A 44075-nucleotide genomic window follows, 5' to 3' on the forward strand; every position below is an offset into this window, starting at 1 on the left:
CGGCGGGGCGCGGATCGCCGATCCGCCGCTCAACTGGTGTGCGCAGAACCACTGTGCTGCGGCCCGGCCCTCCGGAGGGACTGTGGTGTCGCGGTCCATCGGACACCGCTTCGCGGCGGCTGTCCGATTGCCGCCTCCGGCGGGGCGCGGATCGCCGATCCGCCGCTCAACTGGTGTGCGCAGAACCACTGTGCTGCGGCCCGGCCCTCCGGAGGGACTGTGGTGTCGCGGTCTCCGGGCTGCGTGATCGTGCCAGTCGGCGCGGCGTGCCTCAAGGGCGCCTTCGGCGTCGCTGCGCGATCTTCGACCCTTGACCCACACCACCCCGACCAGGAAAGACCGCAGCTATCCCGGAGCCGCTCACCCGAGTGGTCGCACATCGGACGTGACCACGGCGGTGAACGCCGTCAGGCTGACGGGCCGATCCAGGTGGGCGCCGCCGTGTTCAGGGTGGTGGACTGTGGTGAGGCTGACGAGCCGGGTCTGGTGGGGCGCCGGCGTTCACACAGGTGGGCTGCGGTGACGGGCCGGTGTGGATGAGGTACCGGAGTGTTCACGGTGATGGATCGTGGTGGGATGGCGGTCCGGGATGCCGCCGGCCAAACCTCGGCTCGGTCGGCCGATGACGTGGTGGGGTTGCCCCAGCCGGGCGGTGTCCATCTCGTGGGTTCTCCCGCGAGTTTGTCCGTTCCCCCACCGGGATTTCACCGGCGAACCGGCCATTTCATGGGAGAACCCTCGAGATGGTGGCCCAGGGGAGGGGTGGATGTCGGGATGTGGCCGGGTTTGTCCGGGTGGCGGGATTGTCCGTGCGGGGTGGAGGTTGGGTTAGATTTTGTGCCCGATACGGGAAGAGATCCTCCCCGCCCCGGCTGTTGCGGGCCGGTGGGTCTGGATCTGCCAGTGCACCGGCCGCTGCACCAGATCGCACCGAACCAGACCAGCCCGGATCCACGCCGACCAACCGGATCCACATCACCTGGCTCACAACTCCCCGCGGGATCCGCGTAGCTGCGTCCTTCCCTGGTCGCGGCGGTGTGGGTCAAGGGTCGAAGATCGCGCAGCGACGCCGAAGGCGCCCTTGACGCACACCACCGCGACCAGCACCATCACGCAGCGGAGACCGCGAACCACAGTCTCTCTGCAGGGCCAGACCTAACCACAGTCCAGCTCTTGCAGCCCCACCACATCTCCCGCGCCAACCGCAGCAGCGCGATGACATCGACCCGCGGACCCGCCGAAGGCGGCAACAAGTCAGCCGCCGCGAAGCGGTGACCGTTGCCGACAGCATCCCCGACATCACAGCCGGTCGCGCACCAGCCGAACGCCTACCCGCAATCTGCGCACCCGCCGAAGGCGGCAACACACAGCCGCCGCGCAGCGGTGACCGTTGCATCCCCGACATCACAGCCCGTCGCGCACACCAGCCGAACGCCTACCCGCAATCCGCGCACCCGCCGAAGGCGGCAACACACAACCGCCGCGCAGCGGTGACCGCAGCACGCCCGACATCACATCCCGTCGCGCACACCAGATGAACGCAATCCGCGTAGCCGCCGGAGGCGGCGACAGGCAGCTGCCGCGGAGCGGGGTCCGATTGTGCTCATCAGAACCTGTGCGTCAACCAGGTCGGGCGGGGGACGAGCAGCCTGCTCGCCCGCCGAAGGCGGCGAGAGTCAGTCGCCGCGGAGCGTGTCCGTGGTGGTTAGTGCAGGGTGAACGCCGCTACTACTGGGAGGTGGTCGGAGGCTGGGGTTACTGGGACTGTGGCTGAGGTTGGGTGGAGTTGGGGGCTGTGGAGTTGGAAGTCAATGCGCTTGGTGGGGTTGTCGGCCTCGATGGTGTTGCCGAGGCCCACGCCTACCTCGGGCCAGGTGTCGGCTAGGACCGCGGTCAGGGTCTTGATCTCGGGCGCGGTCGCCACCGCGTTCAGGTCGCCGACCAGGAGGGTCGGGGTCTTCGATGTGCCGAGCAGCTCGACTACCTTCTGGGCCTGTTCCAGGCGTTCGGCGTTGTTGTTGCTGGTCAGGTGGGTGTTCGCGAAACGTAGATCGGCGCCTCGCACCTTCAGCGAAGCCACCGCCAGGCCGCGCTGCTCGCCGGTCGGGTACAGCGGAAGCAGCGTGTTGGTGAAGTGTTTGATGGGGTACTTCGACAGGATCGCCGTCCCGTACTGGCGACGCGGCTCGCCCGGGTTCAGGGGTGGGAGGTCGAGGTTGGCGGCGTACGCGTAGTGCATCTTGAGTCGCTGGGCGAACCAGGCCGACTGGTCCTCCCAGTTGCTCCGCACGTCCCAGTGCCGGTCGACCTCCTGCAGCCCGACCACGTCTGCGCCGGACTTCTCGATCAGTACGGCGATCCGCTCGAGATCGAGGACTCCATCGATCCCGGCACCGTGGTGGATGTTGTACGTCATCACCGTCAGCGCCCGTCCCGGCTTCTCGCCGTCAGGCTGTGCCGCGGCCACACCTGGTACGACCATCAGTAACCCCACCACCACGATCAGCAGTCTCCGCATGCCCACATCCTCTCGGAAATCCGGCGACACTCGGACAACGACCGAGTGTCGCCGGACTGAATGTCAGTGCACGAGACGTGCGACGGCGCCCTTCGCCCCGGAAGCCCAGCATCCCGCCTGCGACCCGTGGCCGGCGCATTCGACACTGTCGAAACTGCCGTCGTAGAACTGCTTCCAGCTCCGGCCCCCGTCGAAGCTCACGTCACTCCCCGACGGACCGACCGCGATGACGGTCGACAGCGACCACGGGACGAAGTGCGATCCGCTGCGGTACCCCTTCGGCGCGTGAGCCGCCGGGACCAGCTTCCAGCTGCGGCCGCCGTCGTACGTGACCGAGGCTGCCTTGACCGCCTCGGTCGGCTTCTCGAAGTCACCGCCGACCGCGACTCCGAACAGCCCACCGCGGAACGCGAGGCTGAAGATCCCCGCAGCCGCACCGCTGGCCATCGGGGAGTCCGTGACCTTCCAGTGCCGGCCGCCGTCGACGGTCCGGAACACCCGCGGCCGATCGCCGCCACCGGAGGCGAACCATGCCGTCCGGCCCGGACCGGCGACCAAGCAGGTCCCGCTCGCCGCGAAGGCGAACTCGTCGGTCAACGCGGCCGGCATCCCCGCAGTCGGCTGCACCTTCCACGTCCTGCCACCGTCCGACGTCGCCGCGATCCGGAACTTTCCGTTGACCGGATCGCTCAAGGCCAGCCCATGCCTGGCGTCGTTGAAGGCGAAGCAGTCGTAGAACGCCTTGGCCTCGGTGTTCCGGAACGTCTCCGTCCACGACTTACCGCCGTCGACGGTCCGGTAGATCCGCGAGTCCTCGCCCGTCCCAATCGACAGCACCACCGCTCGCTTCGCGTCGAACGCCTCGACATCGCGGAACTCCAGAGCGTCCGCGCCCGGCGGGCTGACGTTCTGCCAGTGCTTCCCGCCGTCGAGGGTCCGCAGCACCTGCCCTGCGGACCCTCCGATCCAAGCAACGTCCTTACTGACCGCGGCCAAGCCGCGGAACTGCGACGTACTCCCGGTCGGCGTTACCTTCCAGCGGTACGACGGTCCTCCGCTCGCCTGGGCGGGGACGAGCTGAGACATCAACAGCAGACCTCCTGCCGCCATAGCGGCCACACGCAGGATTCTCATGCGCGTGAACCTAACCCATGGTCAGCCGCCACCCATGCTCAGGCAGCAGTCAGGCGGCGGTCAGCTTGAAGGACTGGGCCGTGCCGCCGTTGCAGGTGAGTTGGACGATTTGGGTGCTGTCGGCGGTGGATCCGCCGGGCACGGTCAGGCACTTGGAGCTGAAACGGCTGACGAAGTGGAAGTAGCCGCTGCCTTCGGAGACCGCCTGCCACTGCTGGTTGTTGCCGTTGCTGTACGTCCACAGCTGCAAGCCGGCGTTGTCGGCGGCGGACACTCCGGTCACGTCGATCACCTTGGTTGCGTCGTTGCGGTTGTTCGCGCGAGTGAATCCACCGGACGTCGGCTGGAACTGGAACTGCTGTGCCTGCGAGGCATTGCAGGTGTACTGCTGGATCACGGTCCCGTTCGCGGTGCCGGCGGCCCGGGCGTCGACACATTTGCCGTTGGCCTTGTTCGCGACCGAGTACCAGGCCGTGGGCGACGGCTGGTCCACCGGCGGCGTCGTACCGGCGCCACCGAGCCACTTGAGCGCGTCCATCATGAACTGGTTCTGCGCGGGGCTGTCGAACGTCGACGACAGGCGGGTGTTGGTGTCGTAGTTCATCGCGTTGTGGCCGAAGTTCGCGTAGATCATCTTGTAGTTCTTGTTGGTCCAGATGATCGGGTAGTAGCCGGACGTCCAGATGTTGCCCTGCTGGTTGCCGACCGGGAAGCTCGACGGATCGATCGAGGCCAGGACCTGGATGTTGGGGTTCTGCCGCAGGTCGTTCTGCCAGCTGTACCACTCACTCACCGACGACTGGAACGTCGCGCCCGTGTTCACCAGCGCCGGGTGCGTACGGTTCTCGGTCCGCAGCGTGACCGCGGACGGACCCCAGGTGTTCGACACGAACCGGCCGGTGCCGAGCAGCGTGTTGTTGAACCACGGCCAGCCGCCACTCGCGTCGTTGTAGGCTGACACGTGGAAGCCGAAGAAGGCACCACCGTTGTTCATGTAGTTCTGGAACCCGTTCCGCTGCGCGTCGCTGTGCGGCGAGTCGTCGAGGAACATCACCACCTGGTACTGCGAAGCACTCAGATTGTTGAGTTGGTCCCAGTTGTTGGTCGCGGTGTAGTTGAAGCCGTTCTGCGCACCGAACTGCGGGAACCGCTGGTTCGCTTCCTTCTCGAAGTCGATGTGGGCGGCGTCCCACGTGCCGCTGTAGAACGCGAGCACATTGAAGTTCGCTTGAACTTGAGCGGTCGCGGGCGTCGTACTGGTGGTCAAGCCGGCGACCAGCAGCAGGAGGGCCAACAGGAACGCGGGCAGGCGAAAGCGATCGGAAAGCATGGGGGCGGCCCTTTCCGGAAAACGGATGATGAGAGTCGGAAACGGATGTCGACGCGGCGAATTATGAAATTTCAGGACTTAAATTAACTCTGGATCAAAGTCCTGTCCAGAGTTCAGCGCCTGACTCCCCACAACCTCCAGCAACCGCAGTTTGTCCGCACTTTCGCTACCGGGCTCCGCGGTGAAGACCACGAGCGTCTGCTGCTGGTCGCGGTTGTCGATCACCTCGCAGTACAGATCGAGCTCGCCGACCACTGGATGGTCGAAGTGCTTGGTCCGGCTGTGGGTCACCCCGATCTCGTGCGCGTCCCACAGCTCCACGAACTCCGGGCTCACCTTCTCCACTGCCCGCTTCAGTCCGGCGGCGTACGACTTCGGCCCGTCGGCCGTCACGACTGCCCGCAGCATCGAGACCAGCATCCGGCTGTGCGTGGATCGGTCGGGCTCGCGGTAGAGACCCCGCTGCTCGGGGTGGGCGAACCAGCGGTAGACCTCGCTCCGCTCCAACCCCTCGTAGTTCGTCAACTCCCCCATCAACGCGATGTTCGCAGGCGTCTGGGCGAGCGTCTCGCCGCACCGGTTCAGCAGCATCGCGGGGGTGTCCTGCAGCCGGTCCAGGATCCGCAGCATCCCGGGGTCGACGTGACACGCGCGCGTCGTGCGCGGCGGCGTACCGTGTCCGGCCAGCACGAACAGGTGGTCGCGCTCCTCCATCGTCAGCCGAAGCGCGCGGGCGATCGCGCCCAGCATGTCGACCGACGGTTGCGGCCCTCGGCCACCTTCGAGGCGGCTGTAGTAGTCCGTCGACATCGACGCCAGTGCCGCGACCTCCTCACGCCGGAGTCCGGGCGTACGACGACGCCGGCCGCGCGGCATCCCGACGTCCTCGGGTTGCAGGGCTTCGCGTCGTTTGCGCAGGAAATCGGACAGGTCGGAGTACTCCATCCATCCAGTGTCGCGAACTCTCGCCAGTTATCCACTGCTTGCCGAGCAGAGGCTGAACCGAGCCTGGTTGCCGTCGGCATCCGATCACAGGCTGGAGCCATGAGAACAACGGGAAACACCATCTTCTTCACCGGCGGTACGTCGGGTATCGGCCTCGGACTCGCCCGCAAGTTCCGCGACCTCGGCAACACCGTGATCATCAGCGGCCGCCGCAAGGACCTGCTCGACCAGATCGCCGCCGAGGACGGTATCGAGGGCATCGTGCTCGACGTCGCCGACCCGGCCTCGATCGCTGCCGCCTTCGAGACGGTCACCACTCAGCACCCGGAGCTCAACGTGGTCGTCACGATGGCCGGGATCATGCGGCTCGAGGATCTCCACGACCCCGCGCATCTGGCCACGAGCGAAGAGACGATCACCATCAACCTGCTCGGCACGATCCGGACCATCAACACCTTCACGCCGTACCTGCTGACCAAGGCCGACCCGGTGGTGGTCACGGTCTCGTCAGGGCTCGCGTTCGTACCGCTCGCGGTCACTCCGACCTACAACGCCACCAAGGCCGCGATCCACAGCTACACGCAGAGCCTGCGGATCCAGCTCGCCGACACCGATCTCCAGGTGATCGAGCTGGTCCCGCCTGCCGTCCAGACCGAGCTGATGGGTACGCCGGACCCGGAGTGGATGCCGCTGGACGAGTACCTGGACGAGTCGGTCGGCCTGTTCCAGCAGCAGCCGGAGGCCGAGGAGATCCTGGTCAACCGGGTCCGCTTCCTGCGCGATGCCGAACGCGAGAATCGCTACGAGGCCGTCGTACAGGCGTTGAACGCGTCACACTAGAAATGTGCGGGGGACCGAGAGCGAACCGGATGCGCGCAAGCTGCTGCGACGAGCCAAGCTCGCCCGCCGCTGGTTCCTCCCGTGGTTCCTCAAGCGCCGGAGCACGAAGGCGTCGGAGTTCGTTCAGCAGGCAGCGCGGCGTGGCGACCTTGCTGCCCTCCGGGTGCTGGCCGGCCCCACGACGCATCCGGACGACCTCGCCCGGGATCTGGCCGAGCTCGTCCGGTATCCGGCAGCCGACGTGTTGACGCCGACCATGCGCCGAATCGTCGCGGTGGCCGCCTCGTTGCACGATCACCCCATCGCCGACATCGCCCGGCGCAAGATCCTGGCGGCCGACGATCCAGGTGTCATCGACGAGGTGTGCGAGCTGGCCGAGTTCGTCCCGGCTCTCGCGAGCTTCTGCCGGGAGCAACAGCTGACGCCGTCGGATTCCGCGCGACGGCCCGCGTTCTGGCTGCTCACCGGCCAGTACGGGCGTTATCGCTCGGCCGATCCCTATGGGTCCGCGGCGATGGCGGCGTACGCGGCCGGTGACAGCGACGCGCGGGCTCGGCTCCGGACGGCGGCGATCGACGGCGGGTTCTTCGAGGTGTTGCGCCGACTCGCGGAGCACGACGGCGAGTTCGCGGATCTGTTGCGAGGAGAGCAGTTCATCGAGCTGAGTCAGGGCCTGGCCGCGCGTGAGCGCTGGAGCCTGCTGTGGGAGCTGCTCACGCAAGTGCCGGTCGCAGTAGCGGTCGAACGCTCGCACCTGTTGCCGGAGGACTGGCGACCTGGCACGACCGTCGATCAAACTCTGCTGGCCGCTTTACGAGCAGCGCCTGCGGAGGTGATGAGCGCCGCCGCAGACGACCCTCACCTGCTCAACCTCGCGCGGTTCCCGCACAACAGCGTGCTGGTCGGCTTCGGCCGTTCAGGTGCGGCCGTCTTCGGTCGGAACGCCACCCAACAGCCCGGTCTCGCGCACCTCAGCCGGCCGATTCCCGAGCTTCGGGATGTGGATCTGCCGGCCGAGGGGGACGCGTGTGTAGAGGTCCTCCGCGCGTGCCGCGACTGGGCTATTCGGACAGGGCCTGCTCGATCCGGTCCACCTTGGCAGTGAGCTGACCGGTGAAGCCGGGCCGGATGTCGGCCTTGAGCACCAGGCTGACCCGAGGCGAGACGGCGGCGACCGCGTCGACGGCCTGTTTGACCACCGCCATCACCTCGTCCCACTCGCCCTCGACGTTGGTGAACATGGCGTTGGTCTCATTGGGAAGACCAGAGGCGCGAACGACGCGGACGGCCTCGGCCACCGCTTCGCTCACGCCTCCGGTCTCGTCGCCGCCGGACGGGCTGATGCTGAATGCAACGATCATGCACCCAGCTTGCCAGCCCTGCCCTCAGGCCTCGTCCTGGACCGCTTCCTCACTCGCGCGGCGCTCGGCCCCGGAGGTCGTCAGCAGCGCCTTCTCCTTGATGAAGAGCACCGCGACCAACGCCAGCACCGCGAACGGCACCGACATCATGAACAGGTCCGCGGTCGCCGCGCCGTACGCGTTCTCGACCACCGCCCGCGCCTGCTCCGGCAGCTCCGCGATGTTCGGCACTGCGCTGCTGCCGCCGGACGACGCACCGCCCGGGTTCAGCGTCTCGGTGACCTTGTTCGCCAGGATCGCGCCCAGCACGCTGACGCCGATCGTGCCGCCCATGCTCCGGAAGAAGCTCACCGCGGAGGTGGCCGCCCCCAGTTCCTTGGCCGGTACGTCGTTCTGCGCGGCGAGCACCAGGTTCTGCATCACCAGGCCGATACCGACGCCGAGGACGAGCATGAAGCCCCACAGCATGTACTTCGAGGTGTGCGCGTCGATCGTGCCGAACAGCGCCAACCCGATCGGCAGCAACACGCTCCCGATGACCAGGTAGATCTTCCACTTGCCGTACTTCGTGATCAGCCCACCCGCGACCGTGGACGCGATCATCATGCCCAGGATCAGCGGCAGGCTCATCAGCCCGGCCTTGGTCGGCGAGTACCCCTGAGCGATCTGGAAGTACTGCGCGAGGAACACCGAGCCGCCGAACATCGCGACACCGACCAACGCGCTCGCGACGATCGCGAGGGTGACCGTACGGTTGCGGAACAGGTCCATCGGGATGATCGGCTCCGGGTGCTTGCGCTCGACCAGCACGGCCGCCACCAGCAACGCCAGCGCCACCGCGACCAGCACGAAGCTCCACGCCGACGCCCACTCGAACTTGTTGCCGGCGAACGACGACCAGACCAGCAACGTGCTGACACCAGCGGTTATGAAGAAGGCGCCCCACCAGTCGATCTTCACCTCTCGTCGTACGGTCGGCAGCTTCAAGGTCCGCTGCAGCAGCACGATCGCGGCCAGCACGAACGGCACGCCGACCAGGAAGCACGCCCGCCACCCCAGCGGCGAGTCGACCAGGAATCCGCCGAGTAGCGGTCCACCGACGGTCGCCGAGGCGAAGACCGCGCCGAAGATCCCCGAGTACCGGCCGAGCTCGCGCGGCGGGATGATCGCCGCCATCACGATCTGGACCAGCGCGGTCAGGCCACCACCGCCCAGACCCTGCAGGACCCGGCTGCCCAGCAGGACCTCGATGTTCGGGGCGAACCCTGCCACCAGCGAGCCGACCACGAAGAAGCTGAGCGAGAGCTGCACGAGCAGCTTGTTGTTGTAGAGGTCGGCGAGCTTGCCCCACAACGGCACCGTGGCCGTCATCGTCAGCAGCTCGAGCGTGACGACCCACGTGTACGACGACTGACTCGCGCCGAGGTCGTGGATGATCCGGGGCAGCGCGGTCGAGACCACCGTGCCCGCGAGGATCGCGACGAACAGACCCATCATCAGGCCGGAGATGGCCTGGATCGTCTGCCGGGGTGTGAGCGTGGTGGAAATGACCTCACCCGCGGCCGATTCCGGCGTGGGTGAAGAGGTCGTCGTCATGAGTCACCTTTCTGATCAGCGGGCTCGAAGGCGGGATCGATGCCTTGAGCAAGTATTTGGAAGCTTTCGTCGACGAGGTCGCGGACCGGCCGCTCGGAGGTCTTGCGGGCTTCCATCGCCACCCGGCAGGCGGCGCCGGCCGTGCTCACGATCAGCGCCAGGCGGACGGAAGACGCAGGCTCACCCATCCGTGCGGCCAGTGCGGCGGTGAGCTGCCGCTCGTCGTCGAAGCTCGACATCATCAGGTGGTACAGCAGGCTGGGCGAGGACATGATCAGCTCGCCACGCCGCGACAGCTCGCCCTCGTCCTCGAGATCACGCAGAACGTCGCTGACGATCTGCCACATGATGGTCAGCGGCGACACCTCGGGCGGCGCCGTTCGCATCCGCTCCAGCGCGCGCTCGAGGTGCTCGGGGTTGCGCCCGAGGATCGCGTGCTCCTTGTGCGGGAAGTAGTTGAAGAAGGTCCGCACCGAGACGTCCGCCGCTTCGGCGATCTCCTCGATCGTGACCTGGTCCGGCCCTTTCGCCAGCGCCAGGCGCAACGCGGCATCGGCCAACGCCGTCCGCGTCTCGCGCTTCTTCCGCTCCCGCAGCCCACCCTCCCCCTGTCTCACCCGACCAGGCTAGGCAGGTTCTTGCACGCACTGCAAACTATTAACGACGAAATCTTGCATGACTGCAGAATTTCAACCTTCCGCTACCCCCCGGTCGCTCTCCGTCAACGCCGCCGCTTGAACTGCGGTAGGGCCAGGATGTTGTGCGGATACGGCAGCGGACCGTCGCCCGCCTCGGTCAACCGGCGCATCTGGTCATCGTCCAGGGTCCAGCCGGTGGCACCGAGGTTGTCGGCGAGCTGCGACGGCGTCCGTACGCCGATGATCGGTGCGGTCACCCCTGGTCGCTGCATGACCCAGCGCAGCGCGACCTGAGCGGGCGTCTTACCGACCTCGTCCGCGATCCACCGGACGGCATTCAGAACTCGCCAGGTGCGGTCGTTGTCGTGGGCGTCCCAGTCGGCCTGATTGGAACGAGAGCCGGCCGGCGGACCGCCCTGGTCCTTGCTGTACTTACCGGTCAGCCAGCCACCGGCCAGGGGACTCCACGCGATCACACCGACGCCCTCGTTCTGGCTGACCGGAATCAGGTCGAGCTCGGCGTCACGGTCGAGCAGGTTGTAGAGCGGCTGCAGACACACGTACGGCTCGAGTTCACGATGCCGGGACAGGTCGATCGCCTTCTGCAGCTGCCATCCAGTCAGGTTGCTGGCCCCGATGAACCGGACCTTCCCGCTGCTGACGAGAGCGTCGAGCGTGGTCAGCGTCTCCTCCAGCGGAGTCGCGTCGTCGAACACATGGATCTGGTACAGGTCGATGAAGTCGGTCTGCAACCGGCGCAGGCTCGCCTCGACCCCGGCCAGGATGTGCTTGCGCCCAGCACCACGGACCGGGAGTCCAGGTCCTGCTTCGCCGTACACCTTGGTCGCGATCACCAGCTCGTCGCGATTCTGGTTCTTCAGCCAGCTGCCGAGAATCTCCTCGGAGCGGCCGGCGTGGTAGGTGTCGGCGGTATCGATCATCGTGCCGCCCGCGGCGACGAACTCGTCCAGGAGCTGGTGAGCGGTCGGCTCGTCGGTCTCGCTCCCGAACGTCATCGCGCCGAGGCACAGCTCGCTGACTTCCAGACCGGTCCGACCAAGAAAGCGCTTGTCCATGCCGGTCAAAGTATCCGGCGAAGGGACGACATGCCGGAGCAATTACTCTCAGCCGACGAATGAACTACGGTGCGTCAGGTGACTTCCGAGACCGCCCCGTCCGCAATGACTCGTCGCCGGTTCGCCGGCCTGACCGCCCTCACGGCCGCTGCCGCCACCGGCCTCACCCGGATCGGCCCGGCGTACGCTGCTCCCTACGTCCCCGCCCTCGTCGTCGGCACCGGCTACGGATCCGCCGTCACCGCTCTGCGGCTCGGCGCGGCCGGCATCAAAACCACGATGATCGAGCAAGGCCAGCTGTGGAACACACCTGGCCCGGACGGCAAGGTGTTCTGCTCGACCTTGAACCCGGATCGCCGGTCGATGTGGTTCCACCGCCGGACCGAGGCCCCGCTCGACACGTTCCTCTGGCTGGACGTGGTCAACCGCGACATAGGTACGCCGTACGCCGGAGTGCTCGACCGGATCGACTACCCGAACATGGGCGTGTACGTCGGTCGCGGAGTCGGCGGCGGATCCCTCGTGAACGGCGGAATGGCGCCGACCCCGCAGCGCGCGTACTTCGAGAAGGTGCTGCCGCAGGTCGACGCGGACGCGATGTACCGCCGGTACTTCCCGCTGGCGCGGCGGATGCTCGGCGTGAACTCGATCGACCCGCGGTATCTGGAGCAGACCCCGGTCTACCGCTATGCCCGGGTGTCGCGACGGCATGCGCAGCAGGCCGGCTTGCGGACGGCCGTCGTACCGAATGTGTATTCGTTCGACTATCTGGAGCAGGAGGAACGCAAGCAGGTACCGCGATCCGCGTTGGCCGGTGAGGTGATCTACGGGAACAACCACGGGAAGCAGTCGCTCGACAAGACCTACCTCGCCGACGCGCTCGGCACCGGCAACGTCACCATCCGCACCCTCACCCGGGTGACGACGATCCACCGACAGGGCAACGGTTATCTGGTCGGGCTCGAGCAGATCGATGCCTTTGGCAAGGTCATCCGCCGTAGCGAGCTCGCCTGTCGGCACCTGTTCCTCGGCGCCGGCAGCGTCGGCACCACCGAATTGTTGCTGCGGGCAAGGGAAACCGGGACGCTGCCCGACCTGCCTGCCGCGATCGGCACCGGCTGGGGCACCAACGGCAACGTGATGACCGCCCGCGCCAATCACCTCTGGGATCCGACCGGTCCGCTGCAGTCCACCATCCCGACGCTCGCGATCGACAACTGGAACGACCCGGTCCACCCGGCCTTCGCGGAGATCGCTCCACTCCCGGTCGGCATCGAGACCTGGGCAAGTCTCTACCTCGCGATCACTGTCAACCCCGAGCGCGGACACTTCACCTACAACCACTCAACCGACCGCGCCGACCTGCAATGGGGCGCGGATCAGAGCACACCATCGATCCGCTCGGCGCAGGTTCTCTTCGACCGCATCAACACAGCGGTCGGGACGACGTACCGCCGCGACCTCTTCACCGGCAACCGCGCCTTCGCCGCCGACTTCTGCTACCACCCACTCGGCGGCTGCCTCCTCGGCCAAGCCACCGACCCCTACGGCCGAGTCCGCAACCACCCCGGCCTCTACATCACCGACGGCTCCCTCATCCCCGGTTCCCTCGGCGTGAACCCCTTCGTCACCATCACCGCCCTCGCCGAACGCAACATCAGCCGAATCCTCGCCACCGATCTCACGTAGAACTTCCTGTACAAAACCGCTCTGACAGTCAGTTCAAGGGGAAATTCATTGCTTCGGCTGCCCGGGTCGGGATGGGGTCGTTCCAGTTCGCTACGAAGGTGTCGACGGTGGACAGGGAGCGGCTCTCGAGTTTGTCGACGTAGACCTCGCCGCGGAGGTGGTCGGTCTCGTGCTGCACGATCCGCGCCTGCCAGCCGGTGAACGTCGTACGGTGCACGGCCCCGGTGAGATCCGTGTACGTCGCCTCGACAGCGGCGTACCGGTTCACCACACCCGTGTATCCGGGCATGCTGAGGCATCCCTCGTAGAACCCGCGGCGCGCGTCACCGGTCGGGCTGTAGTCGGGATTGATCGCCGCGAAGAACTCCAGCGGATACCGCTCGCGCGCCTCGGCGATCTCCTCGGGCAGCGACGCGGGATCCTCCAGTACGGCGATCTGCAGCGGCACGCCGATCTGCGGCGCGGCCAATCCCACACCGGGCGCCGCCAGCATCGTTCGCCGCATCAACTCGACGAACGAGCCCAGTACGTCGTCGTCCACCTGCCCGTCGAACGGCACCGCGACCTGGCGCAACACCGGATCACCCAACGACACGATCGGCGCCGCGACGTCGCCGTACTTCTCGACCAACTCGATGACCTGCTGTTTGATACTCACCACCACATCCTGTCGGACGCCCGGTCGTAACCTGCGCGTTTCCTTCGGTCACGCGACTGAAACATGCGCTTCTTACGTTGAGAGTCCACGTCAGCCGCGCGGGGGGTGAGCCGATGTACGAGCACGTCGACCCGTTCATCGGGACCGGCGCCACCGACCTGCCCACACCTCAGGGCCTGGCCGCGACCTGGTGGTGGCCCAAGCCGCAGGTCGGCAACACGCACCCGGGCGCCATGCACCCCTTCGGGATGGTGTCGGCCTGCCCGTACTCGGGCGCCTACCCGACCGGTTACGGGCTGTACGACTTCAACACCGAGGGCGTGCCCAACCTGCTGTACGACCGACCGGTCGCCTCCGGCTTCACCCACTTCCAGCAGTCCGGTACGGGCGCGATCCGGAAGTACTACAACTACTTCCGAGTCACGCCGATGCTCGGCCCGCTCGACGACCTGGGCACCACCTGGGATCTGTTGGACGAGGTCGCCGAGCCCGGCTACTACGCCGCGACACTGAGCTCGGGGATCCGCTGCGAGATCACGGTCGGCCCCAAATCGGCCGTCCACCGGTACACCTTCCCGGCGAACGACGCCGCCCGGATCGTCATCGATGCCTCGACCGGCGGCCTGGCCATCCCGCACAGTCGGACCGTGCCGCTGAAGGCGCACCTGGCGATGCTGGAGCCTGGAGTGGCTCAAGGCGAGATCCACGTCGAAGGCGTGCCGCTCGCCGTACATCTGGAGGTCGACGCCCCCGGCTGGCGGCAACTGCTGTGGTACGACCGGCGCCTGATGCCCGGCGGCACCCGCCTCGACTTCGACTACATCCGGCCGACCACGCTGCGGCCGTTCGGCCTGATGTTCATGGGTCCCTCGCGCGCCGAGCAGACCGTCGAGGTGCGGCTGGGTTTCTCTCTCCGCGGCTGTGAGAAGGCGCGCGAGAACCTGCACACGGACGTCGGCCGCGCCCAGGTCACGTTCACCGGACGGCGCGACGACACGGCGGCCACCTGGCGGGACCACCTCGGCAAGGTGGCGATCAAGACCGAGTCCGACGACCAGGCGACGGTCTTCGGCACCGCGCTCTACCACTCGATGGTGAAGCCGTGCTTCGCCACGGACGAGAGCCCGTCGTGGACGACCGAAGGCCCGTACGCGTTCGACATCTGCACGATGTGGGACATCTACCGCACCCAGTTGCCGCTGATGAACACGCTGTTCCCGCAGCGTTCGGTCGCGCTGGCCAGCGCGCTGCTGTCGATCGCCGAGCAGGAGGGCAACCTGCCGATCGGCTACCGGATGGCGAAGGGCGCCGATCGGTTCTCCCGGCAGGGCAGCGCCCTCGCGCACACCTTCTTCGCCGACCTGTGTCAACTGGATCTGCCCGGTGTCGACTGGGACTGGGCCATGGTGCACCTGGAGATGGACCTGCGCCGGACGTACGGCGAGGATTACCTGGTGCATGGTGTGGCGCACCCGATCAGCCACACCCTCGATCTGGCATACGCCTACCACTGCACCGCGGCCATCGCCAACAAGGTGCGCGACCGGCCGCTGGCCCAGCAGATGCGCGACCTGGCCCGAGGCTGGCAAGCGGCGTACGACCCGGGCACCGGCCTGCTGCGCGACTCGACGTTCTACGAGGGCGGCCGGTGGAACTACTCGTTCCGGCTGCTGCACGACATGCGCGCCCGGATCGCGCTCGCCGGCGGCGACGAGGCGTTCGTGAGCCTGCTCGACCGATTCTTCGGGTACGACGCGGCGCCGGTCACTCAGCCGGGTGTGGCGCCGAGCGTGGCGGAGATGGACGCCGGATACAGCCTGTGCCGGTTCGAGGGGTTGAACAACGAACCGGACTACGAGGCGCCGTGGTCCTACCACTACGCGGGACGGCCGCACCGGACCGCAGAGGTGGTGCATGCCACCGTCGCCAACCAGTTCGGCACCGGCCGGGGTGGGTTGCCGGGCAACGACGACTCCGGCGGGCTGTCGGCCTGGTACGTGTGGGCGACACTGGGCCTGTTCCCGGTGGCCGGCCAGAACCTGTTCCTGCTGAGCGCGCCGGCCGTGGCGGAGTCCACGACCCAGCTGCCGGAGAACGACTTGTCGATCACTACCACCGGATTCGAGCCGGTCGAGCCAGGCGGACCGGTCTCCTACGTCCAGTCCGTCACGATGAACGGCAAGACACTCGAACGCCCTTGGATCTCCGGCCGGGAGCTGCGGCACATCCGCAACCTGCACATCGAGCTCGGCCCTCAGCCCTCCGGTTGGGGCACCAAGATCCGGCCGCCATCCACATCCGACCTGAAGCACACCACTGGAGGTGGGCATGAACCTCGCTGACAACACATTCGTTCCGTCCACACCCAACCGGCGGCTGGTCATCGTGGTCCGCGCCGACCCGGTGATCTGCGGGCACTCCGGTGAGGCACGCTGCCTCGCGGAGGTGGCGCTCACCCGCGGGTTCGACGACGTGCGGATCGTGACGTGGCCGATGGATGCGCTGGAGGCGGCCGGGCTGCCGCTGAAGCCACTCGACGGCGTGCTGCCGTACAGCCCTGGCATCACCGTGGAGCGGCCCGATCCCGTTGGCGACTACCGGGTTCCGGACGGGCGCTACCTGTCCGGTCTCATCGGGCGGCTGGTCGAGCTGTTCAGCGACGGGGTGCCGACGGTGGCAATGTCGCTGTACCTCAGCCCGCATGCGATCGCCGTACAGGAGGCCGTCCAGGTGGCGCGCCGGATCGGGCCCGCACGGGTCGTCACGATTGCCGAGGCAGTGGGCTCCGACATCACCAACGTGGTGCGGGACTGCGTGGCCACCGGCCGGTTCGGGGCGGCCGCGCACATCCTGTCGGTCTACCTGGCGGCCGACCATTGCGTGGCGGTGTCCGAGTACACGAGGGACTTGATCGTGGCCTCGGCGGAGACCCTCGACAGCATGCGCGGTACGACGTTCGCCCAGCAGTGCCGCGAGCGGATCGCCATCTCCTACCCGGCCGTCGACTCCTGGTCCTACCTCTCGCTCACCGAGGACAGCATTGCCGAAACCCTCACCCGGCGGGGCCTTTCGCGGGACGGGTACGTGCTGTTCCTGTCCCGGATCGCCTCGGCGAAGGGCATCGACGACCTCATGGACGCGTACGCCGGGTCCCGGTCGGCCGAGCGGGTGCAACTGGTCCTGGCCGGGCGCGGGCCGCAGGAAGCCGAGGTGGTCGCGCGGGTGGCGGCAGCCGGCCTGGGTGACCGGGTCCGGGTGCTGACCGACGTGGACGACGCAGAGAAGCCTGCGCTGATGGCCGGGAGCGCCGCGTTCGTGCTGCCGACCCGCGAGCAGCCGGAATTCGTTGAGACCTTCGGGATCGCCCTGGTCGAGAAGGCTCTCGCCGGCGGCGGGCCGGTCATCACCTGCGCGACCGGCGGCGTGCCCGAGGCGGTTGGTGACACCGCCCTATTGGTGCCGCAGCACGACCCGGCGACGCTGCGGACCGTGCTCGACGAGGTCGTCTGCGACTGGACCGATGAGCAGCGGTCGGCAGCCGAGCAACGCGCACGAGAGTACGCTTTGCAGTTCGACCGGGCCGTGGTTTTCGACCGCCTCTTCGCCCTCGCCGAGCCCGCCGCCATCAGCGTCGCCTGAGCTCGATCCGCCGGTCACAGGGATGCCCAGGGCTGACCGACCCTGGACATCCCCGGGCCGATCAGAGCGAGTCGCCGACCTTTCGTGCCTCGAGTGCGAACATCGACAGGTTGGGGTGAATACCGGCGGCAGAGGTATCGCCGGTGGGCTGGGCGATCCAGCGTTTGTTCAGTGGCTGGCAGACCCCATGGTCGACCGACGCGGTCCGCAGGTCCACTGCATTGAGCTGGTCGGTGGTGAGACCCAACGCGGTACGGATCTGGTCGAGCACGATGCTCTGGGTATCGGCCAGGGTGTTCAGCAATCCTTGCAGGTACTGCGTTTCGTCGGTCGTGTATTCCCACGCCGCGGACCCGGTCCCGCCGGAGCAGGCGACGCCCGATCCGGTGCCGAACACCGACGGGTAGGTCAGGAACCGGATCTTGGCGTTCGGCGCGGCCAGCCGGATCTGGTCGACGATCGGCCGGAGGTTCTTCGACATCGCTGCCACGGTGATGTCACTCACGCGCAGCCCGCGGGTGCCGTCGCTGTTGGTTGCCGCGGGCGTGCCGTCGGGGTCCACACAAACCTGCTGGTAGCAGGCGTACATCTGTCCGGTCACCGATCCGTTGTACGCGTTGTCGGACGACGCATAGACATCGTTCCCACCGATGGAGACCGTCACCACCGTGGTGCCGGTACCTAGCGCACCCGAACCCGGCGTCGTCGACCGGTACCCGGCTGAAGCCTCCGCGATCTCGTCCCCGATCGAACTGGTGGTGCCGTCGGCGTTCGTGGGGTTGGCGATACTTCCGCTCTTGTCACCGGGACACGATGCGTCGTAGTACGCGTCGCGTTGCCCGAAAGTGTCGGCGAGGTAGCCGAGCTGGTTCCAGCGGGATCGCTGGCACTGGATCATCACCTCGGTGCCGGACTTGACGTAACCACGCGAGTTCGGGCTGGTGTTCGGGGAGACTCCCGGACCGGCGGCATACGAACTACCGAATCCCACCGTCTTGGCCCATCCCTGCCCCGCTGGTGTCACTGTCAGGCGGTCGAAGTTGAAACCTCCTTGCTGGACAAGGACATACAACGCGTGCGGTCCGGTCGGGATCGTGACGCGCTGCGTCTCGGAGATCCAGGTCTGCCAGCCACCCGTATTCGGGACGGTCAGCGTGGCCGGGCTGATGATGTTGGTGGTCGAGTCGAGGGCGTACCGGATCTTCCCGGAGGTGAATCCGCTCGCGACCCGCGCGCTGATGTCGAAGGAACCACCGGCGGCCGCATAGACGTCGTACCGCAGCCATTCACCGTCGTCGGTGCTGCCGACGTCGTAGTTCACCGGCGGCGAGGTCTCCGGTGAGGAGTGTTCGAGATCGACGTCGCCACCGCGGTAGTAGCCGGTCAGCTGAGCACCGTCGTACGTCGTATTGCCGTTGCCTGCTGTGGTGTCGTGGTATCCGACGCCTTCACCACCGGCACCGAAGTCCTCTGCCTCGATCACGGCGCCGGCCGCAAGTGCAGTGACCCGGGAGCCGACGAGGTAGCGGAAGTCGTAGCCTCCGGCAACGACCACGAAGGTGAGCGTGTGCCGGCCGGCCGGCACCCCGGCGCCGTACAGCGGCACCGATGTCCAGGCCCCGCCCGTATTGGGGACGTTGACCGTGCCGACGGACACTCCGTCGACCAGGACCTGGAACTTGCCAGTGGCAACACTCGAGGAGAGCCTGGCGCGGAGGTCATAGTTGCCGCCGGCCACCACGTTGACCGTGTAGTTCAGCCGATCGCCGGTGGACAGCCCGCCAACGCCTTGCCCGCCACCGTAGGTGGTGTCTGTCGTATCGATGAGGTTGGTCGCATCCGGCCGGTACGTCGAGGTCGTCGCCTGCGGTGTTGCGATCTGATAGCCGACGCCCTGACCGCCCTCGTTGTAGTCCTGCGCGAAGATCGTTCCAGGCAGTACGCCGCTGTCGACGGTGTACCCGGTCGGCACGCCGCCGGTCACCTGGGAAATGTGCTGCTGGCCGGTGGACGGCAACGGCTGCACCCGGATTCCGGCGATGGTCGGGCTGCCGGTGACAGCGACGGTCTCCAGTGACAGCGACCCGTCGGTCACCGCGAGGTCGAAGGACTGACTCGTAGCGGTCTTCCCGCCACCGGCCAAGGCATAAGGATCGACGCCGGACAGCCGGGTCGACCCTTCAGCCAGAACGTCGAAAACCCTTTGTCCTGCTGCCGTCGACGTATTGTCGCTGAGCAGCAGAGTGACCCGGTACCGGCCGCTCGGGACCGCCAGGTTGTAGCAGAACTGACCGTCGCGGGTGCTCTGGTACAGGGCGTCGTCCGCGGTTCCGGCGATGGCGCTCGTGGTCGTGTGGGTCATCCCGCCGGTGTCGCCGGTGTCGCCGGTGAAGTGCTCACCCCCGATGTCGTTCCAGCCCGACCCGGCCCCGGCGTTGATCGAGTACGAGTCTTTCGGGCTCGCCCAGGTGAACGTGGTCGTCGAGTGCGCCGCCAGGGTCGTCTGGAACCCGTTCGTCCCCTCCCCGACGGTCAGCGTGGTCGCCGGGCCGCTGTTGACGGCGACCAGGACCCGCTTGCCGTCCGGGTTCTCGAAGGCGGTCTGGGTGACGGTGTCACCGGTCGTACCGCCCTCGGCGCCGATGCGGTGCGCGCCCGGCTTGACGAACTTGGAGAACTGCGCGAGTTCGTAGTACTTCGGCAGGTAGGTGATCGTCGCCGGGCTGGTGCTGGTGTCGACCTCGATGAGCGGCTCCTGCGGGGCACTCAGGTCGGTGACCGGACCGCCATTCTGGTCGAGCACCATGTTCCAGTAGATGTACGCGCCCTGGCCGGAGTTGATCTGCTTGACGATCTCCCGGCCCCACTTCTCGTCCCGGATGTAGTTGTCGGGTTCGGCCTGGCCGAGATCGGTGTGCTCGCTCATCCAGCTCGAGTAGCCGGGCGCGGCCTGCTGGAACAGGCCGAGGTTCCCGTCGGAGCAGTACTCCTGGCCGAAGTCGCACTCGTACGGATGGAAGTCGGCGCCGGCGGCGTACGGCTTGACCGTCGGATCGGCGAGCACATGGGCGGGGTACCACCAGTGGTCCTGGTTGTGTTCGTAGACGCGGATGCGTGACTTCGTGCCGGTCGCATCGAAGGTCGGTCCGAGGTAGGTGCCGACGAACTTCTCCATCTGGTCGGAGGTGAACGTCGTCGCCTCGAACTTGGCCGGGTTCTCCGGCTCGTTCTGGATCGAGACGTCGTCGACGGTGATGCCCTTGGCCCGGTACGCCGCGACATACCTGGCGAAGTAGTCCGCGTAGGCCTGGTAGTACCGCGGGTCCGTCGTCGGCTCGATCAGCTTCGGGTCGCCGGGCCGGCCGAGCAACGAGTTGTTGGCCTTCATCCACGAGGGCGCTGTCCACGGCGAGGCCATCAGGCGGAAGTTCCCCTTGGCCTTGGCCGCCTTGATGTAGGGCACCAGGTACTGGTCGTCGTGCGCGATCGAGAAGTTGCTCAGCGAGAAGTCACCAGGCGTCTCGTCGTAGGAGTAGTGGGTGAGGGCGAAATCGCTCGACCCCATCGGCGTCCGGGCGATGCTGAAGCCGGCGCCCACGGACGGGTCGAAGAGCTTTGTCATCACGGCATCGCGCTGGGCGGCACTCACCGAGGGCTTGGTGAGTGTTGCCCAACCGGCCTCGTTGAAGGTGGCACCGAAACCGTCGATGCCCTGGAACTGGCGCGTCGCGTCGACGCGGATATCGGGCTGACCGGACAGAGATCCGAAACTCGGAGAGCTCTGCGGCGTGAGCCGGTCTCCCCCGAGCGATGTCGCGACGACCGAGACCGTCGTACCGGGTCCGGCCGCGACCGCGCGCTCCGGATGGCCGATGGACACCAAGGACCCCCCGGTCAGCACACCGGCCGCCGTCAGGGCGACCACCAACCTTGCCTTCACGTTCCTCGTGGTGGAGAGCATGTTCCTCCTCGTGGCGGGCCCGCCAAGGAGGGGCGGGTTGGCGGCAGATTACTCACTTACAAGTCAGTAAGTACATCACGAAACAATAACGGCCCGGGATTGCGCCTCAGCGCGTCCCGGGCCGGCAACCGGCTCGGAGGGTCAGTCCTGGGTCAGCTCGTGGACCAGGGCCCGGATGATGAGCTCGACGGTTTTGCGCATGTCGACCGCCTCGCGATCAAGCAGCCACTGCGTCTGCAGGCCATCCATCGTGGCGATGATCGCGGAGGCGGCAGCGACGGTCTGCAGGTCACCCATCCCCCGGCCGGTCGCATCCGCCACCGCGCTCGTGACCATGTCCCGCAGGCCTGCGAAACGCTCGGTGAAGAACTTCCGGCCCGGATGATTCTCGGTGACCGCCTCGCCGAGCAGGACCGTGTAGGCCTGCACGATGCCCGGCCGCTTGCTGTTGGTTTCCGCTGTCTCCACAAGGTGTTCCAGCAGCGGCGCCCCTCGCGGTGCGATGTGCCCTTCGAGCTCGGCCACGTCGGCGTCGTCGCGATACTCCAGCAGCGCGATCAGCAACTGCTCCTTGGAGCCGAAGTGGTGCAGGACCCCGGCATGGGTCATGCCGACCCGGTCGGCGATGTCCTGCAGCGACCCGTTCGCGTAGCCACGCTCACCGAAGACCGCCATCGCGGCCTCGAGGATCTCGGCCCGTCGGCGGCCGGACCGCTTCTGCGGCCGCTGGGCCCTTCCGGCGCCGGACGAAGGCGGCGCCGGCCAGCTCTGCTGCGAACCCATCAGTCCTCCAGATCCTCACGATCACTACACAAGGAGCTTACGACCGTTCGAACGCCGGTTCGCACCGAACGGCACTACTTGGTGACCAGTAAGTAAATGTTACGTAACCGAGATATTTCAAAGACTTGCCGACCAGTAAGTAAGTCTTTTCTACTAGGCGGAGACGGCCGGACCCGTGATACCCGCGGGGGCCGATGGGAGGAAGTGTGCATGACTGTCCGGACCGGTGCTCCTGACGGCGTCGTCGCGGGCTACCCGAGCCTCCACGCTCGGGTGGCGCTGCTGACGGGGGCCACGTCCTGGACGTTGCATCCCTTCCCCGAGCGTGACCTGCGCGCCCTCGTGGTCTCCGACGGCCCGGTCGGCGTACGCGGCGTCAACGAGGACATCCGGCCATCGGCCCAGCTGCCCAACCCGAGCGCGGTCGCCGCGACCTGGGACGTCGAGCTGGTCCGTCGGCTGGGCGCCCTCGTCGCCGGCGAGGCGCACCGCAAGGGCGTCGACGTCGTCCTGGCGCCCGTGGTCAACCTGCAGCGGACTCCGTACGGCGGCCGCCACTTCGAGACCTTCTCCGAAGATCCGCTGCTGACGGGAACCATCGCCGCCGAGCTCGTCCGGTCCACGCAGTCCTGCGGAGTCGCGCTCTGCGTCAAGCATTTCATCGGCAACGAGTCCGAGACCGACCGTACGACGTACCTCGCGCGGATCCCCGAGCGTGCGCTGCGTGAGGTGTACCTGGCGCCGTTCGAGCGCACGGTCGAGGCCGGCGTGTGGTCGGTCATGGCTGCCTACAACCGGGTCGAGGCCGGGTCGGAGGCGAATCCGGCGACCGAGCATTCACACCTGATCAATGGCATCCTCAAGGGCGAATGGGGGTTCGACGGTGTCGTGGTCAGCGACTGGCTCGCGACCGGGTCGACCGTCGAATCGGCGCTGGCCGGACTGGATCTGGTGATGCCCGGGCCGGACGGCCCGTGGGGGACCGCGCTGGAGGCGGCGGTTGCTGACGGCAACGTTGCGGAGGCCGTTGTCGACGACAAGGTCGAGCGGATCGTCCGCCTCGGGTCGAGGGTCGGCGCCGTCGGCACCCTCCGGCAGCCCCCGGTGATCGACGACGACCTCCCCCACCGGTCCAGCACTCGCGCTCTGCTGCGCGAAGCCGTGACCCGCTCGATCGTCGTACTGCGTAACGACGACTTGCTGCCACTGTCGAGCGACAGGCTCCGTACGGTGGCGCTGATCGGGCCGAATGCCCTCGAGCCGTTCGTCCAGGGCGGCGGCAGCGCCTTCGTGACGGCGCCGTACCTGGCCGGGCCCGAGGCAGCGCTGCGGGATGCCTTGCCGGATACCAGGATCATCGTGAGCCGAGGCGCCTCGGGTCACGAACATGCGGGACCGATCGACCCACACTTGGTGACTGCATCCGACGGCGCGCCGGGCTACCGGATCACCTTCCTCGACGCGGCGGGAAACGTCGTCGACGCGGAGCGTTCGGTCCCTGCTGACGAGGAGTGGAACCGGGACGCGCCACCCGAGGCGACGCAGGCGCGGATCCGCGCGATCGTCACCCTTGACCGTCCCGGCAGACACCGGATCGAGGTCGGCGTGTCGGGCGCGCACCGGATCCGCTTCGACGAACAGACTGTTTCGGAGTCGCGGCAGTGGGCAGACCACGACGTCATCCTCGATTCTTCCGCCAACAACCCGAGCGGCCCATCGGCGGTCTTCGTAGCCGAGGGCAACGAGCAGGTCGTCGTCGAGTCGGACCAGCAAGTGGTCGATGCCGGCGCCTACGGCCGCTTCGTCCGCTTCGCACTGCGGCACGACTTCGAGGAACACACCGCGGATGAAGAGATCGACCAGGCCGTCGCCGCCGCGGCGGCCGCCGACACGGCCATCGTCGTCGTCGGTACCAACGAGGAGACCGAGTCCGAAGGCTGGGACCGGCAGACACTGGCCCTTCCCGGCCGCCAGAACGAACTCGTCGAACGGGTCATCGCTGCCAATCCCCGCACGGTGGTCGTCGTCAACGCCGGGGCGCCCGTCGTCCTGCCTTGGCTGGAACGCGCCGCGGCCGTCCTGTGGTGGTGGCTTCCCGGCCAGGAGGCCGGCACCGGGCTGGTCGACGCCCTGCTCGGTGTGACCGAGCCCAGCGGCCGCCTGCCCTGGACCCTCCCGGCGATCGAAGCCGACCCTCGTACGGCGCCGATCGGCGGAACCATCGACTACACCGAGGGCATCCATATCGGCTACCGCGGCTGGGACCGGGACGGCCGGACGCCGGCTCGCGAGTTCGGCTTCGGACTCGGCTACGGCGACTGGGTGTACGACGAGCTGGAACTGCGCGGAGACGTCGACGACCTCGTCGTACAGGTACGGCTGACGAACGTCAGCGGCCGGCCTTCGCGTGAGGTTGTGCAGGTCTACCTCGAGGCGCCGGACTCGTCCATCGAGCGTCCGGCGCGCTGGCTGGCGGGGTTCGCGATCATCGACGTACCGGCCGGTGCTGCCGACACCGCGCTCGTCCCTGTCGACCGGCGGGCGCTCGAGATCTGGAACGTCGAAGCGCACCGGTGGGAGATCCCCGGCGGCCGCTACGTCTTCACCGCGGGCAGGTCCAGTCGTGATCTGCGGCTGTCCGTGCCCGTGTCGGTACAGAACCAACGGCTGATCCGCCCGTGAGCGGACCGGTTTCCTACCCAGGGAGAAGGCACTGATGACCCGAACCAGACAGCGGATCGCGGCACTGGCCGCCACCCCGCTGATGATCGCAGCCTTCGCCGGCTGCGGATCATCCGACGGCAGTGGTTCGAACGGAACCGTGGAGATCACCTTCCAGGAGCAGTTCAGCGACGCCGAGTCGGCCCAGTTCGCCAAGCAGCTCGAGGGATTCGAGCAAGCGAACCCGACCATCAAGGTCAAACTCATCCGCGACAACGACAAGAGCTACTACGACAAACTGACCACCCAGATCGCGGGTGGCAAGGGACCGGACATCGCCCGGGTCGAGCCACCACGCGCATCCCAGTTCATCGCCTCCGGCTGGGCTTTGCCGCTCGACGGCACCGCGGTCGCGAAGGACTACTTCCCCGCCAGCCTGGAGCCGCTGACCAAGGACGGCAAGCTGTACGGCGTACCGGTCGACGTCTCGGCGCTAGCGCTGTTCTACCGCTCCGACCTGTTCAAGGCAGCCGGGATCAGTGCTCCACCCGCGACCTGGGCCGAGTTCACCGCGGATGCCGACAAGCTCACCTCCGGTCGCGTCCACGGCGCCGGGCTGTTCGGTGGCTGGGGCGGATTCGAGTTCTACCCCTGGCTGTGGCAGTCGGGTGCCGACGTCCTCGACAAGGACCAGAAGACCGCGGTCTTCAACTCGCCGGACGGCGTCCGCGCTCTTCAGTTGTGGGTCGACCTGCAGAAGAAGGCGATGCCCGCCGGTATGGCCAGCGCGACCGAGGACGACCTGAAGGGACCGTTCGTGTCCGGGAGCCTGGCGATGATGACGTCAGGCCCCTGGATGATTCCGTCGCTGAAGACCGCCGGGATCGACGGCAAATGGGCCGTCGCGCCGCTGCCGAAGGACAAGCAGACGGCGACGGTCCTGGGCGGGCTGGACCTGCTGGTGCTGAAGAACTCCAAGCATGCTGACGCGGCGAAGACGTTCGTGAAGTGGCTGATGCAGGACTCGGTGCAGAAGGAATGGGCGAGCAAGCTCGGCTACGTCCCGGTGAAGCCGGCGCTGTACGACGACCCGGCATTCAAGAACGACCCTTACGTCACGGCCTTCTCCGAGGTCTTGAAACAGGCGCGGGCACGGCCGTCGATCGCGCAGGCCGGCGACGTCGACACGGCGTTGGGCCAAGCGGTACAGGCTGCGCTGTCGGGGAAGAAGTCCCCGCAGGAGGCGCTCGACGCGGCGGTCCAGGCCTCGAACAAGGTGCTGCAGTGACCATGGTGACATCGATCCGCGCGGCCGGGGTGGAGGGAGTCCGGCCGCGTGGACTTCCTTGGCTCACGCGGGCAACGCCGTACCTGTTCCTGGCCCCCGCAGTGATCGCCGTGTGCGGCTTCGTGATCTATCCGATCGTCACCGTCGCCGTGCAGAGCTTCTTCGACGTCAACCCGACCAAGCACCAGGGCTGGCAGTTCAACGGTGTCCAGAACTACGTCGACGCCGCGCATGACCGTGCGGTCTGGTCGGTCTTCGGGAACAGCCTGATCTGGACCATCGGCTCCGTCGCCGTGCAACTCGTCGTCGCGATGGCAGGCGCGTTGCTCCTTCAGCAACTCGCCGGCGCGAGGCTCTTGCGTGCGGTCTTCGTCCTTCCCTGGGCCACGCCGGTGGTCGTCGGCGCGCTGGCCTGGAAGCTGCTCTACCAGCCTGACTACGGCATGATCAACCAGATCCTCGGGCTCGTCGGTTCGCCGGACGTCGAGCACGCCTGGCTCGCCGATCCACACACCGCGCTGGGAGCCGTCGTACTGGCCAACGTCTGGCGCGGCTTCCCGTTCATCATGGTCCTGCTGATCGCCGGCATGGCGTCGATCCCCGGTGAGCTGTACGAAGCCGCCAGCGTCGATGGGGCGACCTGGACCCGAGCGTTCCGGCGGATCACCCTGCCGTTGCTCAAACCGATGCTCCTCACCAGCACCCTGATGGCACTCATCTGGACCTTCAACAACTTCAGCCTGATCTACGTCATGACCGGCGGCGGACCGGCCGGCGCGACGGACATTCTCACGACCTTCGTGTACAAGAGCGCCTTCAGCAGCTTCGACTTCGGCTACGCGTCGGCGCTGTCGATGATGCTGTTCGTGATCGTCGGAATCGGCTCGGCCGTCTACATCCGTGCCTTCGGGAAGGACGCCCTCCTGTGACTGCCCTCGCCGCCGCACCCGGTCCTCGCCGTACCCGTCGCCCGGTCCGCCCGTCCCGTCCACTGCTCTGGGTCGCAGCGACCGTGCTGGCCGTCTTCGCGCTCCTGCCGATGATCGGCGTGGTCTCCGACGCCTTCAAGACCAAGGAGGAGCTCTACCAGAAGCCGCGATCGCTGTTCCCCGCCCATCCGACGCTGGACAACTTCTCCTATGTCGTTGGTCGCGGCAACTTCCTGTCCTGGCTCGGCAACTCCGTCCTGGTGAGCATCTGCACCGTCGCCATCGGCCTGCTGATCGGTGTGATGGCGGGCTACGCCTTGTCGCGCTATCGGTTCCGTGGCCGGTTCGCGATCGCGATCGGGCTCCTGGCCACCCAGATGTTCCCCTCGGTGCTCCTGATCATCCCGCTCTTCAGCGTCATCTCGAAGCTGAACCTCATCGATACTCCGTGGGCACTGATCCTCGCGCAGGTGAGCGCGTCGGTCCCGCTCGGCGCGTGGCTGATGAAGTCCGCGTTCGACCAGATACCCAAGGAGATCGACGAAGCCGCCCGCATCGACGGCTGCAACCAGTTCGGTGCGATGTGGCACGCGGCGCTGCCCGCGGCCCGTCCCGGAGCCGTTGCCGCCGGCATCTTTCTGTTCATCGGCTCGTGGGAGGAGTTCACCTTCGCGCTCACCTTCACCAACAGCGACGAGCATCGCACCCTGCCGGTAGGCCTCTCACAACTGTCCAGCGCCTACGAGGTCTCCTGGAACCAACTCGCCGCGATGGCCATCCTGGTAGCGATCCCGAGCATCGTCCTGTTCGGCCTGATCCAGAAATGGCTCGTCGCCGGCAACACCGCCGGAGGCGTCAAGGGATGACCAAGGTCACGGTCGAGAACGGCCTGGTAAAGATCGGATCGCGGCGCCTTCCACTGATTGCCGGCGAGATCCAGTTCTGGCGGATGGATCCCGAGACCTGGGAACCTGCCGTGCGGGCAGCCCGCGACGCCGGAGTCCAGATCATCAGCACCTATCTCTCCTGGCGCCGGCACGCGCCCACTCCTGGCGGTCTCGATCTGACCGGCCGGCGCGATCCGCGCCTCGACGTACGGCGATTTCTCGACGTCTGCGCGGATGCGGACGTCTACGTACAGCTCAAGCCTGGACCTTGGATCTGTGCCGAGGAGGTGGGGGGCGGTTACCCGGACTGGTTGCTGGATCGCCGTGAACTACTGGTGCGCGACGACGCCGGGGAGATCGCTCTCGGCTACAACCCGCCGTTCCAGCACCCCATGCCGTCGTACAGCCATCCCGGTTTCCTCGAAGCGGTCGACGGATGGTTCACGGCGATCTGGGCTGTCGTCGGTGACCTGGTGTTCCCGAACGGCCCCGTCATCGCCTTCCAGCTCGACAACGAACCGAGCACCTGCTTCCAGGACTCGATGTATCGCAGCGACTACAGCGATGCGGCCGTCGAGGCCTACCGGAAGTGGCTGTGGGAACGGTACGACGGCAGCCCGCAGTCTTGGCGTACGGCGTGGGCCGACGAGACGTTGACGAGTTTCGACCAGGCCGAGCCGCCGTACCGGCCGGTGCCGGGTGCTTCGGCGGTAGCCCGGCGTTTGTACGACTGGATCGACTTCAAGACCGACACCGCGGTCCGCTACCTGGCCGAGCTGAAAGCCATCCACCATCGACTGGGCGGGCAGGACCTCCTCTACACCGTCAACCTGGTCACACATCCCGTCCACGACGTACCGGTCGCTCACGCCGCGGTATCGCGCGAGGTCGGCGCTGCTACCGGCGAGGACCACTACTACATCCCGCCTCTCGCGACGGACGACATCCATCGCCTCGCGCGTTCGGCCGCCACCGCGCGCGCGGCAGGTGAACCACTGCCCTGGGTTCCCGAACTGCAAGCCGGCATCTGGCGCTCCCCCGGCGAACGCATCGACTACCCCGACCCCACCCCGCTGGAGCAAGAGATCTGGTGGGGAGCCGCCGTTGCCCTCGGCTTCAACGGCTTCAACCTCTACATGCTCTCCGACCGGGAGAACTGGGAACTGGCCCCGCTCGGCATCGACGGCGGCCGGTCGCCCTTCTTTGCCCCGATCGACAACCTGGTCGCCTCTGCCCGCCGGCGACCGGACGCGCTCACAGCGCCGGTCACTCCCTCGGTCGTCGTCGCCTGGCATCGCCCCGATGCGAAGGCGGCGTACACAGTCACCGGAACCTCCCGGATCCCCGACGTCGACTGGTACGACGAGGACGCGGCCGCCGCGTACTGCGCCTGGGACACGACGCTGCTGCAACTCACGGCGGCCGGGCTGGCCTACAACCTGTGGGACACCGCGACCGAACTGACCGAACCAATCGGGATCCCGCTCGTCGTGCCGCCACGCAGCGGCGTAGACCAGGAACACCTGGTCCTCCTCCGCGCGACCGGCCGCCGGATCATCGAACTCACCGAACCAGCCACCACCAGCCAGCTGAACGACCTCGGCCCCGACTCCCCCGCCATCATCAGTCCAGCCGGCCGAGTGCCGCAGACTCTCGTCACCGCCCGCCGCACCACCGACGGACACATCCTGCACATCGTCAACTGGGGCAGCGATCGCACCGATGCCGTCCTGCGATTCCCCTGCGCGCCCGACGGCATTCTCACCCACGTCCCGACAGGCCGAGCCACACCATTTCGCTCCGGGTGCGCTGCCGTCCACCTCACGCCCGGCCACCAGACACTCCACCTGGCCGGGTAACCTGGTGTACTCTGCCGAGACTGGAGATGCATAGGACTCCTATGTATATTGGTGGGTGTGATGGCTACGGATCTGACCAGGCTCGGTGAGGATGTCGTCGTCGCGTCGGCGCGACTGAACCGGCTGGCCACCCGGGATGTGAGCGCCTTGCCGCATGCCGTGACGCGGGTGCTCGGGCGGCTGGACGAGTTGGGACAGGCCCGGATCAGCGAACTGGCCAAGGCCGATCGGTGTTCCCAGCCGACGATGTCGGCCCAGGTGCAACGCCTCGAAGAGCAGGGTCTCGTGCAGCGCGCCGCCGATCCGGGCGACTCCCGTGCCAGCCTGATCAGCCTGACAAAGGCCGGCCTGGCGGAACTGAACAGCGCCCGGCACCAAGCCGGCGCCACCTTGGCCGCACGGCTGAGCCAACTCCCCGACACGGACCTCACTACGTTGGAGGCCGCGGTCGTAGTCATCCACAAACTCCTCACTCTCGAGCCGGTGGAGGACACGCCCCGATAGGGCGTTCAGCCGGTGGGCAGGAGTCCGTTCTGGATCAGGTGCCGGAGGAGGATGGCGGCGGCAGCGCGGGCGAAGTCGTTCGGGTCCTGGGATCGGACGACGAGTGAGCAGGTCTGACCGAGTTGCTCGACGCGTTCCGTGAAGGCCGTTCGGAGGGCCGTGTGCAGGTCGGTGCTGTCGGTGACGAAGTCGCCGGTGACCAGGACGACCTCAGGGCCCGCGATGGCGACGACGGTCGCGGCCGCATCGCCCAGCGCCGTACCGGCCACAGTCAGGGCGGCGGTCAAGCGCGGGTCACCTGCGCGGGCCAGGGCCAGCGCGTCGGCCATGGTCAGCTGTGGATCGCCAACCGCCGTACGAATCGCGGTCAGGATCGCCGCGGTCGAGGCCACGGTATCCACCTCGGTACCTGTCGAGCTCACCACGGTCCGCCCCAAGGCGCCGTCGCCGGACGGCCCGCCGACGACGCCACCGTTGGCGAGCAACGCGCACCGCACTCGTGCTCCTACGGAAACGACCGCAAAGGTCCGCATCCCGATCGCGGCACCGAACCACTCCTCGGCCAGCGCCACCGCGTGGACGTCGTTGGCCACGACGACCTGATCGTCGGGCAGCTCCGCCCGCAGCCGCGCCAGGAAAGCGACGTCGCGCCACCCGAGCTCGGCCGATCGCACCCGCTCGTCCCCCACGACACCGTCGAGTACGACGCCGATGCCGCCAAGACCGGCCATCTCGTCGCCGAGCGTGGTCCGCAGCCCGCGAACCAACTTGCCGATGGCAACGGCCACGGTCTCGGGTGAGGATCCGGGCAGCCCGTACTCCGTCCGGTGCAGGATCCCGGCCCGCAGACTCGTCACGGTCGCGAACAACCGATCCCGCCGGACCACGATCCCCAACGCCAGCAGGCTCTCCGGCACCACCCGCAACGCGCGGGCCGGCCGCCCGGGCGCGGCCGGCGCGACCGTTCGGTCCTCGGCGAGGGTGACGAGGCCGTGATCCATCAACGTGGTCACGGCCTTCGTCACCGATGCGGCGGACAGATGCAACTGCCGGGTGACGTCGATCCGCGCGATCGGGCCCCGGGTCAGGATCCGGACCAGCACGTTCACCGCCGTCGGCGAGTCCAGCGCCAGCGGCTTGCGCACTTCCTTGGCCGTCACCCGGTCACCGCAGCCGTCGAACCGGTCAGCCCTGCGCCGCCAACGTCTCCTTGGTCTTGTCGGTCACCTTGGTCCAGAAGTCGTCTCCCGCGTTGCTGGTGAAGTACGACTCGAACAGCGGCTTCAACGTCGACTCGACGTTCGTCCCGTTGGCGAACGGCTTGGACAGCTGGATCTGGCCGGCCTTCTCCATCGCGGTGAACACGCTCAGGTCCACGCCCTTGGCCTGCTCGGACGCGGCCAGGGCGTCCATGGCCTTCCCGTTGGACGGGAAGAAGGAGGCGTTGTACGCGGCGGCCTTGGTCTGACAGGCCTCCGACTCCTGGTAAGCGATCCACTTCCAGGTAGCCTCCTTGTTCTTGCTCTTCGACCAGACGACATTACCGTTGGCGTTCCCGAAGGCCCCGCGCGTGGTTCCGTCCTTGCCCAGCGGTGACGGCGCGATTCCCACCTTCAGCCCCGGCAACTTCGCGAACGTCGCCGCCTCCCAGGATCCTCCCACGGTCATCGCGACCTTGCCGCTCCCGAGTTGCTCACTGTCGGAGACCGTGAAGGTCCCGAGCTTCGGCGAGTACCCCTTGTCGACCATCGTCTTGACCCAGCGCATCGTGGCGACGAACCGCGGGTCGTTGTAACTGAACTCGGTCGGCCACGCCTCCGGGTTGGCCATCTTCCAGCCGGTGGCCGCCGCGAACGGGAACCACGACGTCTGTCCGCGGAAGTCGTTGGCGGCCAGCATGCCGATCCCGTAGACCGCCACATGCGCCTTGTCGAAGCCGGGCGCGTCGCCGCGGACGCCGTTCCGGTCGACGGTCAGGTGGGCCGCGAGCTTCTCCGCCGTACCGCCGTCACTCGGGTCGAACGTCATCGACTGCAGCTGTGCGTCGGTGAGCCCGGCCTTCGCCAGCAGCGCCTTGTTGTAGTAGATGCCGGAGGTGGCCCAGTCCATCGGCAGCCCGTACAGCTTGCCGTCCTTACCCTTCCAGGCATCGGTCCCGATCGTGATGCCCTTGAGGTCGAACCCGTCCTGCGCGACGTGGTCGTCGAGCGGCTCGAGCTGGCCCTGGTCGACGTACGACGGGAAGTACTGGACGCTGTTCATGAAGCCGTCCGGTGCGTTCCCGCCGACGAAGCCTGCGGTCAGCTTGGTGAAGTAGTCGTCGGTGTTGTACTGCGAGATCTTCACCGTCGTGCCCGGGTTCTTCGCCTGGAAGTCCGGGATGCACTGCTGGTACGCCTCGGCCTGGACCGGGTCCCAGGTCCACCAGTTGACCGTTGTGTTGCCACCGGCATCGTTGTCGGACGACGAGCAGGCCGCCAGGCCGGCGGTGAGGACGACCGCCGCGGCCATGGCCACCAGGCGTGTGGACTTCATGTGGTTCTCCAGGGGTGAGGGTGTTACTTGATGCCGCCGAACTGGATGGAGTTGACGATCCGGCGGCCGAAGACCATGAACAGCACGAGCATCGGCAGCGCCGAGACGAGCGTCGCGGCCATCAGGCCGGCCCAGTCCGGCATCGACTGCGGTGAGGCTTGTTTGAACACGGCCAGTGCCACGGTCAGCGGCCGGACGCTGTCGTCGGTGGTCACGAGCAACGGCCAGAAGTAGTCGTTCCAGAGGCCGATGAAGCCGAGGATCGACAGCGTGGTGACCGGGCCGGACGACATCGGCAGGACGATCCGGAACAGGACCCGCAACGGCCCGGCGCCGTCGATGATCGCGGCCTCCTCGACCTCGGTGCTGAGCCCGATCATGAACTGCCGCAGGAAGAAGATGTTGAACGCCGAGAACAGCGCACCCGGCAGGATCATCCCGCCGAAGGTGTTCAGCAGGCCGAGGTCCTTGATCAGCACGTAGTTCGGCAGCAACGTCAGGATCCCGGGGATCATCAACGCGGTCAGGAAGACGGCGAAGACCACGTCCCGGCCGCGCCACTGCAGCCGGGCGAACGCGTACGCCGCGAGCATCGAGAAGAACACGATCAACGCGGTCGTGACCGCTGCGTAGATCACCGAGTTCAGGACCGACTGCGCGAGGTCGATCGCCGCGCCCGAGCCGCCTTGGGCGAGCGCCTCGGCACGGGACGAGAAGCCCAGCACCCGACCGAACGCACCCCAGGTGAAGCCCACCGGCAGCGGCGACGACGGGTCGGTGATCAGCTTCAGGTTGTTGGACAGCGCCGTCCGCAGCATCCAGTAGAACGGGAAGATCGTCACCAGCAGCACGAGGACGACGTACAGCCAGGCGAACGTGCGGCCGACCGGGAGCCGGCGGCGTGAGATCGAAGTGGTCATGGCCGGGCTCCTAGTTCGTGTCCGACTCGTTGGCCCGCAGCAACCGCAGCTGGACGAACGTGATCGCGAGCAGGATCGCGAACAACGCCAGCGACATCGTGGCCGCGTAGCCGAAGTCGAACTGCCCGAACGCCTTGTCGTAGATGTAGATCTGCAGCATGTTCGTCGCGCCGGCCGGGCCGCCCTTGGTCGTCACCTGGACGATGTCGAAGACCTGGAACGACCCGATCACGGTCAGGACGGCGACCAGCGCGAGGATCGGGCGCAGCAGCGGGAGGGTCAGGTACCGGAGCATCCCGAGCTCACTGGCGCCGTCCAGCCGGCCGGCCTCGTACACCGACGGCGGGATCGTCTGTAGTCCGGCGAAGATGATGATCGCGTTGTAGCCCATCGACTTCCAGACGCTGATGAACGCGAGCGTCGGCACCGCCCAGCCGTGCGATCCGAGGAACAGGATCGGATGGTCGATCAGCTTGTTGAGTGCGAGGTTCACGACGCCCAACTGCGGGTCGAGCATCCAGGCCCAGACCGTACCGGCCACTACGCCCGACACCAGGAACGGCAGGATGATCAGGCCGCGGATCACGGTCGAGACGCCGAGCCGGTGCAGGACGACCGCGGTGAGGACCGAGAAGAACAATCCGATCACCACTGCCAGGACGACGAAGTACACGGTCACCAGCAGCGACTGCCAGAACATGTCGTCGTGCATCAGGTGCCGCAGGTTGGCCAGGCCGGTCCAGCGGGCCGGCGTGAGCACCTTGAAGCTGGTGAAGCTCAGGTAGATCCCCCGCAGCGTCGGGTACGCCGCGAACACCACGAACCCGACCGCCGCCGGGGCGATCAGGATCCACGCGAGCCGAGCGTCGTACCGGTGCGCGGGTGACTTGCGCCCGTGATCGAGGATCGCCATCTACCTGCCCATCGACTATTATTTTGCTCGGTTAAAAAATTGCCTGACCAGCATCTACTTGTCAAGCCGGAAGGCCACAACCCCTAGCCCTGCAGTCGCTTGCGGAGAAACGTGATGGTGGATCGTGGAAATGTCCATACAATCCCGCGCTCGCTCCATTCCTGACCTTGCGGCAGGTTCTTAGCGTGCGAGGTATGCCCCCTTCCAGCGCACCGGCACCCGCCTCGACGCGTCTGGACGATCGCGCGCGGCCGCCGGTCCTGCGGCTGGTGCCGTCCGACCCGCTGGTCACCTTCGAGGGCGAGTTCCACCTGAGTTCGTACGACGCGACCCTGCAAACGGGCTGGGTCGAGCTGCAGACGGGCGTCTCGTACCCGACCCGACGGATCGGGGTCGCGCACGCGGCGACGGCGTACGCCGCTCTGCATTTCTCTGCCGACGGCGGCAGCCTCGCGATCGGTCTCGCGGTGGCGGCGCCGGTGTCCGGCGTACGGCTGCAGTTGATCGACGAGGTCGCGGGTCGGGTCGAGCGGCAATGGCTCGCCGACCTCACCCCGGACGCGCCGCTGGTCGACCACGTCTCCGCGCCGCACAACGACCTCGGCGCCCTCCGGCTGACGGCCTTCGCGGCCGGTGTGGAGCTGCTCAGCGCCCGGCTGATCACCAGCTGAATAAGCTGACGGGGTGCTCATCCCCGACGGCTTCCCCGGTCAGCGCATCCAGGTGCTACCGCGGCCGCTGGTACGACGGATGCGGTCCGAGCCGATCACCGAACGGCTGCTCGTCACCGACGCCGGCTACTTCCCGCACGCGGCCGGGCACGGCCGCAGCCGCCCCGAGGGCGCCCCTGAATCGATCGTCATCATCTGCACCGAGGGCTCCGGTCTCGTCGAGGTGAACGGATCCGCGGTTCGCGTCTCGGCCGGCGAGGCGGCAGTCATCCCCGAGCGAGTCCCGCACAGCTACCAGGCCGACGACCTCGACCCGTGGTCGATCTGGTGGCTGCACTTCTGCGGTACCGACGCCGCCGCACTGGTGGACGCCGTCCGCGGGCCGGATCACGCGCTCACCCTGAAGCTGCGCGACGCCTACACCGCCTCCGGCCTCGTCGACCGGATCCTGTCCGGCATGGAACGCGACGAGACCGCCGGCAGCCTGATCCCGGCGGCCGGCGCCGCCTGGCACCTGCTCGCCCAGCTGACCGCGGACCGGCTGCTCGGACAGGCGCCCAGCCACGACCGGATCGAACTCGTCCAGCAACACCTCCGGCAGCACCTGTCGACCCGGCAGAGCGTCGCGGAGCTCGCCCGGCTGGCCGGGCTGAGCACCTCGCACTTCTCCGCGTTGTTCAAACAGTCCACCGGCATGGGCGTGCTCGAGTACCTCCGCCGGCTCCGGAACGCCCGGGCCCGCGAGCTGCTGATCACCACCGGCCTGTCGGTCGGCGAGATCGCCACCGCGGTCGGCTACACCGACCCGTTGTACTTCTCCCGTCAGTTCCACGCGATCAACGGCGTCAGCCCGACCACGTTCCGGGCCGGCAACTAGGTCACGAGATCGTTGGCCGACCTGACGACCGGGTAGCCGAGCTCGAGCTCGTCGCGGGTCACCCCTCGGACCCGGATCACCGTGGATTCACCCGGCAGCAGCGTCACCAGCATCTCGTCGGCCTCCGCCGCCGGCGCGATCCGGTCTGCCAGTACGGCGAGATCCCGGACGAACCCGCGGGCCGTGATCGTCAGCTCGACGCCGTCGTCGACGTCCGCGGCCGCGACCTCCAGCTCCGCCGGCTGGTAGGCGAAGTCCTTGTCCTCCACGAAATACCAGAATGCGCGATCACCCTCGGACGTCTCCGCGACCAGCAACTCTCGAGCCGGGTCGCCGGGCTCGGCGATCTCGACCAGCGCCCGCGCCGCGGCCAGTCCGTCGGTCGCGAGCTTCACCGACTGCTCCGCAAGCAGGGTTCCGTCGCGGTCGAGGCGCCGTACCCGGACCTCGGTAGTGCCGCCGGCGGCCGAGTCGTCCACCACGACGACGGCCAGGCCCTCCGGACCTGGCTGGAAGGTGAGCAGCCGTGGCCGGTATGCACGCCGCAGCGCGTACCAGGCCGGTTTCAGCCGCTCGTCGCCGTCGACGACAGCCCAGGACACGACCGGCCAGCAGTCGTTGAGCTGCCAGATGATCGCGCCCATGTTCAGCGGCTGCAGCGAGCGGAAGTATTCGATGCCGAGCTGGAAGGCGCGCGCCTGGTTGAGCTGCATCGCCCAGTGCCAGTCGTCGAACCGCTCCGGCAGCGCGAAGTGCGGAGCCAGTCCCCGTGCGAGTTTGCCGTTGCCGTCACCGGCCTTCTGGTGGTTGAGCATGCCGGGCGAGTCCGGTGCGAGTACGTCGTCGTGCACCGCGCGGGTCAGCGTCGACATCGTCATCGGACCCTGCCAGCCGAACTCGGCGACGAACCGGGCCGGGTACTCGCGGTAGACGGTGTAATCCTTTTCGTTCCAGGCGTCCCAGAGGTGCACGAGCCCCTTCGACGAGTCGTTGTAGAACTCCTCGGGGCGCCCGGAGTACGGGCTTCCCGGCCAGTAGTAGCGCTCCGGGTCGACCTCCGTGACCGCCTTGGGCAGCACGTCCAGGTAGTAGGTACTGCCCCAGCCGCGGCCGCCGACGCGCTCCTTCCAGTTCCAGTCCTCGAAGCCCCAGCCGAGCCAGTTCTCGTTGTTGCCGTTCCACAGTGCGAGGCTCGGGTGGCTCATCAGCCGCTCGACGTTGTCCCGGGCCTCGAGATTGATCTCCGCCATCATCTCCGGCGTCTCGGGGTACGGCGCGACCGCGAACAGGAAGTCCTGCCACACCAGCAGGCCGGTCTCGTCGCACGCGGCATAGAACTCGTCGCTCTCGTAGACCCCACCGCCCCAGACCCGGACCAGGTTGACGTTCGCCCGGATCGCCTGGTCGAGGCGACGGTCGATCCGGGCCCGATCCACCCGGGACGGGAAGCAGTCGTCGGGGATCCAGTTCACCCCGCGGACCGGGATCGGCCGCCCGTTGACGACGAACACGAACGGGATGCCGTCCGCGTCCGGCACGGTGTCGACCTCCAGGCTGCGGAACCCGATCTTGCGCGACCACGCGTCCATGCCGCTGGACAGCTCTACCTGCAGGTCGTACAGCGGCTGCTCGCCGTACCCGATCGGCCACCAGAGCTCAGGTTCGGGGACAGTGAGCTCAAGTCGGCCTCTGCCCTTGTCCGTGACGGTTGTGGCCTCGACGCCGGCCACGCGCGCGGTCACCTCCGCATCGGCGCCGACGACTTCGACGTCCAGCACGACCTGACCCTTGCCATCAGCAACGGTCACCTGCGGTCGCACCGCGCCGAGCCGGGCCGTCGTCCACTGCTCCAGGCGCACGGACCGCCAGATTCCGGACGTGACCAGGATCGGGCCCCAGTCCCAGCCGAAGTTGCAGGCCATCTTCCGAATGTGGGTGTGCGGCGAGTACACGTCCGGCCAGCCGTCCGCGGCGGCCTGCTCGGACGGTCCCCACGGCGAGGCGAACTCGACGACGAGTTCGTTCGTACCGTCGATCAGCCGATCGCTGACGTCAAAGCGGTACCGCCGGTGCATGTTCGCCGTACTCGCCACCTCGTGGCCGTTGAGGACGATCCGCGCCAGTGTGTCGAGTCCGTCGAACGCGAGTTCGGAGACTGTCTCCGGCCGTGCGCTCGCGGTGAAGCGGCAGCGGTAGCGCCAGGCCTGGCGGCCGATCCAGTCGAGCCGTTGCTCGTTCTCGTCGAGGTACGGATCGGGGATCAGCCCGGCCGCGAGCAGATCCGTCGTCACCGTCCCCGGGACGGCGGCCGGGACCGGTAGCGCGGCACGCACCTCCGCCGGGACCTGTCCAGGCTCGACCGCCTCGAGCACCCACCCGCCACCGAGTTCCTGCCAGACCTTCGCCATGCGGCTCAGCCTACATTTATTTCCCCGGGAACATAATTCGTCCGTGAGCCAGTTCACCTGGATATACATAGGAATCCTATGTATCTTTGAACCGTGAGCAACTCCTCGTTCCTGAAGCAGCCCAAGTCCGTCTGGGCGGTCGCGTTCGCCTGCGTGATCGCGTTCATGGGGATCGGTCTGGTGGATCCGATCCTCAAGCCGATCGCCGAGCAACTGCACGCGAGCCCGTCCCAGGTCTCGCTGTTGTTCACCAGCTACATGGCGGTGATCGGCGTGGCGATGCTGATCACCGGCGCGGTCTCCAGCCGGATCGGCGCCAAGCGCACCCTGCTCATCGGCCTGGCCATCATCGTCGTGTTCAGCGCACTGGCCGGCCTGTCGAACTCGATCGGCATGATCGTCGCCTTCCGGGCCGGCTGGGGTCTCGGCAACGCGCTCTTCATCGCGACCGCCCTGGCCACGATCGTCAACTCGGCCAGCGGCTCGGTCGCCGAGGCGATCATCCTGTACGAGGCCGCGCTCGGCGTCGGCATCGCAGCCGGTCCGCTGGTCGGCGGCGAGCTCGGCACGATCTCCTGGCGCGGCCCGTTCTTCGGCGTCGCCGTCCTGATGACGATCGCCCTGGCCGCCACGGCGTTCCTGCTGCCCGCCTCTCCGCCCCAAGCACGTCGTACGTCGATCCTCGAGCCACTGAAGGCGTTGCGGCACAGGTCGTTGGCGACGGTGGGTGTCACGGCGTTGCTCTACAACTTCGGCTTCTTCACGCTGCTCGCGTTCACGCCGTTCCCGCTGGCGATGTCGGCGCGGCAGATCGGTCTGATCTTCTTCGGCTGGGGTGTCTGCCTGGCGGTCAGCTCGGTGTTCGTCGCGCCGCGACTGCAGCGCTGGTTCGGGACGCTGCCGACCGTGATGGTTTCGCTGCTGCTGTTCAGCGCAGACCTGGCGATGATGGGTCTGTTCGCCCACCACAAGGCAGTGCTCGCGATCGGCGTGATCATCGCGGGCCTGTTCCTCGGCATCAACAACACGCTGATCACCGAGGCCGTAATGGGTGCCGCGCCGGTCGAACGCTCGACGGCGTCCGCGGCGTACTCGTTCGTCCGCTTCTCCGGCGGCGCGATCGCGCCGTGGCTGGCCGGGAAGCTCGGTGAAGAGGTCAACATCCAGCTCCCGTTCTACGTCGGCGCCTTCGCCGTCCTCCTCGCGGTCGGCGTCCTGGCGAGCGGCTGGAAGCCGTTGTCCCACCTGCGCGTCCCGGCCAACCACAGCGAGGTCGAGGCTGAGGCACTTACGGCGGCCGACGCCTAACTGAGGACCTTGAGCAGGGCGGCGAAATCCGCTCGGTCCACCGGGCGTGCGCCGATCAGCACCTGCATCAACAGCCCGTCGAGGGCCGCAACCAGCAGCTGCGCCTTTTGTGGATCGGACGTGAGGGCTCGGGCGATCTCGGTCAACGGCTCGAGCCAGGCGCTCGCGGTCGACCGGAGCTCCGGCCGGCGCGCGGCGTACAGGTAGAGCTCGTAGAGCGCGAGCGTGCGGCCGCGTCGTCGTACGACGCTGTGCTCGATCAACCGCGCGAGCTCGTCCACGGGCCGCGCGCCCAGCTCGCTGCCCCGGGCGTGCAGCTCCGCGGCGAGATCTTCAGCCGCCCACGCGAGCGCGGCGACGAGCAAATCGTCGAGCGTCGCGAAGTGATACGTGATGGACGCCACCGACACATCCGCCGCCGCGGCCACCGCGCGATGGCTTACACCTGCGACTCCGTCGCGCTCGATCACGGCCAGCGTGGCCTGCAGGACCTCGCTCCGCCGCTGCTCACCACGCATTCGGCGGCCGTCGACAACCCTCCTGACCTGCATGAACGGCAAACTATCAGGACGTCTGTACGGATTGTTTTTGGTCCGCGGATTCGCGGGATCGGCCGCCGCGCGACACCTAGGCTTTGGTGACGTGACAACCAACAACGTGAGTACGGCGATGCGCCGCGCACTGAAGCGAGCGGCCGACGGCAAGACCCTCGACCCGGTCGAAGCGGAGGTGCTGCTCGGTGCTTCGGGCGAAGCGCTGACAGCCTTGATGGCGACGGCAGCGAGGATCCGGGACCAGGGCCTGGCGGACGCCGGCCGGCCGGGCATCGTCACGTACTCGAAGAAGGTCTTCATCCCGCTGACCCGCTTGTGCCGGGACAGATGCCACTACTGCACGTTCGCGACCACGCCGGGGCGTGTGCACTCGCCGTACCTCTCGCCGGACGAGGTGCTGGAGATCGCGCGACAGGGGGCGGCGCTTGGCTGCAAGGAGGCGCTGTTCACCCTCGGGGACGCGCCTGAGGACCGCTGGGAGGCGGCCCGGCAGTGGCTGGAGGAGGCCGGATACGACAGCACGCTCGACTACGTACGGGCGATGTCGATCCGCGTCCTCGAGGAGACCGGGCTGCTGCCGCACCTCAACCCTGGCGTGATGTCGTGGCAGGACCTGCAGCGGTTGAAGCCGGTCGCGCCGAGTATGGGGATGATGCTGGAGACCACGTCCCGGCGCCTGTTCGAGGAGAAGGGGCAGCCGCACTTCGGGTCGCCTGACAAGGACCCGGCGATTCGCCTGCGGGTGCTCGAGGATGCGGGCCGGTCGAACGTGCCGTTCACGACTGGGCTGCTGATCGGGATCGGGGAGACGCTCACCGAGCGGGCCGACTCGATCTTCGCGCTGCGGAAGGTGGCTCGGCAGTACAACGGGATCCAGGAAGTCATCATCCAGGGGTTCCGGGTGAAGCCTGATACGGCGATGCGGAACGACGCCGACGTACCGCTGGACGAGTGGCTGGCCGCGATCGCCGTCACGCGGGTCGTACTCGGGCCGCGCGTCCGCGTCCAGGCGCCGCCGAACCTGGTGGATCTGGCCGAATGCCGACTGCTCCTCGACGCGGGCGTCGACGACTTCGGCGGGGTCTCGCCGCTCACCCCGGACCATGTGAACCCGGAGCGTCCGTGGCCGCAGATCGACCAGCTGGCGGCGGTCACGGCCGAGGCCGGCTTCGTGTTGCGGGAGAGGTTGACCGCACATCCGGAGTACCTGCGTGAGCCGTGGCTCGATCCTCGCCTGATCTCCCACGTCGAAGCTTTGGTTGATCCGGAGACTGGTCTGGCAAACGAGGCTGCCCTTCCGGTTGGGCTGCCCTGGCAGGAGCCCGACGGCGGCTGGGACAGCGTCGGACGGACCGACCTCCACACCGCCATCGACACCGAGGGCCGTCGTACCGAGACTCGCTCCGACTTCGACGCCGCGTATGGCGACTGGGACGTCGTGCGTGAGGACGTAGCTGCGCGCCGCGCCGCCGGTACGTCTCTGCCGATCACCGGCAGCTCGGCACCGGCTCGCATCGACGCGGACGTGAAGGCGGCTCTCGCCGCTGCGGAGCGGGACCCGGCCGGGCTGTCCGACGCCGAGGCCCTGACGTTGATGACGGTCACCGGTCCGGCGCTCGACGAGCTGGCGCGGATCGCCGATGAGTTGCGCAAGGCAACGGTCGGCGACGACGTCACGTACGTCGTCAACCGCAACATCAACTTCACCAACGTCTGCTACACCGGCTGCCGATTCTGCGCGTTCGCCCAACGGCGCACCGACGCCGACGCGTATTCGTTGTCGATGGACGAGGTCGGCCAGCGCGCCGAAGAGGCCTGGGTGATCGGGGCGACCGAGGTCTGCATGCAAGGCGGTATCCACCCCGACCTGCCGGGTACGGCGTACGCCGATCTGGTCCGCGCGGTCAAGGACCGGGTGCCGGACATGCACGTGCACGCGTATTCGCCGATGGAGATCGTGAACGGTTCGGTGCGGACCGGCTTGTCGATCGAGGAGTTCCTGATCTCGGTCAAGGAGGCCGGGCTGGACAGCATCCCCGGCACCGCGGCGGAGATCCTCGACGACGACGTGCGCTGGATCCTCACCAAGGGAAAGTTGCCCACGGCATCGTGGATCGAGGTCATCTCGACGGCGCACAAGGTGGGGCTGCCGTCGAGCTCGACGATGATGTACGGACACGTCGACGCACCACACCACTGGGTCCAGCACCTGCGCACGATCGCTGCCGTACAAGACGAAACCGGTGGCTTCACCGAATTCGTGCTGCTGCCCTTCATCCACCAGAACTCGCCGATCTACCTCGCCGGCGTCGCGCGACCGGGACCGACGTACGACGAGAACCGCGCGGTACACGCGATGGCGCGGATCATGCTGCACGGCCGGATCGACAACATCCAGTGCTCCTGGGTGAAACTCGGCGTCGACGGCTGCGTCGCGGTCCTCAACGGCGGCGTCAACGACATCGGCGGCACGCTGATGGAGGAGACCATCAGCCGGATGGCCGGCTCCAAGCACGGCTCGCGGAAATCCATCGCCGAACTGACCGCGATGGCCACCGCCGCCGGACGGCCCGCGCGCCAACGGAGCACGACGTACGGCGACATCCCGGCCCGTCCGGTCACCGAGCTCGAACTCGCCTGACAACGACAGCGGCTCCCCTGCCGCCAGGCGGGGGAGCCGAAGTGATGCTCACCTTCTCGGTGTACTGGTCCCCAGCAGCACCAGTACACCGCGAAGGCTGCGGCAGGAAGAAACGCCGGTCGTGCCGAGCGTCGGTCGCCACCTCACTGGCGACCGGCAGCCCACATGGCACGACCGGCGTCCTGCTGTTGCCCCGAGAGGGCAAGTCGGCCCGAAGGAGGGCGGACCCGAGGCTCATTCCGTGACCGGCAGGGGAGGTACAGTCCGGTCGCGGACGGGAGCTGCTCGGAACCACCTGGAGCCTGTGTCAGCGACCCGTCCGTCGCTGACAAGTAGAACGTTGTCACGCGCCGCGATCCCCGGGGAATCCCCCCGATCAAACATTTGCATTGCCTTTGAACAAGACAACGCTCCGTAGAACAACCCTCACTTTCCGTACAACAGTTGCCTGCCGCAACAACTACAGCGTCCCCCGGAACCACCGCTCGTCGGCGTCCGTCACAGCTCACCGTGAGCTGGCCGAAACCTAGTCTGGCCAGACACCGACAGAAGGACGTGACGATGAGCGAGCGCAACATCCAGCACAACGACTTCGACCCGCACGACAAGGGCCGAGGCGGCCGCAACGCCGACAAGCCCGTCCCGGACCGAGACATAGCCGCCGCCCTCGGCGGCTCGGAGCCCGCGAGCAAGGCCACGAAGCAGGACAAGAACGCGGCCGACGACAAAGCGGCCACGAAGCAGGGCAAGTCCATCGGCGATCGCCTGTTGGGCAAGTGACCACCCCGCAAACCTGACCCCACCGCGGCTGACCCGCAGCGACCGCGGCGGATCGCCGCCGGCTGAATGGGCGGGCGCGCCGGCTGGCCGGCGCGCCCCCCGGGGGGGGTTGGGGGGGGGGGGGGGGGGGGGGGGGGGGGGGGGGGCCCCGGGGGGGGCGCGGGCAGTTTTT

The 44075-nt window shown here is 67.5% G+C and carries 33 protein-coding genes; 16 read left to right on the forward strand and 17 right to left on the reverse strand.

From position 1 onward, the window contains the following. Positions 1-1705 precede the first annotated feature (1705 nt). From ACWF4Z_RS16920 to ACWF4Z_RS16935, 4 genes are all read right to left on the reverse strand, one after another. Positions 1706-2518 (reverse strand): endonuclease/exonuclease/phosphatase family protein, encoded by an 813-nt coding sequence (locus tag ACWF4Z_RS16920; RefSeq protein ID WP_452243972.1) that lies wholly within the window; start codon positions 2516-2518, stop codon positions 1706-1708. Positions 2519-2581: 63 nt separating this feature from the next. Next, positions 2582-3652 carry a WD40/YVTN/BNR-like repeat-containing protein gene (locus ACWF4Z_RS16925; protein ID WP_452243973.1) on the reverse strand — a complete coding sequence of 357 codons (1071 nt, stop codon included), beginning with the start codon at positions 3650-3652 and terminating at the stop codon, positions 2582-2584. 49 nt (positions 3653-3701) lie between these two features. Beyond that, entirely contained in the window at positions 3702-4982 is a 1281-nt protein-coding gene (locus ACWF4Z_RS16930) for a ThuA domain-containing protein (RefSeq protein ID WP_452243974.1), read from the reverse strand. A 78-nt stretch (positions 4983-5060) separates the two neighbouring features. Then, positions 5061-5927, reverse strand: coding sequence for a helix-turn-helix transcriptional regulator (locus ACWF4Z_RS16935; RefSeq protein WP_452243975.1), 867 nt, complete (start codon positions 5925-5927; stop codon positions 5061-5063). Between the two features lie 99 nt (positions 5928-6026). Between ACWF4Z_RS16935 and ACWF4Z_RS16940 the strand changes: the two genes are divergently transcribed. Further along, positions 6027-6767 carry an SDR family oxidoreductase gene (locus ACWF4Z_RS16940; protein WP_452243976.1) on the forward strand — a complete coding sequence of 247 codons (741 nt, stop codon included), beginning with the start codon at positions 6027-6029 and terminating at the stop codon, positions 6765-6767. Positions 6768-6771: 4 nt separating this feature from the next. After that, complete coding sequence (locus ACWF4Z_RS16945) at positions 6772-7872, forward strand: hypothetical protein (RefSeq protein ID WP_452243977.1); 1101 nt, start codon at positions 6772-6774, stop codon at positions 7870-7872. Here ACWF4Z_RS16945 and ACWF4Z_RS16950 read toward each other — a convergent pair. The 4 genes from ACWF4Z_RS16950 to ACWF4Z_RS16965 form a co-directional block, all read right to left on the reverse strand. Then, positions 7829-8128, reverse strand: a complete 300-nt coding sequence (locus ACWF4Z_RS16950; RefSeq protein ID WP_452243978.1) for a thiamine-binding protein — start codon at positions 8126-8128, stop codon at positions 7829-7831. The two genes, ACWF4Z_RS16945 and ACWF4Z_RS16950, sit on opposite strands and share 44 nt — an antisense overlap. Before the next feature lie 24 nt (positions 8129-8152). Further along, positions 8153-9724, reverse strand: coding sequence for an MDR family MFS transporter (locus tag ACWF4Z_RS16955; RefSeq protein WP_452243979.1), 1572 nt, complete (start codon positions 9722-9724; stop codon positions 8153-8155). Continuing rightward, positions 9721-10341, reverse strand: a complete 621-nt coding sequence (locus ACWF4Z_RS16960; RefSeq protein WP_452243980.1) for a TetR family transcriptional regulator — start codon at positions 10339-10341, stop codon at positions 9721-9723. Before ACWF4Z_RS16960 ends, ACWF4Z_RS16955 begins: the two co-directional genes overlap by 4 nt. A 104-nt stretch (positions 10342-10445) precedes the next feature. Further along, positions 10446-11438, reverse strand: a complete 993-nt coding sequence (locus ACWF4Z_RS16965) for an aldo/keto reductase (protein WP_452243981.1) — start codon at positions 11436-11438, stop codon at positions 10446-10448. 78 nt (positions 11439-11516) lie between these two features. On the opposite strand from ACWF4Z_RS16965, the gene ACWF4Z_RS16970 reads away from it, so the two are divergent. Next, positions 11517-13127 (forward strand): GMC oxidoreductase, encoded by a 1611-nt coding sequence (locus tag ACWF4Z_RS16970; RefSeq protein ID WP_452243982.1) that lies wholly within the window; start codon positions 11517-11519, stop codon positions 13125-13127. Positions 13128-13155: 28 nt separating this feature from the next. Here the strand turns inward: ACWF4Z_RS16970 and ACWF4Z_RS16975 are convergent, their stop codons facing one another. Beyond that, positions 13156-13785 carry a peptide deformylase gene (locus ACWF4Z_RS16975; RefSeq protein WP_452243983.1) on the reverse strand — a complete coding sequence of 210 codons (630 nt, stop codon included), beginning with the start codon at positions 13783-13785 and terminating at the stop codon, positions 13156-13158. 113 nt (positions 13786-13898) lie between these two features. On the opposite strand from ACWF4Z_RS16975, the gene ACWF4Z_RS16980 reads away from it, so the two are divergent. Together ACWF4Z_RS16980 and ACWF4Z_RS16985 are read left to right on the forward strand one after the other, a co-directional pair. Then, complete coding sequence (locus ACWF4Z_RS16980) at positions 13899-16127, forward strand: glycoside hydrolase domain-containing protein (protein ID WP_452243984.1); 2229 nt, start codon at positions 13899-13901, stop codon at positions 16125-16127. After that, complete coding sequence (locus ACWF4Z_RS16985) at positions 16114-17424, forward strand: glycosyltransferase (protein WP_452243985.1); 1311 nt, start codon at positions 16114-16116, stop codon at positions 17422-17424. Before ACWF4Z_RS16980 ends, ACWF4Z_RS16985 begins: the two co-directional genes overlap by 14 nt. Before the next feature lie 61 nt (positions 17425-17485). Here ACWF4Z_RS16985 and ACWF4Z_RS16990 read toward each other — a convergent pair whose 3' ends face one another. Further along, a complete protein-coding gene (locus ACWF4Z_RS16990) occupies positions 17486-21385 on the reverse strand; it encodes a carbohydrate-binding protein (RefSeq protein WP_452243986.1) in 3900 nt (1299 codons plus the stop codon). Positions 21386-21526: 141 nt separating this feature from the next. After that, complete coding sequence (locus ACWF4Z_RS16995) at positions 21527-22168, reverse strand: TetR/AcrR family transcriptional regulator (RefSeq protein ID WP_452243987.1); 642 nt, start codon at positions 22166-22168, stop codon at positions 21527-21529. Between the two features lie 210 nt (positions 22169-22378). Between ACWF4Z_RS16995 and ACWF4Z_RS17000 the strand changes: the two genes are divergently transcribed. The 6 genes from ACWF4Z_RS17000 to ACWF4Z_RS17025 are packed head-to-tail and all read left to right on the forward strand — an operon-like array spanning position 22379 to position 30296. Next, positions 22379-24850, forward strand: a complete 2472-nt coding sequence (locus tag ACWF4Z_RS17000; protein ID WP_452243988.1) for a beta-glucosidase — start codon at positions 22379-22381, stop codon at positions 24848-24850. Positions 24851-24884: 34 nt separating this feature from the next. Then, positions 24885-26117 carry an ABC transporter substrate-binding protein gene (locus tag ACWF4Z_RS17005; RefSeq protein ID WP_452243989.1) on the forward strand — a complete coding sequence of 411 codons (1233 nt, stop codon included), beginning with the start codon at positions 24885-24887 and terminating at the stop codon, positions 26115-26117. Between the two features lie 2 nt (positions 26118-26119). Further along, positions 26120-27046, forward strand: coding sequence for a carbohydrate ABC transporter permease (locus tag ACWF4Z_RS17010; RefSeq protein WP_452244149.1), 927 nt, complete (start codon positions 26120-26122; stop codon positions 27044-27046). Continuing rightward, positions 27043-27912 (forward strand): carbohydrate ABC transporter permease, encoded by an 870-nt coding sequence (locus ACWF4Z_RS17015; RefSeq protein ID WP_452243990.1) that lies wholly within the window; start codon positions 27043-27045, stop codon positions 27910-27912. Before ACWF4Z_RS17010 ends, ACWF4Z_RS17015 begins: the two co-directional genes overlap by 4 nt. Beyond that, positions 27909-29792, forward strand: coding sequence for a beta-galactosidase (locus ACWF4Z_RS17020; RefSeq protein ID WP_452243991.1), 1884 nt, complete (start codon positions 27909-27911; stop codon positions 29790-29792). Before ACWF4Z_RS17015 ends, ACWF4Z_RS17020 begins: the two co-directional genes overlap by 4 nt. 60 nt (positions 29793-29852) lie before the next feature. Next, the gene (locus ACWF4Z_RS17025) at positions 29853-30296 is read left to right on the forward strand and encodes a MarR family winged helix-turn-helix transcriptional regulator (protein ID WP_452243992.1); all 444 of its coding nucleotides are present in this window, start codon (positions 29853-29855) and stop codon (positions 30294-30296) included. A gap of 5 nt (positions 30297-30301) precedes the next feature. Here ACWF4Z_RS17025 and ACWF4Z_RS17030 read toward each other — a convergent pair whose 3' ends face one another. From ACWF4Z_RS17030 to ACWF4Z_RS17045, 4 genes are read right to left on the reverse strand one after another with little or no spacing between them, the layout of a single operon-like run. Next, a complete protein-coding gene (locus ACWF4Z_RS17030; RefSeq protein WP_452243993.1) occupies positions 30302-31456 on the reverse strand; it encodes an ROK family protein in 1155 nt (384 codons plus the stop codon). 25 nt (positions 31457-31481) lie between these two features. After that, positions 31482-32831 (reverse strand): ABC transporter substrate-binding protein, encoded by a 1350-nt coding sequence (locus tag ACWF4Z_RS17035; protein ID WP_452243994.1) that lies wholly within the window; start codon positions 32829-32831, stop codon positions 31482-31484. A 23-nt stretch (positions 32832-32854) separates the two neighbouring features. Next, positions 32855-33751: a carbohydrate ABC transporter permease gene (locus tag ACWF4Z_RS17040; RefSeq protein ID WP_452243995.1), complete on the reverse strand. Its 897-nt coding sequence runs from the start codon at positions 33749-33751 to the stop codon at positions 32855-32857. 10 nt (positions 33752-33761) lie between these two features. Further along, positions 33762-34664, reverse strand: coding sequence for a carbohydrate ABC transporter permease (locus ACWF4Z_RS17045; protein ID WP_452243996.1), 903 nt, complete (start codon positions 34662-34664; stop codon positions 33762-33764). 194 nt (positions 34665-34858) lie between these two features. Here ACWF4Z_RS17045 and ACWF4Z_RS17050 point away from each other — a divergent pair, with 194 nt between their 5' ends. Together ACWF4Z_RS17050 and ACWF4Z_RS17055 are read left to right on the forward strand one after the other, a co-directional pair. Further along, positions 34859-35335, forward strand: coding sequence for a hypothetical protein (locus tag ACWF4Z_RS17050; RefSeq protein WP_452243997.1), 477 nt, complete (start codon positions 34859-34861; stop codon positions 35333-35335). A gap of 13 nt (positions 35336-35348) precedes the next feature. Further along, positions 35349-36212, forward strand: a complete 864-nt coding sequence (locus ACWF4Z_RS17055) for a helix-turn-helix domain-containing protein (RefSeq protein WP_452243998.1) — start codon at positions 35349-35351, stop codon at positions 36210-36212. On the opposite strand, the gene ACWF4Z_RS17060 is transcribed toward ACWF4Z_RS17055, so the two are convergent. Then, positions 36209-38620: a glycoside hydrolase family 2 protein gene (locus tag ACWF4Z_RS17060; protein ID WP_452243999.1), complete on the reverse strand. Its 2412-nt coding sequence runs from the start codon at positions 38618-38620 to the stop codon at positions 36209-36211. The two genes, ACWF4Z_RS17055 and ACWF4Z_RS17060, sit on opposite strands and share 4 nt — an antisense overlap. A gap of 93 nt (positions 38621-38713) precedes the next feature. Between ACWF4Z_RS17060 and ACWF4Z_RS17065 the strand changes: the two genes are divergently transcribed. Then, positions 38714-39928 (forward strand): MFS transporter, encoded by a 1215-nt coding sequence (locus ACWF4Z_RS17065; protein ID WP_452244000.1) that lies wholly within the window; start codon positions 38714-38716, stop codon positions 39926-39928. On the opposite strand, the gene ACWF4Z_RS17070 is transcribed toward ACWF4Z_RS17065, so the two are convergent. Continuing rightward, entirely contained in the window at positions 39925-40479 is a 555-nt protein-coding gene (locus tag ACWF4Z_RS17070) for a TetR/AcrR family transcriptional regulator (protein WP_452244001.1), read from the reverse strand. The genes ACWF4Z_RS17065 and ACWF4Z_RS17070 overlap by 4 nt on opposite strands. Positions 40480-40570: 91 nt before the next feature. On the opposite strand from ACWF4Z_RS17070, the gene ACWF4Z_RS17075 reads away from it, so the two are divergent. Both ACWF4Z_RS17075 and ACWF4Z_RS17080 read left to right on the forward strand, forming a co-directional pair. Further along, positions 40571-43123 carry a bifunctional FO biosynthesis protein CofGH gene (locus ACWF4Z_RS17075; RefSeq protein WP_452244002.1) on the forward strand — a complete coding sequence of 851 codons (2553 nt, stop codon included), beginning with the start codon at positions 40571-40573 and terminating at the stop codon, positions 43121-43123. A 561-nt stretch (positions 43124-43684) separates the two neighbouring features. Then, positions 43685-43903 carry a hypothetical protein gene (locus tag ACWF4Z_RS17080; protein ID WP_452244003.1) on the forward strand — a complete coding sequence of 73 codons (219 nt, stop codon included), beginning with the start codon at positions 43685-43687 and terminating at the stop codon, positions 43901-43903. Positions 43904-44075 lie beyond the last annotated feature (172 nt).

This window comes from Kribbella sp. NPDC055071 (genome assembly GCF_053608045.1).

Bases quoted from the DNA above. Each gene is read 5' to 3' on its own strand.
- ACWF4Z_RS16920 (WP_452243972.1), bottom strand. From the start codon at position 2,518: ATGCGGAGACTGCTGATCGTGGTGGTGGGGTTACTGATGGTCGTACCA.
- ACWF4Z_RS16925 (WP_452243973.1), bottom strand. From the start codon at position 3,652: ATGAGAATCCTGCGTGTGGCCGCTATGGCGGCAGGAGGTCTGCTGTTG.
- ACWF4Z_RS16930 (WP_452243974.1), bottom strand. From the start codon at position 4,982: ATGCTTTCCGATCGCTTTCGCCTGCCCGCGTTCCTGTTGGCCCTCCTG.
- ACWF4Z_RS16935 (WP_452243975.1), bottom strand. From the start codon at position 5,927: ATGGAGTACTCCGACCTGTCCGATTTCCTGCGCAAACGACGCGAAGCC.
- ACWF4Z_RS16940 (WP_452243976.1), top strand. From the start codon at position 6,027: ATGAGAACAACGGGAAACACCATCTTCTTCACCGGCGGTACGTCGGGT.
- ACWF4Z_RS16950 (WP_452243978.1), bottom strand. From the start codon at position 8,128: ATGATCGTTGCATTCAGCATCAGCCCGTCCGGCGGCGACGAGACCGGA.
- ACWF4Z_RS16955 (WP_452243979.1), bottom strand. From the start codon at position 9,724: ATGACGACGACCTCTTCACCCACGCCGGAATCGGCCGCGGGTGAGGTC.
- ACWF4Z_RS16965 (WP_452243981.1), bottom strand. From the start codon at position 11,438: ATGGACAAGCGCTTTCTTGGTCGGACCGGTCTGGAAGTCAGCGAGCTG.
- ACWF4Z_RS16980 (WP_452243984.1), top strand. From the start codon at position 13,899: ATGTACGAGCACGTCGACCCGTTCATCGGGACCGGCGCCACCGACCTG.
- ACWF4Z_RS16985 (WP_452243985.1), top strand. From the start codon at position 16,114: ATGAACCTCGCTGACAACACATTCGTTCCGTCCACACCCAACCGGCGG.
- ACWF4Z_RS16990 (WP_452243986.1), bottom strand. From the start codon at position 21,385: ATGCTCTCCACCACGAGGAACGTGAAGGCAAGGTTGGTGGTCGCCCTG.
- ACWF4Z_RS16995 (WP_452243987.1), bottom strand. From the start codon at position 22,168: ATGGGTTCGCAGCAGAGCTGGCCGGCGCCGCCTTCGTCCGGCGCCGGA.
- ACWF4Z_RS17000 (WP_452243988.1), top strand. From the start codon at position 22,379: ATGACTGTCCGGACCGGTGCTCCTGACGGCGTCGTCGCGGGCTACCCG.
- ACWF4Z_RS17005 (WP_452243989.1), top strand. From the start codon at position 24,885: ATGACCCGAACCAGACAGCGGATCGCGGCACTGGCCGCCACCCCGCTG.
- ACWF4Z_RS17010 (WP_452244149.1), top strand. From the start codon at position 26,120: ATGGTGACATCGATCCGCGCGGCCGGGGTGGAGGGAGTCCGGCCGCGT.
- ACWF4Z_RS17020 (WP_452243991.1), top strand. From the start codon at position 27,909: ATGACCAAGGTCACGGTCGAGAACGGCCTGGTAAAGATCGGATCGCGG.
- ACWF4Z_RS17025 (WP_452243992.1), top strand. From the start codon at position 29,853: ATGGCTACGGATCTGACCAGGCTCGGTGAGGATGTCGTCGTCGCGTCG.
- ACWF4Z_RS17035 (WP_452243994.1), bottom strand. From the start codon at position 32,831: ATGAAGTCCACACGCCTGGTGGCCATGGCCGCGGCGGTCGTCCTCACC.
- ACWF4Z_RS17040 (WP_452243995.1), bottom strand. From the start codon at position 33,751: ATGACCACTTCGATCTCACGCCGCCGGCTCCCGGTCGGCCGCACGTTC.
- ACWF4Z_RS17045 (WP_452243996.1), bottom strand. From the start codon at position 34,664: ATGGCGATCCTCGATCACGGGCGCAAGTCACCCGCGCACCGGTACGAC.
- ACWF4Z_RS17050 (WP_452243997.1), top strand. From the start codon at position 34,859: ATGCCCCCTTCCAGCGCACCGGCACCCGCCTCGACGCGTCTGGACGAT.
- ACWF4Z_RS17060 (WP_452243999.1), bottom strand. From the start codon at position 38,620: ATGGCGAAGGTCTGGCAGGAACTCGGTGGCGGGTGGGTGCTCGAGGCG.
- ACWF4Z_RS17070 (WP_452244001.1), bottom strand. From the start codon at position 40,479: ATGCAGGTCAGGAGGGTTGTCGACGGCCGCCGAATGCGTGGTGAGCAG.
- ACWF4Z_RS17080 (WP_452244003.1), top strand. From the start codon at position 43,685: ATGAGCGAGCGCAACATCCAGCACAACGACTTCGACCCGCACGACAAG.